The 51,342-nt window shown below is 64.4% G+C and carries 46 protein-coding genes; 17 read left to right on the top strand and 29 right to left on the bottom strand.

From position 1 onward, the window contains the following. Both PTE31013_RS23880 and PTE31013_RS23875 read right to left on the bottom strand, forming a co-directional pair. Positions 1–437 (bottom strand): Rossmann-fold NAD(P)-binding domain-containing protein (locus PTE31013_RS23880; RefSeq protein WP_484555857.1); only part of this gene is annotated, 437 nt, incomplete at its 3' end. 42 nt (positions 438–479) lie between these two features. Next, on the bottom strand, positions 480–854 hold the full coding sequence (locus PTE31013_RS23875; RefSeq protein WP_150615128.1) for an HAD family hydrolase: 375 nt from the start codon (positions 852–854) through the stop codon (positions 480–482). Positions 855–1,105: 251 nt separating this feature from the next. On the opposite strand from PTE31013_RS23875, the gene PTE31013_RS23870 reads away from it, so the two are divergent. Then, on the top strand, positions 1,106–2,089 hold the full coding sequence (locus tag PTE31013_RS23870) for a LysR family transcriptional regulator (RefSeq protein ID WP_150615127.1): 984 nt from the start codon (positions 1,106–1,108) through the stop codon (positions 2,087–2,089). 74 nt (positions 2,090–2,163) lie between these two features. Here PTE31013_RS23870 and PTE31013_RS23865 read toward each other — a convergent pair whose 3' ends face one another. The 7 genes from PTE31013_RS23865 to oxlT all read right to left on the bottom strand — a co-directional run bounded on the left by PTE31013_RS23865 (position 2,164) and on the right by oxlT (position 10,320). Further along, positions 2,164–2,937 carry a fumarylacetoacetate hydrolase family protein gene (locus tag PTE31013_RS23865; protein WP_150615126.1) on the bottom strand — a complete coding sequence of 258 codons (774 nt, stop codon included), beginning with the start codon at positions 2,935–2,937 and terminating at the stop codon, positions 2,164–2,166. A gap of 137 nt (positions 2,938–3,074) precedes the next feature. Further along, the gene (frc, locus tag PTE31013_RS23860; protein ID WP_150615125.1) at positions 3,075–4,322 is read right to left on the bottom strand and encodes a formyl-CoA transferase; all 1,248 of its coding nucleotides are present in this window, start codon (positions 4,320–4,322) and stop codon (positions 3,075–3,077) included. 12 nt (positions 4,323–4,334) lie between these two features. Beyond that, the gene (locus tag PTE31013_RS24980; RefSeq protein WP_174978708.1) at positions 4,335–4,478 is read right to left on the bottom strand and encodes a hypothetical protein; all 144 of its coding nucleotides are present in this window, start codon (positions 4,476–4,478) and stop codon (positions 4,335–4,337) included. Positions 4,479–5,035: 557 nt separating this feature from the next. Next, positions 5,036–5,476, bottom strand: a complete 441-nt coding sequence (locus PTE31013_RS23855; protein WP_150615124.1) for a PAS domain-containing protein — start codon at positions 5,474–5,476, stop codon at positions 5,036–5,038. A 239-nt stretch (positions 5,477–5,715) separates the two neighbouring features. Then, the gene (frc, locus tag PTE31013_RS23850) at positions 5,716–6,966 is read right to left on the bottom strand and encodes a formyl-CoA transferase (protein WP_150615123.1); all 1,251 of its coding nucleotides are present in this window, start codon (positions 6,964–6,966) and stop codon (positions 5,716–5,718) included. Between the two features lie 25 nt (positions 6,967–6,991). Further along, positions 6,992–8,782 (bottom strand): oxalyl-CoA decarboxylase, encoded by a 1,791-nt coding sequence (gene oxc, locus PTE31013_RS23845; protein ID WP_246174899.1) that lies wholly within the window; start codon positions 8,780–8,782, stop codon positions 6,992–6,994. Positions 8,783–8,973: 191 nt separating this feature from the next. Beyond that, positions 8,974–10,320: an oxalate/formate MFS antiporter gene (gene oxlT, locus PTE31013_RS23840; RefSeq protein WP_150615133.1), complete on the bottom strand. Its 1,347-nt coding sequence runs from the start codon at positions 10,318–10,320 to the stop codon at positions 8,974–8,976. A gap of 740 nt (positions 10,321–11,060) precedes the next feature. On the opposite strand from oxlT, the gene PTE31013_RS23835 reads away from it, so the two are divergent. From PTE31013_RS23835 to PTE31013_RS23805, 7 genes are all read left to right on the top strand, one after another. Further along, a complete protein-coding gene (locus tag PTE31013_RS23835; RefSeq protein ID WP_150615122.1) occupies positions 11,061–12,074 on the top strand; it encodes a 2-dehydropantoate 2-reductase in 1,014 nt (337 codons plus the stop codon). Between the two features lie 569 nt (positions 12,075–12,643). Continuing rightward, positions 12,644–12,862: a hypothetical protein gene (locus PTE31013_RS23830; RefSeq protein ID WP_150615121.1), complete on the top strand. Its 219-nt coding sequence runs from the start codon at positions 12,644–12,646 to the stop codon at positions 12,860–12,862. A gap of 29 nt (positions 12,863–12,891) precedes the next feature. Beyond that, positions 12,892–13,605, top strand: coding sequence for a GntR family transcriptional regulator (locus PTE31013_RS23825; protein WP_017231700.1), 714 nt, complete (start codon positions 12,892–12,894; stop codon positions 13,603–13,605). Between the two features lie 529 nt (positions 13,606–14,134). Then, positions 14,135–14,602, top strand: a complete 468-nt coding sequence (locus tag PTE31013_RS23820; protein WP_150615120.1) for a formate dehydrogenase subunit gamma — start codon at positions 14,135–14,137, stop codon at positions 14,600–14,602. Continuing rightward, on the top strand, positions 14,599–16,215 hold the full coding sequence (locus PTE31013_RS23815; protein WP_150615119.1) for a formate dehydrogenase beta subunit: 1,617 nt from the start codon (positions 14,599–14,601) through the stop codon (positions 16,213–16,215). The genes PTE31013_RS23820 and PTE31013_RS23815 overlap by 4 nt, the downstream gene beginning before the upstream one ends. A 13-nt stretch (positions 16,216–16,228) precedes the next feature. Next, positions 16,229–19,093, top strand: a complete 2,865-nt coding sequence (fdhF, locus tag PTE31013_RS23810) for a formate dehydrogenase subunit alpha (protein ID WP_150615118.1) — start codon at positions 16,229–16,231, stop codon at positions 19,091–19,093. 208 nt (positions 19,094–19,301) lie between these two features. Further along, positions 19,302–19,535, top strand: a complete 234-nt coding sequence (locus PTE31013_RS23805) for a formate dehydrogenase subunit delta (RefSeq protein WP_130025382.1) — start codon at positions 19,302–19,304, stop codon at positions 19,533–19,535. An 82-nt stretch (positions 19,536–19,617) separates the two neighbouring features. Here the strand turns inward: PTE31013_RS23805 and PTE31013_RS23800 are convergent, their stop codons facing one another. From PTE31013_RS23800 to PTE31013_RS23785, 4 genes are all read right to left on the bottom strand, one after another. Continuing rightward, positions 19,618–20,466, bottom strand: a complete 849-nt coding sequence (locus tag PTE31013_RS23800) for an EamA family transporter (RefSeq protein ID WP_150615117.1) — start codon at positions 20,464–20,466, stop codon at positions 19,618–19,620. A gap of 403 nt (positions 20,467–20,869) precedes the next feature. Continuing rightward, positions 20,870–21,364: a hypothetical protein gene (locus tag PTE31013_RS23795; RefSeq protein WP_150615116.1), complete on the bottom strand. Its 495-nt coding sequence runs from the start codon at positions 21,362–21,364 to the stop codon at positions 20,870–20,872. Between the two features lie 263 nt (positions 21,365–21,627). Beyond that, positions 21,628–22,803: a ShlB/FhaC/HecB family hemolysin secretion/activation protein gene (locus PTE31013_RS23790; protein WP_150615115.1), complete on the bottom strand. Its 1,176-nt coding sequence runs from the start codon at positions 22,801–22,803 to the stop codon at positions 21,628–21,630. Positions 22,804–23,261: 458 nt separating this feature from the next. Then, positions 23,262–23,684, bottom strand: a complete 423-nt coding sequence (locus PTE31013_RS23785; RefSeq protein WP_246174898.1) for a hypothetical protein — start codon at positions 23,682–23,684, stop codon at positions 23,262–23,264. Positions 23,685–23,916: 232 nt separating this feature from the next. On the opposite strand from PTE31013_RS23785, the gene PTE31013_RS23780 reads away from it, so the two are divergent. Beyond that, on the top strand, positions 23,917–25,248 hold the full coding sequence (locus PTE31013_RS23780; protein WP_150615114.1) for an MATE family efflux transporter: 1,332 nt from the start codon (positions 23,917–23,919) through the stop codon (positions 25,246–25,248). A gap of 16 nt (positions 25,249–25,264) precedes the next feature. Here PTE31013_RS23780 and hisN read toward each other — a convergent pair whose 3' ends face one another. Then, on the bottom strand, positions 25,265–26,065 hold the full coding sequence (gene hisN / locus PTE31013_RS23775) for a histidinol-phosphatase (RefSeq protein WP_150615113.1): 801 nt from the start codon (positions 26,063–26,065) through the stop codon (positions 25,265–25,267). Positions 26,066–26,316: 251 nt separating this feature from the next. On the opposite strand from hisN, the gene rarD reads away from it, so the two are divergent. The 3 genes from rarD to PTE31013_RS23760 all read left to right on the top strand — a co-directional run bounded on the left by rarD (position 26,317) and on the right by PTE31013_RS23760 (position 28,360). Then, entirely contained in the window at positions 26,317–27,237 is a 921-nt protein-coding gene (gene rarD / locus PTE31013_RS23770; RefSeq protein WP_150615112.1) for an EamA family transporter RarD, read from the top strand. 124 nt (positions 27,238–27,361) lie between these two features. Further along, entirely contained in the window at positions 27,362–27,616 is a 255-nt protein-coding gene (locus PTE31013_RS23765) for a hypothetical protein (protein ID WP_150615111.1), read from the top strand. A gap of 282 nt (positions 27,617–27,898) precedes the next feature. Next, complete coding sequence (locus PTE31013_RS23760) at positions 27,899–28,360, top strand: universal stress protein (protein ID WP_174978707.1); 462 nt, start codon at positions 27,899–27,901, stop codon at positions 28,358–28,360. Positions 28,361–28,445: 85 nt separating this feature from the next. Here PTE31013_RS23760 and PTE31013_RS23755 read toward each other — a convergent pair whose 3' ends face one another. From PTE31013_RS23755 to PTE31013_RS23710, 10 genes are all read right to left on the bottom strand, one after another. Continuing rightward, entirely contained in the window at positions 28,446–29,312 is an 867-nt protein-coding gene (locus PTE31013_RS23755; protein ID WP_150615109.1) for an alpha/beta hydrolase, read from the bottom strand. 2 nt (positions 29,313–29,314) lie between these two features. After that, positions 29,315–30,196 carry a DUF4118 domain-containing protein gene (locus PTE31013_RS23750; RefSeq protein ID WP_150615108.1) on the bottom strand — a complete coding sequence of 294 codons (882 nt, stop codon included), beginning with the start codon at positions 30,194–30,196 and terminating at the stop codon, positions 29,315–29,317. 177 nt (positions 30,197–30,373) lie between these two features. Beyond that, the gene (locus tag PTE31013_RS23745) at positions 30,374–31,192 is read right to left on the bottom strand and encodes a M55 family metallopeptidase (protein ID WP_150615107.1); all 819 of its coding nucleotides are present in this window, start codon (positions 31,190–31,192) and stop codon (positions 30,374–30,376) included. Between the two features lie 24 nt (positions 31,193–31,216). Then, positions 31,217–32,353: a DmpA family aminopeptidase gene (locus PTE31013_RS23740; RefSeq protein ID WP_425495595.1), complete on the bottom strand. Its 1,137-nt coding sequence runs from the start codon at positions 32,351–32,353 to the stop codon at positions 31,217–31,219. Positions 32,354–32,373: 20 nt separating this feature from the next. Continuing rightward, a complete protein-coding gene (gene gsiD, locus PTE31013_RS23735; RefSeq protein WP_150615106.1) occupies positions 32,374–33,282 on the bottom strand; it encodes a glutathione ABC transporter permease GsiD in 909 nt (302 codons plus the stop codon). A 10-nt stretch (positions 33,283–33,292) separates the two neighbouring features. Continuing rightward, positions 33,293–34,213 (bottom strand): glutathione ABC transporter permease GsiC, encoded by a 921-nt coding sequence (gene gsiC, locus PTE31013_RS23730; protein ID WP_150615130.1) that lies wholly within the window; start codon positions 34,211–34,213, stop codon positions 33,293–33,295. A 98-nt stretch (positions 34,214–34,311) separates the two neighbouring features. Then, complete coding sequence (gene gsiB, locus PTE31013_RS23725) at positions 34,312–35,871, bottom strand: glutathione ABC transporter substrate-binding protein GsiB (RefSeq protein ID WP_150615105.1); 1,560 nt, start codon at positions 35,869–35,871, stop codon at positions 34,312–34,314. Positions 35,872–35,994: 123 nt separating this feature from the next. After that, positions 35,995–37,881, bottom strand: a complete 1,887-nt coding sequence (locus PTE31013_RS23720; RefSeq protein ID WP_150615104.1) for a dipeptide ABC transporter ATP-binding protein — start codon at positions 37,879–37,881, stop codon at positions 35,995–35,997. Between the two features lie 117 nt (positions 37,882–37,998). Further along, positions 37,999–38,955 carry an isoaspartyl peptidase/L-asparaginase family protein gene (locus PTE31013_RS23715; protein WP_150615103.1) on the bottom strand — a complete coding sequence of 319 codons (957 nt, stop codon included), beginning with the start codon at positions 38,953–38,955 and terminating at the stop codon, positions 37,999–38,001. Further along, positions 38,952–40,058 carry a MurR/RpiR family transcriptional regulator gene (locus tag PTE31013_RS23710; protein WP_150615102.1) on the bottom strand — a complete coding sequence of 369 codons (1,107 nt, stop codon included), beginning with the start codon at positions 40,056–40,058 and terminating at the stop codon, positions 38,952–38,954. The genes PTE31013_RS23715 and PTE31013_RS23710 overlap by 4 nt, the downstream gene beginning before the upstream one ends. A gap of 418 nt (positions 40,059–40,476) precedes the next feature. Here PTE31013_RS23710 and PTE31013_RS23705 point away from each other — a divergent pair, with 418 nt between their 5' ends. Continuing rightward, positions 40,477–40,869 carry a hypothetical protein gene (locus PTE31013_RS23705; RefSeq protein ID WP_150615101.1) on the top strand — a complete coding sequence of 131 codons (393 nt, stop codon included), beginning with the start codon at positions 40,477–40,479 and terminating at the stop codon, positions 40,867–40,869. Here the strand turns inward: PTE31013_RS23705 and PTE31013_RS23700 are convergent. The 3 genes from PTE31013_RS23700 to PTE31013_RS23685 form a co-directional block, all read right to left on the bottom strand. Continuing rightward, entirely contained in the window at positions 40,843–41,400 is a 558-nt protein-coding gene (locus PTE31013_RS23700) for a YggT family protein (RefSeq protein WP_150615100.1), read from the bottom strand. The two genes, PTE31013_RS23705 and PTE31013_RS23700, sit on opposite strands and share 27 nt — an antisense overlap. 64 nt (positions 41,401–41,464) lie before the next feature. After that, entirely contained in the window at positions 41,465–42,730 is a 1,266-nt protein-coding gene (locus PTE31013_RS25220; protein WP_246174895.1) for an enoyl-CoA hydratase/isomerase family protein, read from the bottom strand. A 90-nt stretch (positions 42,731–42,820) separates the two neighbouring features. Next, positions 42,821–43,954, bottom strand: coding sequence for an acyl-CoA dehydrogenase family protein (locus PTE31013_RS23685; RefSeq protein ID WP_150615099.1), 1,134 nt, complete (start codon positions 43,952–43,954; stop codon positions 42,821–42,823). A gap of 439 nt (positions 43,955–44,393) precedes the next feature. On the opposite strand from PTE31013_RS23685, the gene PTE31013_RS23680 reads away from it, so the two are divergent. The 3 genes from PTE31013_RS23680 (at position 44,394) to PTE31013_RS23670 (ending at position 48,012) form a co-directional block, all read left to right on the top strand. After that, positions 44,394–46,055 (top strand): AMP-binding protein, encoded by a 1,662-nt coding sequence (locus PTE31013_RS23680; protein WP_150615098.1) that lies wholly within the window; start codon positions 44,394–44,396, stop codon positions 46,053–46,055. A gap of 35 nt (positions 46,056–46,090) precedes the next feature. Then, the gene (locus PTE31013_RS23675; protein ID WP_150615097.1) at positions 46,091–46,858 is read left to right on the top strand and encodes a 3-hydroxyacyl-CoA dehydrogenase; all 768 of its coding nucleotides are present in this window, start codon (positions 46,091–46,093) and stop codon (positions 46,856–46,858) included. A gap of 143 nt (positions 46,859–47,001) precedes the next feature. Next, positions 47,002–48,012, top strand: a complete 1,011-nt coding sequence (locus tag PTE31013_RS23670; RefSeq protein WP_150615096.1) for an AraC family transcriptional regulator — start codon at positions 47,002–47,004, stop codon at positions 48,010–48,012. Positions 48,013–48,018: 6 nt separating this feature from the next. Here PTE31013_RS23670 and PTE31013_RS23665 read toward each other — a convergent pair whose 3' ends face one another. Then, a complete protein-coding gene (locus PTE31013_RS23665; RefSeq protein ID WP_150615095.1) occupies positions 48,019–48,834 on the bottom strand; it encodes an IclR family transcriptional regulator in 816 nt (271 codons plus the stop codon). A gap of 727 nt (positions 48,835–49,561) precedes the next feature. Between PTE31013_RS23665 and PTE31013_RS23660 the strand changes: the two genes are divergently transcribed. After that, complete coding sequence (locus tag PTE31013_RS23660) at positions 49,562–49,957, top strand: transposase (protein ID WP_017233651.1); 396 nt, start codon at positions 49,562–49,564, stop codon at positions 49,955–49,957. A gap of 166 nt (positions 49,958–50,123) precedes the next feature. Here PTE31013_RS23660 and PTE31013_RS23655 read toward each other — a convergent pair whose 3' ends face one another. After that, complete coding sequence (locus PTE31013_RS23655; RefSeq protein ID WP_150615094.1) at positions 50,124–51,227, bottom strand: NAD(P)/FAD-dependent oxidoreductase; 1,104 nt, start codon at positions 51,225–51,227, stop codon at positions 50,124–50,126. Positions 51,228–51,342: the final 115 nt, after the last annotated feature.

Raw genomic sequence — 51,342 nt, 5'->3', positions numbered from 1 at the left:
TTGGCGGCCAGCATCACGGCCTTGTAGCCGGCGATGTTGGCCTGCGAGGAGAGCACGTCCATGCTTTGCGCGCGCGTCGTGCGCGGCGCCGCTTCCAGCGCGAAGCCGATGACGCCGGCCGCCGCCATGCGCGCATTATTCTCGGCATCGAACGGGTTGAGCATGCCAACGACGACACTGCCGCGCGGAATCAAGGCGATTTCCGCGATCGATGGCGCACGCACCTTGAGCACCAGTTCGGCACCGAGGGCTTCGGCCGCGCTAACGCTCGACGCGCCCGCCGCGACATACGCCGCATCGAGTACGCTCGCCGCCTCACCGGCCCCTCGCTCCACGGTGACGCGATGCCCTGCGCCCACCAGCTTCTTCACCGTTTCCGGTGTGGCCGCGACGCGGGATTCGCCGGCGGCCGTCTCCTTTGGAATGCCAATATGCATAGTTATTGTCTCGGGGTCTGAGCCCCTGTCGTGTTGTGAAACTCAGGCCGCAGCGGCTCGCGGCGCCTGCATCGAACGGCCTTCATTGGCCGCTTCGAAGCAACGCACCTTGGTGCAATGAATCAGGTCGCACAGGAATTCCGGCTCGTAGGCGCGCAGCAGATGCGGCTGGTGTCCGTCGAGATAGGCCCCGATCAGCAACAGCTCGGCCATGCGCAACGCCTGCGCCGAAGCGCCTTCGAGATACGCCAGCGGCAAATCTTGGTTCCCGGTCGCGTGCAGCAACCGGGCATAGGTGGGGTGATCCCAATACCAGTCCAGACCCAGTTCGACGAATGCGTTGTTGAACGCATGCAGATGGGCGTTGGCAACCGGTGCCAGGGCGGCGGGTTTGATTTGCGATTCGATGACAGACATGATGGCGCTCTCCCAAAACAGTGATCGTCTCCAGAACACGCTGACCCGCTCTGGCCTGGGATGACAGGTCACCGACCCTTTGCTGTCACACCACTTTCATGCGGGCTGCCATTGCAGATTACGCAGCCCGAACCATAAAAGACAGTTAAAGTTAATTATGCAAACCATCAACGATTACTTATACTTCCCTGGCAACGCTTCGCGCGCGGAAATCCTTCCGCCGCCCCCCCTGACGCCTGGATGCCCGCCGCATGAAACACGCCACGCTCCGCCAACTCAAGGTCTTCGAAGCCGTGGCGCGCCATTTGAGCTTTTCGCGCGCTGCCGAAGAACTTCACCTCACGCAACCCGCCGTCTCGACACAGGTCAAGCAGCTCGAGAGTCACGTCGGCCTTCCGCTCTTCGAACAGTTGGGCAAGAAGGTCTTCCTCACGCCGGCGGGCGCCGAAATGCTCCATTACAGCCGCGCGATCATTGCGCTCTTTCGCGAGACCGAAGAGGCGATGGATCACCTCAAGGGCATCACGGGCGGCAAGCTCAACGTGGCGGTCATCAGCGCGGGGGACTACTTCTTCCCCAGGCTGCTCGCGGCCTTCACCGCGCGTCATCCTGGCGTGACGCTCAATCTCACGGTCCATAACCGCGAGGAACTCCTGCATCAACTCACCGAAAACCTCACCGACCTGGCCGTGATGGTGCGTCCGCCGCCGGAGATCGATACGATCAACGAAGCCTTCGCGCCCCACCCTTACGTCATCGTGGCGCCGCCCGATCATCCGCTGACCAGCCAGCGCCAGATTCCCTTCTCGCGCCTGACGGAAGAACCGTTCATCAGCCGCGAGCGCGGATCCGACACCTGGAATTCCCTGCAGGACGCCTTCGGTCAACGCACGCAGCGACTGAAGATCACGATGGAGATCGCCAGCACGGAAACCATCAAGCAAGCCGTCATGGCGGGCATGGGCATCAGCTTCCTGTCGGCCCATACCGTTGGCATGGAGCTTCAGACCGGTCAGTTGACGGTGCTCGACGTACAGGGTTTTCCGGCGTGGCAAAGCTGGTACGTCGTGCATCGCCGCAGCAAGCGGCTGCCACCGGTCGCGCTCGCCTTCCGCGAGTTCCTGTTGGCCGAAGGCGCGACGCTGATCGACGGCATGATGGCTTACAAGAGTCCCGTGCCGCCGCCCGCAGCGCCCGGCGGCGATCACGCCACCGGGCGCCGGACAGATCCCTGATCTGCCGAATGAAAAAGGGCGATCGACTCAGGCCTTTGCCACCCCGGCCGACCACCGTGAAATCGGTTGCTCCCTTAGCCGCCCATGCGGTTGGCCAACGTCCCCAGTCCGTCGATGCTCACTTCCACCAGCGCGCCCTCTTTCATCGAGCCGACGCCGATCGACGTGCCCACCGCGATCACGTCGCCCGGCATCAGGGTCATGTCCTGCGAGATACGCGCGACGAGTTGCCACGGGTTGAAGATCATGTCGGCGAGTGGGTAGCGCTGACGCTCCGTGCCGTCAAGCCGCGTGACCAGCTCCGCCTCGCGCCAGTCGAAGTCCTGCGCGATGACGGGGCCGAGACAGCCGAACGTGTCGAAGCCCTTGGCCCGCGTCCACTGCGCGAAGTTGCCGTCCTGCTCGATGATTTCAGCGGCGGTCACGTCGTTGACCAAGGTGTAGCCGAGGATGTAATCGCGCGCCGCTTCCTCGCTCACGTGGCTCGCGCGCTTGCCGATCACGATGCCCAGCTCGCCCTCGAACACGATCTTGCCCGCATACGAAGCGGGACGTTGGATCACCGCACCGGGTCCGTTCAGCGACGTGGCCGGCTTGATGAGAAAGAGCGGATGCGACGGCGCGGCCTTGCCGAGCTTCGCGCCGAGCGCGTGAAAGTTGTTCCACAGCGCCACGATCTTCGAGGGCTCGCACGGGCACAACAGATCGACGGCGGCGCGCGCGATCGTCGCGCCCGTGGCGATCGGCTGATCGTAGAGATCGCCGCGGTGTTCGAGGATGTGATCGCCCTGCAGCAGGCCAAAGCCGATGCGGCCATGGGCGGTCTTGAAACGGGTCCAGAGCTTCATACGTATGCCTTATCTGTAACCGCCCGGCGCCACGGCAAGGTTCGCCGTGTGCGCGCCGGACGCGATGTCTTGACGTCATTCCCATCTGCCTCGTGCAGACGACTTGCGCCCATGTGGGGCGGCTTGCCCTGCGCCGCCTACACCGCGCCGACTTCGCGCAATGCCGCGATCTGCTGCGCGCTGTAGCCGAATTCCGAGAGCACATCGTCGGTGTGTTCGCCCAGCAGCGGCGAGCGCTCCACGTGCGTGGGGCTGGCCGAGAGCTTGATCGGATTGCCGACGGTGAGGTATTTGCCGCGCTTCGGGTGATCGACTTCGACGATGGTCCCTGTCTCGCGCAACGACATGTCCTCGGCAATTTCCTTCATCGACAGAATCGGGCCGCACGGAATGTCGTACTCGTTGAGGATCGCCATGACCTCGAACTTCGTCTGGGTCATGGTCCATTGCTCGACCGTGTCGAAGATCTCGCGCAGGCGCGGCAGACGGGCGCGCGGCGTGGCGTAGTCGGGATGCTCGACCCACTCGGGCTTGCCGATCACCTTGCAGATCGACCCCCATACGGGCGCCTGTGCGATGAAGTAGATGTACGCGTTCGGATCGGTCTCCCAGCCACGGCACTTGAGAATCCAGCCCGGTTGACCGCCGCCCGACGCGTTGCCGGCACGCGGCACCGCATCGCCGAACTCACCGTTCGGGAACTGCGGATACTCTTCCATCACGCGCGCGCGCTCCAGGCGCTGCTGATCACGCAGCTTCACGCGGCACAGGTTCAGCACGCCGTCCTGCATGGCGGCGAGCACGCGCTGCCCCTGCCCGGTCATGGTGCGCTGATACAGCGCCGTGACGATGCCCAGCGCCAGATGCAGCCCCGTGCCGGAGTCGCCGATCTGCGCCCCCGTGACCATCGGCGGGCCATCGTCGAAACCGGTCGTCGATGCCGCACCGCCCACGCACTGCGCCACGTTCTCGTAGACCTTGCAGTCCTGGTACGGCCCCGGACCGAACCCCTTGACCGAGGCCACGATCATGCGCGGGTTCAACGCGTGGATGTGCTCCCACGTGAAGCCCATGCGATCGAGAGCGCCGGGCGCGAAGTTCTCCACGAGCACGTCGCAGTCGCGGATCATGTGCTCGAGCACTGCCTTGCCTTCCGGGTGCTTCGTGTCGAGCGTGATCGACCGCTTGTTGCTGTTGAGCATCGTGAAGTAAAGGCTGTCCGCGTCGGGGATGTCGCGCAGTTGATCGCGCGTCACGTCACCATGCCCCGCACGCTCGATCTTGATCACGTCCGCGCCGAACCAGGCGAGCAACTGCGTGCAAGTGGGTCCGGACTGCACGTGCGTGAAGTCGAGAATGCGCACACCTTCAAGTGCCTTGCCCATGGTCGTCTCCGCTCAGCAAGTGGCCCGGGCAATCGCGCCCGCGGCAGACACCGACAGTTGAACTTGCGCATGGCGCACGGCACGCGCCGTGACCTGCTGTGTGTGCGTACCACGCGCTGGGCGGGCTTCGCGCCGGATGCTGGCGACGATGAACATGGTGGGTCTCCTCCTGATGCGACGGCGTTTATGTAATCGGTGCGCGAGACGCGACGAAACACGGGTCTCGCCTGATCCGCCGATGGTTGTCGCCTCTACGGGCGCCATCGCCATCGTCGATCGATTGCTGTGATATACAGTATTTCATACACGATATTTTATCAACGGCTTTTTGTTGCCGATGGCATTTGCCGTCGCGCAGCATAAAACCGTGGAAAATCACTGGAACCCCCATAAATAAAGGGAATCCGCACCGCAACATCGCATTTTCCGTTGTCCCGGGCTACGGGTTTACAGGCATGTGTCACGCGGATGAAAATCGGCGGTTCGGAAAGAGGCGTCATCCGAAACTCATTGAATATATTGAATACAAAATACTCATCGCACCGACCGCGCGTGCTCCCAGGACGCTGAAATGCAAAAAGCACCGATGTGCGACGCCACCCGTCGGGGGGCGTCGCACATCGGTGCTTCCTGCGTCTTGCGCTTGGACGTTAGCGGCAACGACTCGCGCGTCGCGCCGTGACGCCCGCCATGGAGCCGTCAGCCGTCAGCCGTCAGCCGGCCGTGGCCGCCACCTTCGCCTCGAGTTCCGCCACGCGCTTGCGCAACTGACGATCTTCCTGGAAGCGCGCCGTCTCGTCGCGAATCACGGCAACGATGCCGGTGACTTCGCCGTCAGCCCCATGCAACAGCGCTACGGTGAACGCAATCGACATGGATCGGCCGTCCTTGTGCGCGGCCGGGACTTTGAGCAGGTCGCTGCCGTACTTTGTCTGCCCGGTCTGCATCGTCTTGGCATAGCCGTCGTTGTGACGCGCGCGCAACCGGTCGGGAATGATGATGTCCAGCGGTTGCCCGAGCGCCTCGGCTTCCGAGAAACCGAACATCTTCTGCGCGCCGCTGTTCCACAGCGTGATGATGTTGTTCGGATCGGCCACGACGATAGCGTCGCCCACCACCTGGACCAACTGATTGACGTCGACGGATGCGCTCATGATGTCTCCAATACTCTTGTAGGGAATGCGACTGGCAGGGATACCAAACATGCCAATAAAGTACATCAATTAGAGGACAACACGGTCCCGAAATCAAAAATGGGTGTCGGCACCACACGGCGCCGCACCCATGAACACCTGCCGTGCCCCCTATGCCCCGTCACCGCCCGAGGGCGGTGTCGGCAAGGGCGCACTGGCGGCGAGCCGGGCCAAGCCTGACCCGACCGGCTTTCAGAAGCTTAAACCGAACGCGACGAATGCAGGCTCGCGATCTGGTCCTTGCTGTAGCCCAGTTCGGACAGAATCTCGTCGGTGTGCTCACCCAGCAGCGGCGAACCCGTGATTTCCGGCTTCAGGCCCGAGAACTTGATCGGGCTGCCGACGGTCAGGTACGTACCACGTTCCTTGTGCGGCACTTCCACGATCGTGCCCGACGCACGCAGCGACGGATCGTTCGCGATTTCCTTCATCGACAGGACCGGCGCGCACGGGATATCGAACTTGCGCAGGATGTCCACCGCTTCGTACTTCGTCTTGTCAGCCAGCCAGGCTTCGATGGTCGCGAAGATTTCGAAGATGTGCGGTTGACGGGCTTGCGGCGTAGCGTAGTTCGGATCTTCGATCCACTCCGGCTTGCCCAGCGCACGGCAGATCGGCTCCCAGGCGTGGCCCTGGATCGTGAAGTAGATGTACGCGTTCGGGTCCGTCTCCCAGCCCTTGCACTTGAGCACCCAACCCGGCTGACCGCCACCGCCCGCGTTGCCGCCGCGCGGCACCACGTCGCTGAACTCGCCATGCGGGTACTGCGGATACTCTTCGAGGTAGCCGATACGATCCAGGCGTTGCTGGTCGCGCAGCTTCACGCGGCACAGGTTGATGACCGAGTCCTGCATCGAGACGGCGACCTTCTGGCCACGGCCCGTCTGGCCACGGCCGATGATTGCCGTCAGAATGCCGATCGCGAGGTGCATGCCGGTGTTGCTGTCGCCCAGCGCTGCGGCCGACACCGTCGGAGGGCCGTCCCAGAAGCCCGTCGTCGAGGCCGCGCCGCCTGCGCACTGCGCCACGTTCTCGTACACCTTCAGGTCATCGTAGTGGTGACCGTCCGAGAAGCCCTTCACCGAGGCCATGATCAGCTTCGGGTTGAGTTCGTTCAGACGCTCCCACGAGAAGCCCATGCGATCCAGCGCCCCCGGGCCGAAGTTTTCCACCAGCACGTCGGATTCACGCACCAGCTTTTCGAGAACGTCCTTGCCTTCCTGCGTCTTCGTATCCAGCGTCAACGAGCGCTTGTTGCTGTTGAGCATCGTGAAGTACAAGGCATCGGCGTCGGGGATGTCGCGCAGTTGGTTACGCGTGACGTCGCCCGAACCCGGGCGTTCCACCTTGATCACGTCGGCGCCAAACCAGGCCAGCAACTGCGTACATGCGGGGCCGGCTTGCACGTGCGTGAAGTCGATGATCTTGATGCCTTCGAGAGGTTTGCTCATGTCGTGTCTCCTTGATTGACTCGAATTACTTTTTCATCGCCGCGCTTTGCGGATTCAGGTTCGTCAGACGGCCGCTCTCAGTGCCCGCAGCTTCGTCGATGACGGCGTTGATAAGCGCCGGCTTGCCTGCCGCGATGGCTTCCTGCAGCGCCTTCGTCAGCGCTTCCGGCGTGGTGACGTTGTAACCGATGCCACCGAAGGCCTCGATCATCTTGTCGTAACGTGCGCCCTTGACGAACACCGTCGGCGCCACGTCCTTGCCGCCCGTCGGATTGACGTCGGTGCCGCGATACACGCCGTTGTTGTTGAAGATGACGGTGGTGACCGGCAGCTCATAACGGCAGATGGTTTCGAGCTCCATGCCGCTGAAGCCGAATGCGCTGTCGCCCTCGATGGCCACGACCGGCTGACCGCTGGTGACGGCCGCGCCGATGGCGAAGCCCATGCCAATGCCCATCACGCCCCAGGTACCCGAGTCGAAGCGCTTGCGCGGCTGGTACTGGTCGATGATGGCGCGGGCGTAGTCGAGCGTGTTCGCGCCTTCGTTGACGAGGTTGATGTCGGGATGCTGCTTGAGCACGTCGCGAATCGCGCCGAGTGCGCTGTGGAAATTCATCGGCGACGGGTTCTGGGCCAGCGTTGCCGCCATCTTCGCGAGGTTCTTGCTCTTGCGCTCGGCGATGGCGCCGGTCCATTCCGTCGACGGCTTGCCGAAGTTGGCGTCCACGCCGGCGAGCAGGGCCGACACGCACGAGCCGATGTCACCGATCACCGGTGCCGCGATGGCCACGTTGCTGTCGATTTCCGTCGGCGAGATGTCGATCTGCACGAACTTCTTCGGTGCGGCCCCCCACGTCTTGCCCTTGCCGTGCGCGAGCAGCCAGTTCAGGCGCGCGCCGATCAGGACGACCACGTCGGCCTCTTGCAACACGAACGAGCGGGCGGCCGCGGCCGATTGCTCATGCGTGTCGGGCAGCAGACCCTTGGCCATCGACATCGGCAGATACGGAATACCAGTCTTCTCGATCAAGGCGCGAATGTCGGCGTCGGCTTGCGCGTAGGAAGCGCCCTTGCCGAGCAGGATCAGCGGACGCTTGGCGCCCTTGATGACGTCGAGTGCACGCTGGACGGCGTCCGGTGCCGGGATCTGACGCGGTGCGGCGTCGATCACGCGAATCAGCGAATTTTTCGCCTTCTGTGCGTCGATGGTCTGCGCCAGCAGCTTGGCCGGCAGGTCCAGATAGACGCCGCCCGGGCGGCCCGACACGGCCGCGCGAATGGCGCGGGCCAGCCCAACGCCGATGTCTTCGGCGTGCAGCACGCGGTAGGCGGCCTTGCAATACGGCTTGGCCGCATTGAGTTGGTCCATCTCTTCGTAGTCGCCCTGCTGCAAGTCGACGATCTCACGCTCGCTCGAGCCGCTGATCAGGATCATCGGGAAGCAGTTGGTGGTCGCGTTGGCGAGTGCCGTCAGCCCATTCAGGAAGCCCGGCGCCGACACAGTCAGGCAAATGCCGGGCTTTTGCGTCATGTAGCCGGCGATGGCCGCCGCATGCCCGGCGTGCTGTTCATGGCGGAAGCCGATGAAACGCATGCCTTCGGCTTGCGCAAGCCGCGCCAGATCGGTGATGGGAATCCCCACCAGACCGAAGATGGTGTCGATGTCGTTCGCTTTCAGGGCATCGATGATCAGATGGAAGCCATCGGTCGTCTCTGCCTCGGACACGATGTTCGCGTGTCGGCTGGTGTCATTGAGCGTGTTGCCCGCGGTGTCGTTTTCCGCTTTGCCGACTGGCACGGTCATCGCAATGGACATAATTCTCTCCTCCAATTTTTCCGGTTTCAGTGTTGCGTCGTCTTGTCTGACGATTAATGGGTATTCCCAAACTGCTTCGCTACTTGCTCACCCGGTCGTGCAATCGGCCCTGCAAGGGCACGGATTGCACGCCGGTCAAACATCACTTCCCAACAGCCAGCCTGGCTGCGTGGTCACATCGTCACCTCGTGTTACGTGGTGCTGCGCGACAGATCGGCTGCCTGCACGACTGGCTCACCGGCCTGCGCCTTGTAGTCACTGGCGTAACGCTGTGCCAGACGGGCACGCATCGGCTTGAGGACGAACAAGGCCAGGAAGGCGGCGAAGGCGTTCATGGCGCAAGCGATCATGAACACGGCCTGCCAGCTGCCGGTCGACGTGGTGATGATGCTCGAGAAGGGCACCAGCAACGCGGCGGTCCCCTTCGCGGTGTAGAGCATCCCCGCGTTGGTGGCGGCGTACTTCGAGCCATACGTGTCGGCGCAGGTCGCCGGGAACAGGCTGTAGATCTCCCCCCAGGCGAAGAACACCAGGCCGGTCAGGATCACGAAGGCCACGGGGTGCTGACCGAACTTGGCCAAGGCGTAAATCCCCACGGCTTCCATCGCGAAGGCGATGAACATCGTGTTTTCGCGGCCGATCTTGTCCGATATCCAGCCGAACACCGGACGCGTCACCCCGTTGAGCACACGGTCGATGGCCAGTGCGAAGGTGAGTGCCGGCAGCGTCAGACCGAGGATCGACACCGGTGCCTGATCGAGACCGTAGTCCTTGGCGATCGGACCGAGCTGTGCCGTTGCCATCAGACCGCCAGCGGCCATCAGCACGAACATCAGATACATCATCCAGAACACCGGCGAGCGCATGACTTCCGTGGGCTTGGCGTTGTAGCGCATGGCACCCGGGGCCAGCTTCCTGAGCGCCTCGATCGACGCCGGCGGGTTGGCGAGCGCCAGACCAAGCAACAGCACGATGATCCCCTGGCCCAGACCGAAGGTCAGGAAGGTGTTTTCGTAGCCGCTCGACTTGATCATGTTGGCGATCGGCACCACCGTCAGGGCCGAACCGGCGCCGAAACCGGCGGCGGTCAGGCCCGCAGCAAGACCGCGGCGATCCGGGAACCACTTCAACGCATTACCCACGCATGTGCCATACACCGCACCGGCGCCCACCCCACCCACGGCTGCGGCGAAATACAGCATCGGCAGCGACGACGCATGGGCGTTCAGCACCCAGGCGACACCGCACAACAGACCGCCGCCGACCACCACCGGGCGCGGGCCGAACTTGTCGACCAGATACCCTTCGATCGGCACCAGCCAAGTTTCCGTCACGACAAAAATCGTGAACGCCACCTGGATGGCTGTACGGCCCCAGTGATACTTCTCATCGATCGGGTTCACGAACAGCGTCCACCCGTACTGCAAGTTGGCGATCATCGCCATGCAAATCACGCCGAACACGAGCTGAATCCAAGGGCTCGCGAACACGGATTGCTTACCGTGTTGATTAGTCGTCTCCACTTGCACCTCCTCCATCGGTTTCCAGTTGTTTGGCAGCTTCACAACAACAACACCTTCCGGATGGGGTCTGTGCCCCCTGGGTATGCTTTACGAGGTTTTCGCCTCGTCGACTTGTCTCTGATGCTTACGGGGTCCATTGCATTTCCCGTAAATATACCGAACGAAATATACGATATATCAGATATAAGTCAACACTAATTTATTGCGATCCTCGTCTTCCGCTTCGTGTACCGCAATCGTTTTCGTCCATTGCAGCGAAAACCCTCACGGCACACGAAGCACTGTTCTAAGTGGCGGCTAGATACAGTAACGCCACTGTAGGCCGGAGCGGCGCAACAACGCAATGCGAAAATACTAAGGAGTTAACCTGATCCGAGACGCTTGTCCTACAAGGCATACAGCCTTTTTATATCGGCCTCCTTGGCAATTTTTAAAACCAGCACAAGGCGATATTTTCGATACTTTTTCTCACAAGAAGTCACTTTCGGCGATCTCACAGTTCTCTTGTAATACACCGTAATAATTCACCTGACGGACGTGCCGAGCGTTTTCTGCCCCCACCTCGCATGCCCGAAGTGCTCACACATCCGGGCGGCGATTTTTCAAGTCCCTGCGGGGAAACCATGACGGGAATTGCGCCGCGAAGGCTTGGCGCTATCGTTCTTGTGATATACGATATACAACATTTGGTATTAGAAAAATAAATGGCCAGTACCAGGCCCAGGTTTCGATTCACCATTGGAGGGAGAGACTTCATGAAGATTTGCATCTATGGCGCCGGTGCCATCGGTGGCTATCTCGGTGTGCAACTCGCGCACGCCGGAGCCGATGTCAGTTTGGTGGCGCGTGGCCCGCATCTGGCCGCCATGCGCGAGCACGGACTCAAGTTGCTGATCGATGGCGAGGAACGCGTCGCTCAGTTGCGTTGCACGGACGATCCGCGTGAACTCGGTCCGCAGGATTACGTCATCATTGCCTTGAAGGCCCATTCGGTGCCGTCGGTGCTCGACGCGATGCAACCGTTGATCGGCCCGAATACGGCGGTCGTCACGGCGGTGAACGGCATCCCCTACTGGTACTTCTATAAGCACGGCGGCGCGCTCGAAGGCACGACGCTCGAGAGCATCGACCCCGGCGGCCGTCAGTGGCGTCAGCTCGGCCCCGAGCGGGCCATCGGCTGCGTGGTCTATCCGGCGACCGAAGTGGTCGCGCCGGGCGTGATCCAGCACGTCTACGGCAACAAGTTCCCGCTGGGCGAAGCCAGTGGCGAGCGCACGGAGCGCGTGGAGAAGCTCTCGCAGTTGATGATCGCGGGCGGACTCGACGCACCGATTCGCGAAAACATCCGCGACGAAATCTGGCTCAAGCTCTGGGGCAACCTCTGCTTCAACCCGATCTCGGCACTCACGCACGGCACGCTCGATATCATCGCCAGCGATCCGGGCACGCGCGCCATTGCGCGCGCCATGATGCTCGAAGCCAAGGCGATCGGCGACAAGTTCGGCGTGCATTTCCGTGTCGACGTGGAGCGCCGCATCAACGGTGCGGGTGCCGTCGGTGCCCACAAGACGTCGATGCTCCAGGATCTGGAGCGCGGCCGAGCAATGGAAATCGATCCGCTCGTCTCCGTGGTGCAGGAGATGGGACGCCTCGCCAACGTACCGACACCAACGCTCGACGTGGTGCTGGCGTTGATCCAGCAGCGCGAGTTCATGACGCAGCCCGATGCCGTCGCGGCTGCGCAAGCGCGCTTGGCCAAAGCCGCCTGAGCCAGCAAACGTTGTTTTCATGAAACACCCTTCGCGGGGCTTGCAACGATGCCCCGCGAAGTTCGGCATTCCCTATATAGAGATGCGGCGCACGCAACGGGTTGAAGGCATCGCGTTGCCATACCGCCCGGCCATCGTTCACGTCGGCTGCCGCCGTATCGCCAGTTGCGGCCGGTTTTTCGCAGGCAGCCCATGACCCGGCGCACCGAAGCGCGCCATCGCCGATGTGGTTTCGCGGCAACGCAATAACTCGCTTTTGCCCCCCCGATGAGAACACCTCGGGTTCTCCCTGAAGTCTTGCACGCCACTGGCGTCCCGAAATCCGCACCAACGTAAGCCCGACGGGCGACCTAGGAGGCTCATCACGATTATCGATCCACTGAAGACCATCGGAACAAGACACAAATCCGGGCAGTGAACCAACGCAGCGGTGCGGAAGACGTCCCGAAAAACGATAAATTTTGGTATTTGGTATGTGGTATATCTTGAGATTTGTTGCAGCGCGCCATACAATGCAAAGCAAGTTCTCCCCCACATCACTACCGTCAACATTTATCAGGAGTCTCACCATGTTTGTCGCTGCGCTGACTTTGCTTGCCCTTGCTTCCGCCCTTGCCACCGGTGTTGCGATGGTTCACCTCTTCGTCGCCCTGCCGGCCTCGATGCTCGAGAAGGCCGAAAAGAACGGCCGTTTCGCCTACCTGGCGGAAACCACGCAGGCAAACGAATCGGGTAAACTCGCCACAAAGCCGGCAACCATCATGGGGCAGCAAGCATTGCGCCTCTGAAGGGGCCGTAATACCTAGGAGACTATTGCATGTCCCTGATCACCCCAACTCCGGCGCGCGTGACTCCGCTCGCGCTGGAGCCGATCGACACCACCACGAGTTTTCGCAATCAGGCGTATGCGCTGCTGAAAAAAGCCATCGCCGATGCCGACATCTATAACCAGAAGGAAGAAATTCGCCTGGACGAGCGTCAGCTCATCCAGGTGCTTGGCGTTTCGCGCACACCGATTCGCGAAGCCATGACCTTACTGGAGCAGGAAGGCTTTCTGCGCACAGTGCCACGTCGAGGCATCTTCATCATCCGCAAAACCAAGCGCGAGATCGTCGAGATGATCCAGATGTGGGCGGCCCTCGAAGGGATGTCCGCCCGTCTGGCGACGTTGCACGCGACCGACGAGGACATCGTCAGGCTGCGTCATCTGTTCGACGAGTTCGTCAACGCGCCACCGACGGATCACATCGAAGAGTATTCCGACGCGAACATCGACTTCCACCAGGCGCTGATCAATCTTGGTGGCTCGCAAGCGATTGCCAATACGATCAAGAACCTGTTCATTCACGTGCGCGCCATTCGCAAGGTGACGATCGCTCAGAACGACCGGGCCGCCCGCTCGATTGTCGATCACCTGAAGATCATCACCGCCCTCGAGAAGCGCGACACGGAACTCGCCGAGAAGCTCGCACGCGACCATACGCTGGGTCTGGCCGCCTTCGTCGAAGAGCATTGCGACTTCCTCGAGTAACCGGCGTTCGCTGCTGAAGCGCGTCCGGCAACGGCCGCGATCTGCCAAGAAGCCAGTGACATCGACATGTCGCTGGCTTTTTTCTTTCGCCCCACGTTGTCACCCTCCCGCCCTCCTCCCGCGTCCGGTTCATACCCCCGCGCCCGCATCGCCCCTGACCATTGCCCCCCCCCCGGATTCGGGCACTCAATCGCGGCACCCAATTCGGGTAAACGAGCCTGCCAAAGCCGGGGAAAGCTATTGCACGTATACCGTATATCATATATCGTGTTTCACATATCGATGTACCGCAGTACCGCTTTGAAGACGAAGGTTGACGAAGTAAGCCACGGGCGAGAGGCCGAGCTCGTGCGGCATATGGTGGGGGCTATGTGCCGCACGCTCGTCCGGCGCCGCGCTGATCGCTAGACCCGAGCAGCGTCGCCGGATGTGACCATTGGGCCTCTCGCCCCAGGGCAAGACAAGAACAGATAATTCACACCCTCAGGTGCCCCGTTCCCCACGGAGTGCCAAACAGGAGACAACAGCCATGCGCGAGGCTTTTTCCATCGCCACGGTGCACGCGATTCTGGACGCCCATGCGGCTCAGGAAGGCCCGCTTCTGCCGATCCTCCATGACGTGCAGGACGCTTTCGGCTACGTCCCCCCGGACGCCGTGCCCGTCATCGCCAACGCCCTCAACCTGTCTCGCGCCGAAGTGCATGGCGTGATCACGTTTTACCACCACTTCCGCACCAGCGCGCCGCCGCGCCACGTTGTGCAGATCTGTCGCGCCGAGGCGTGCCAGAGCATGGGCGCCGACGCACTTGTCGCCCATGCCGAACGGGTGCTGGGCTGCGCGATGCACAGTCATCACGGCGATGTCGCACTCGAACCGGTGTATTGCCTGGGCCAGTGCGCGACGTCACCTGCCATCACGATCGACGATAAGTTGCACGCGCGCGTCACCCCTGAGAAATTCGACCGTCTGGTCGCTCGCGCCAAGGATGCCGCATGAGCCAATCCTCCACTTCCGCCAAGTCATCCACCTTGCCCGTTGCGCCCGGCAAGGTGCGGTTGTATCTGCCGCGTGACTCCGCCGCGCTGGCACTCGGTGCCGACGACGTCGCCGACGCCATCATCGCGCAAGCCACGCAGCGCGGCATCGACATCGAGCTGGTACGTAACGGCACGCGCGGCATGCTGTGGCTCGAGCCGTTACTCGAAGTCGCGACCCCTGCGGGACGCGTCGCCTATGGTCCGGTCGATGCGGACGACGTCCCGGGCCTGTTCGACGCCAACGTCACCGCCGGCGGCGATCATCCGCTCGCGCTAGGACTGACCGAAGAGATCCCGTATTTCAAGAAGCAGGAACGGTTGACGTTCGCCCGCGTGGGCATCACCGATCCCGTGTCCGTTGACGACTACGTGGCGCATGACGGCTATCGCGGCCTGCGTAACGCGCTCGCGATGGACGGTGCGGCCATCGTCGCGCAAGTCACCGAATCCGGCCTGCGCGGTCGCGGCGGTGCGGCGTTCCCGACCGGCATCAAGTGGAAGACCGTGCTCGGCACGTCGGCCGCCCAGAAGTACATCGTCTGCAATGCCGACGAAGGGGACTCGGGCACGTTCGCCGATCGCATGCTGATGGAAGGCGATCCGCTCGTGCTCGTCGAGGGCATGACGATTGCAGGCATCGCCGTAGGCGCCACGCGCGGTTATATCTACGTGCGCAGCGAGTATCCGCATTCCATTGATGTCCTCAACGAAGCCATCGCCAATGCTGGCCAGGCGGGCTACCTGGGCGAGAACATCCTGGGCACCGGCAAGACGTTCCATCTCGAAGTGCGCAAGGCGGCCGGCGCTTACGTCTGCGGCGAGGAAACCGCGTTGCTGGAAAGTCTCGAAGGCAAACGCGGCGTGGTACGTGCCAAGCCGCCGCTGCCCGCCATCGAAGGTCTCTTCGGCCTGCCCACGGTCATCAACAACGTGATCTCGCTGGCGTCGGTGCCCATCATCATGGATCGCGGCGCCGACTTCTACAAGAACTTCGGCATGGGTCGCTCGCGCGGCACACTGCCCATCCAGCTCGCGGGCAACATCAAATACGGCGGCCTCATCGAGAAGGCCTTCGGCGTGACGTTGCGCGACATCCTGTACGAGTTCGGCGGTGGCGCCATCACAGGCCGCCCGCTGCGCGCGGTACAGGTCGGTGGCCCGCTTGGCTCCTATCTGCCCGAATCGCAATGGGATACCCCGCTCGACTACGAAGCGTTCGCCGCACTCTGGGCAGTGCTCGGTCACGGCGGCATCGTGGCGCATGACGACACCGTCGACCTGGCCAGGCTCGCCCGCTATGCGATGGAGTTCTGCACCATCGAGTCGTGCGGCAAGTGCACGCCGTGCCGTATCGGTTCGACGCGCGGCGTCGAAGTGATGGACAAGATCATCGACGGACGCGACCGTCCCAAGCAGATCAAGCTGCTGCGCGATCTGTGCGACACCATGCTCGCTGGCTCGCTGTGCGCGATGGGCGGCATGACGCCCTACCCCGTGCTGTCTGCGCTGAACCATTTCCCCGAAGACTTCGGCGCGGCCGAACCGTCGAATCTGCCGACCAAGGCCGCCTAGGAGATCGCCCACCATGATGGACCCGATGTTTGAAAAGGATTACGGCACCCCGCGCCGTGAATCGACGCAGGAAGTCACGCTGGAGATCGACGGCGAACTGGTCACGGTGCCGGCCGGCACCTCGATCATGCGCGCGGCCTCCGAAGGCGGCGTGAATGTGCCCAAGCTGTGCGCCACCGACTCGCTCGAGCCGTTCGGTTCGTGCCGTCTGTGCCTCGTCGAGATCGAAGGCCGTCGCGGCTACCCCGCGTCGTGCACCACCCCCGTCGAACCCGGCATGAAGGTGCGCACGCAATCGCCGAAGCTCCAGGAGCTGCGCAAGGGCGTGATGGAGCTGTACATCTCCGATCACCCGCTCGACTGCCTGACCTGCGCCGCCAACGGTGACTGCGAACTGCAGGACATGGCCGGTGTGACGGGCCTGCGCGAAGTGCGTTACGGCTTCGATGGCGCCAATCACTTCGACAGCCAGAAGGACGAGTCGAACCCCTACTTTACCTACGACGCCTCGAAGTGCATCGTCTGCAACCGGTGCGTGCGCGCCTGCGAGGAAACGCAGGGCACGTTCGCGCTGACGATCTCGGGCCGTGGCTTCGAAGCGCGCGTCTCGGCGGGACAGGATCAGGCGTTCATGGACTCCGAGTGCGTGTCGTGCGGCGCCTGCGTGGCCGCCTGCCCGACCGCGACGCTGCAGGAAAAGTCGGTCATCCATCTCGGCCAGGCCGAGCACGCCAAGATCACCACCTGCGCCTATTGCGGCGTGGGCTGCTCGTTCAAGGCGGAGATGAAGGGTAACGAAGTCGTGCGCATGGTGCCGCACAAGGACGGTCAGGCCAACGAAGGCCACGCCTGCGTGAAGGGCCGCTTTGCCTGGGGTTACGCCACGCACAAGGACCGCATTCTCACGCCCAAGATTCGCAAGAAGATCACCGATCCGTGGCAGGACGTGTCGTGGGACGAGGCACTCGACTATGCGGCGTCGGAGTTCAAGCGCATTCAGGCCAAGTACGGGCGCGACTCGATCGGCGGGCTGGTGTCGTCACGCTGCACGAACGAAGAAGACTACCTGGTCCAGAAGCTCGTGCGCGCCGCTTTCGGCAACAACAACGTCGACACCTGCGCGCGCGTGTGCCACTCGCCGACCGGCTACGGCCTGAAGGCGACGCTCGGCGAATCGGCCGGCACGCAGACGTTCAAGTCAGTCGAGCACTCGGACGTGATTCTCGTGATGGGCGCGAACCCGACCGACGGACACCCGGTGTTCGGCTCGCGCATGAAGCGGCGACTGCGCGAAGGCGCCAAGCTGATCGTGATCGACCCGCGCCGCATCGACCTGGTGAACAGCCCGCACATCAAGGCCGACTACCACCTGCAACTGCGTCCGGGCACGAACGTGGCGATGATCAACGCGCTTGCGCACGTCATCGTGACCGAAGGGCTGATGGCCGACGCGTTCATCGCCGAGCGCTGCGAGGATCGCGCGTTCCAGCAGTGGCGCGACTTCATCGCCCGTGCCGAGAACTCGCCCGAAGCGACCGAAGCACACACCGGTGTGCCGGCGCATCTCGTGCGCGGTGCCGCGCGCCTGTATGCCAAGGGCGGCAACGCAGCGATCTATTACGGCCTGGGCGTGACCGAGCATGCGCAAGGCTCCACGACGGTGATCGGTATCGCCAACCTCGCCATGGCCACCGGCAACATCGGCCGTGAAGGCGTGGGCGTGAACCCGCTGCGCGGCCAGAACAACGTGCAGGGCTCGTGCGACATGGGCGCGTTCCCGCATGAACTGCCGGGCTATCGTCACGTGTCGGATTCGAGCGCCCGTGCACTGTTCGAAGCCGAATGGGGCGTCGAGATCCAGTCCGAGCCGGGCCTGCGTATTCCGAACATGTTCGACGCCGCGATCTCAGGCACCTTCATGGGCCTGTACTGTCAGGGCGAGGACATCGTGCAGTCCGACCCGAATACGCAGCACGTCACCCACGCCCTCGAACAGATGGAGTGCATCGTCGTGCAGGACATCTTCCTGAACGAAACGGCGAAGTATGCGCATGTGCTGCTGCCGGGCTCGTCGTTCCTGGAGAAGGACGGCACGTTCACCAACGCCGAGCGCCGTATCTCGCGCGTGCGCCAGGTAATGCCGCCGCGCGCCGGTTACGCCGATTGGGAAGTCACGATTGAACTGGCCAAGCGACTGGGCTACGAAATGCACTACTCGCACCCGTCGGAAATCATGGACGAGATCGCACGCCTCACGCCGACCTTTACCGGCGTGAGCTACGAGAAACTCGACCGGATGGGCAGCGTGCAGTGGCCTTGCAACGAAGCCGCGCCGGACGGCACGCCCGTCATGCACATCGACGAATTCGTGCGCGGCAAGGGCAAGTTCCTCATCACGCAGTACGTGCCCACGGATGAAAAGGTCACGCGCCGCTTCCCGCTTATCCTCACCACCGGGCGGATCCTGTCGCAGTACAACGTCGGTGCGCAGACGCGCCGCACGGACAACGTCCACTGGCATGACGAGGACCGGCTCGAGATTCATCCGCACGATGCGGAAGAGCGCGGCGTGAAGGACGGCGACTGGGTCGGCATTCAGAGCCGCGCCGGCGAGACCGTGCTGCGTGCCGTCGTGAGCGATCGCATGCAGCCCGGCGTGGTCTACACGACGTTCCACTTCCCGGAGTCGGGTGCCAACGTCATCACCACGGACAACTCCGATTGGGCAACCAACTGTCCCGAGTACAAGGTGACGGCGGTGCAGATCACACCGGTGGCCCAGCCGTCGGAATGGCAGCGTCAGTACTCGGACTTCAACCGTCAGCAGGAGGCCTTCCTCGAACACGCTCGCGGCGCGACCGAGGCGAGCGCGGGCTAAGTCGGCAAAGGAAGAGCGGAAGCAATGCGCGCCGCGCCATCGGAGACTTTCGAGGCGGCGCGCCGCGACGGACAATCCGCGTCCATCGCCGGAGACTCCGGCAAGCCTCGCCGTCGATTGCCATCAGACGGTGCGGCGGACGCGCGATTGGCCACGCGACCTACGGCAGCCAACACACAGAGAACGATTTCAGGGGACACAACAGATCATGGACACCGACAACCTGGTCAAGATGGCCAATCAGATCGGGGACTTCTTCGAGACGATGCCCGACCGCAGCGAGGCGCTCGACAACATTGCCGGCCACCTGCGACGCTTCTGGGCGCCGCGCATGCGCATGACGATTCTCGAACATCTCGAATCCACCGACGGCCATGGGATGCGCGAGATCGTCGTGGCCGCGATCACGGCGCATCGCGCCGAACTCTGGCCGCGCGGCTGAACGCAACGCAGGTACGACGCATGGCCGTTGGCGCCGCTTAGGTGCCGCGCAGGTGCCGCGCAGGTGCCGATGTAGCGCGCACTTACGCGCCCAGCTTGATGAGTACCGCCCCGCCGACAACGAGGCCGCACGCCGCGAGGCGGCGGGCGGTAAGCTTTTCCCGCAGGAACATCCAGCCCAGCAGCATCGCGATAATGGCGCTCGACTCGCGCAGCGCCGACACGACGCCCATCGGCAGGTACTGCAGCGCAAACACCACCATGCCATAGGCGCATTGCGCGACGATGCCCGCCCCCAGCGCTTCCGCCACGCGGCGGCGCGGGGCAAGGAACATGCCTCGCCATCCGCCCCGCCACTTCGCCACGGCACCCACCAGCGGCACGCTCGCGAAGAGATAGGCCCATGCGAGGTAGCCGAAGCCGTTGCCGTTGGACAATCGCACGCCGAAGCCGTCGATGACCGTGTACGCCGCGATGAACACCCCCGTGAGCAATGCGGCAGGCACGCTGTCGCCCGACAGCCGCCGACCACGCAACGCGAGCGTCAGAATGCCGGCGCAGATGCACACGATGCCCCACGCCGCCATCCCAGTCGGCCACTCGCCCGCCAGCACTAGCGCCGCGCCCGAGATCAGCAACGGGGAAATACCGCGTGCAATGGGATAGATCTGCCCGAACTCACCGACGCGGTAGGCCCGGATGAGCGCCGCCGTGTATGCGACCTGCGCGGCGGCAGAGAGGAGGATGAGCGGCCAGACGTGTACCGGCGGCAGGGGCAGCCACACGATGCCGGCCACGGCGGCGAGCCCTTGCGGCACCGCCATCATGCCAACTTGCCAGACGCGATCGGGACTGGCGTGGAGAAAGGCGTTCCAGGTGGCGTGCATCAGTGCAGAGAGCAGCACCAACAGCACGATGGGCGTGGTTGTCATGTCGATGGGTGGCGGCAGGCGGGTGTCGGAGGACGACTGACGCCGCCCACGTCCGACAGCACGCAAAGCGCCATTGTCGCAGCCACTACCCCATCGACATAGGGCCAACGTGAAGGATTCCTACAGGGCCAGGCGGTTACGCCATCGTCGCTTCACGTCGCCCCTTCCTCGCCGCGCGGTTGCCGTGGCCAAACCGGAGAGCGTTTGTCTCGGTCGACGACGCGCAGGCAACGTGGCATCGGGGCGGTATCGACAAGTTGTCCACACCCTGTGTGGATAACCCACTGGATAACCTGCTTTCACCTTCTCGAACGCCCCATGAACACAGGCTGTCAAGAGCATTGCTCAAAAAACGATCAACCTCGGAACAAATTTTCGGCTTGACGGTCTGCCCCCTCCCTGCTCAAGCGCCGTCGCCCTCGTTTGCCGACGCGTCGGGCTCCTTCGCAACCGGCGCATCGGATTTCCCGGACACGTCGGGCGGCGATTGCGGTGCGCCGCGCAGCGCCGCCACGACCTGCCCCTGCCCGAGCACCGCGTCCGGGGCCTGCTGCAAAGCCAGGCGGTAGCGCTCGCCGAACTCGACGTCGGCATGACGGAACAGCTTGGCGGCTTCGTCGGCCAGCGCGATGCCGGCGTCCGTCTGCGGCGGGGTCTGCTCCAGCCATTCATCGAGGGCAACGATCAGGCGCGAGAGCGGGTCAAGCCAGCGAAACCAGGCGTCTTCGGTAAGCAGTTGCACGAAGCGGCCGGTCGGCACCGGTCCGAAGACCGCTTCGTATTGCAGACGATCGTTGGCGATCAGCACCTTGTGCTGGGCGAGCAGCGCGGCGCGCAACGTCTGCATGGCAGCGATCTGGGTGGCACTGGCCAGTGTGGTGTCGGTCGGTTCGGTCATCTGTCGCCCTGCGTATGTCAGAAAGGTTGGGAAGCGGAAATGGAAAGCGTCTGACATGCACTTTAGGACTTAGCCCATAGCCAACAGACGGTTGGGTCACGATACTACACGGGTCTCGCAAACACCTCGCGAGACCGGGCTTTCACTTCCCCGTGGAAGGCCTGCTTCCTCACCCGCCGACCTGGCGGGTTTTTTTTGCCTACGCGAATCGCCTCGCAAGACGCGCGTGCGAACGGTATCGCTCAGTACCATGATGGATGTCGTCAAAACGGCACGGTGAGCTTCGCGTCGATCGACTGGAAGCGATACGACCAGCCCGGCAGGCCGCTCGATGTTGGCATCCACGGCGCGTTCAGCCGCTGCATCAGCGACACATCGAGCTTCGACGCCCCGAAGTTGTGGGTGTGGCTCAGCCCCACCTCGGCATAGCTGTCGTAGGTGTGAACGGCGTTCGGATCTTCCGTGCGACTCCGGTTGTAGCGCAATTCCAGGCCCGTCGAGCCGTTCGCCGTGAAGTCGAGCGCGCGCCGCACACGCCATTGCAGTGTCTGCGTCTGCGTGGTGCCCGGGGCGGTCTGGTCCGTCGCCGCGTTGCTCTTGCCGGTGATGCCGACGGTCCAATCGGCATCGATCGGCAACGAGTAATTGGCCGACAGATCGCGGTTCGTCGCATCGCGACGCGCATTCTGCAAATCCTGGCTCAGCGTCGTATTGAACTTGCCGTACATGCCCAGCGGATCGCGCATCAACAGGTTCGCAGTGCCCTGCATCTTGCCCGAGGTGGCCATGCCGCTGTTGTTCATGCCGACGTTGAACTGGTAGGGCCGCTCGTTGATCACCTGGAGACCCACGGCGCCCTCGCCGGGCGTGCGGCTGCGCGTGGCAATGAACGGCAACGTCTCGTCTCGCACCACGAGCCCTCCGCGCATCAGCATCTGGATGTTGCGATCCGCGCGACTCTCCTGATGCGGCAGCCCGCGCAGGCACGAGGCGCGTGCGAGAAAGGCGTTGGGCGGTGCGACGTCCTGGGCGGGCGGCGGCTCGCGACTCGCGGCCGAGGCGGCCGACGCCGCATCCAGATCGACGGCCGAAATGGCCGTGCCGTCAGCGCTCAGCTCCGGCGCGACGGCAAAGTCAGCTGCCGGGAGAGGCGGCGATGGCGCAGGCGCTTGCGCCAACGGCGCGCTTGCCGTGTCATCCACGCCCACCACGCCATCGGCACCCGACGCCGCCAGCGACGGATCGGCGCTCGACACCTGCGCATCCGATGCGGTCTGCGGAGCCTCGGCCGCCGGGTCCGCGCCAGCGACGGCGTCACTCGCCACGGACTGCGCAGCTCGCCTGGCAGCGTCACGATCGACGGCAGCGGCGACCGCATCCGGATCGTCCCCTGCGAACAATGCGATGGGATCCGTGGCGGCGTCGGGATCCGTGGCCACGGGTGGTGCGGGTGGGGGTGGCGGGGGCACGAAATACTGGGGCGCGAGACCGCGCTCCCACAACCCATAGGAGATGGCGTTGCGCTCAGTGAAACATGGTGGATTGGTATCCGAGAACAAAGATTGTGCGTGCGCGCCCGCCGGAACCCCGACACTCAGGCACGCGGCCAACAGCAGGCGACTCCGCACGACCGGCTTTACCGACATTCGACACCTGAAAATCCCGCCCCGCGCTGATGTCTTCCACCGGCGTCGTGCGCTGCGTCCGACAAGAGGGGGTGCTGTAGCGACAAAGCGCCATTTTACGTCCATCGAGCCCCCCCCTGCCAGTCGCGCAACGCCGGGAACTCTTTCGTCCGATCACCACTCTTATCGCGTGACTTCCCCTGTAGTGATTTTTGCCCGCCTTGTGCGGGCATTTTTATTGGCGAGCACTGAAGACGTCCGCGGCACCGACGTCATTTAGGGGCGCGAATCTCGTGAATCGTGCCGGGCCCCCAACCTGTGGGCGCCCACGCACCGTCGCGCAGCGTCCATTCGTGACGGCCCGTCTGCTCCCAGTGCGGCGGCGTGTAGCGCATGCCCGGACGCCTGGGTTCCATGTGTCCGTCGACCCAGTCGTAGCGACCACCTGTCCACCGCCAGTAGCCCGGCACCCAGAATTGTCCGTGAGGCGCCGCGTGGGGATCCTCGAAGCGCGGCGGTGGCGGACCGCGTTGCAGCGTCACGTCGGCGAGCACCGGCAAGCTCAGTAGACACAAGGCGGCAGCGAGCGCATGACGACGGCCGGCAATCCGCCAGGCCGGAAACCGGGCCAAGGACGCGAGCCTCGAGAGCGCGGCGACCGACGAGGACATCGGGGACGAGGGCGAAGACGGCATGTGCGGCCTTTTCGTGATGGACAGAAACGTCGGGCATTTTACCGTTCCGGACTGGCACGTGCCCGCATCGTCGCGGGGGGCGTTCCGGTCGCCCCGGACGGCTGCCAGACCTTATAATCGGCGCACTCGCAACCTGCCGCCGATGACGGCTTCCCGAATACCCGGTTTCGCGGACTACCCGATTCCCCGATTCGATGACGACTGTCCTGAACGGCTGCCGACCCGCTCACTCATGAACCCAGCCCCTGCGGCCGCCGGACACCGGCAACTGCTCCGTCTGGCGGTGCCCATCGTGCTCGCCAATCTGACTCAGCCGCTGCTGTCGGCCGTCGATACTGCCGTGGCCGGTCACCTGCCGGGCCCCGCTTACCTGGGCGGCGTCGCGCTCGGTGCGCTGTTGCTGAACCTGCTCTTCTGGGGCTTCTCGTTCCTGCGCATGGGCACCACGGGCCTGGCCGCACAGGCATTCGGCGCCGGAGATGCCGAGCGCCTGCGCGACACGCTCGCACGCGCGCTGGCACTGGCGTTCGTCATTGGCGCCGTCTTGCTGGTCTTTCGCGAACCGCTGGTCTCGCTCGGTGTGTCGTGGCTTGGGGGAAGCGCCCAGGTCCAGTCGTCAGGACGGCAATATGCAAGTATTCGGGTGCTCGCCGCCCCCCTGGCACTCGGCAACTACGTGGTGCTCGGCTATCTGCTTGCGTGCCAGCGCGTGCGGCAAGGGCTCGCCGTGCAGGTGTTCATCAATCTCGTGAACATCGTGGCGGTGCTGGTCTTCGTGCGTCGATTCGACTGGGGCGTGGCAGGCATTGCGGCGGCAACCGCGTTGGCCGACGTGCTCGGCTTTGCGCTGGGCGGATGGTTGCTCTGGCTCGCGCGTACGCCCGGCTTGCCACCGCTGCGACTGGCCACGCTAGTCGAGCGGAGCGCCCTGTGGCGCTTGCTGCGGCTCAATCTCGATATCTTCCTGCGCACCCTGTTCCTGCAACTCGCCTTTGCCTGGTTCGCTCGCGTGGGAGCAAGACTCGGCGACGTCACCCTCGCCGCCAACGCGCTGCTGCTGAACTTCCAGACGTTCATGGCGTTCGGCCTCGACGGCTTCGCCCACGCGGCCGAAGCGCTCGTCGGGGCGTATGTCGGTGCACGCCAGCGACAGGCGCTGCTGCATGCAATCCGGTTGTCGATGGGGTGGGCGCTTGGCTGCGCCGTCGCGTTTGCGCTCGTCTACGCCGTGGCGGGCGGCGCCATCATCGACGCCCTGACCGATCAGCCGGCACTGCGCAGCACCGCGCGCGAATTCCTGCCCTGGGCGGTGCTCTCGCCGATGGTGGCGGTGTGGTGCTTCCAGCTCGACGGCGTGTTCATCGGCGCGACGCGCACACGCGAGCTGCTGACGTCGTCGCTGATCGGCCTGTTGGTCTTCGGCGCCGTCATGCCATTCACGCTCGATGCCTGGGGCAATCACGGCTTGTGGGTCGCACTCATGGCATTTCTCGCGACGCGCGGTATCGTGCTGGGGGTTCTGCTGCCGCGCATCTGGCGCGGGCTTGCGCGCCAGATCACGTAAGCCACCGGCGACGAACTCAGTCCGCGCGGATACACGCCAGCGCGGCGGCGTGCAACGCGGCGTTCGCGGCCGCCAGCACGCGCCCCTGCGAGGTGAGCGTGAGCGGCTGGCCTTCCCAGTCGGTGATGACACCGCCCGCCGCCTCGACCACCGGCGCCACAGCCAGGTAGTCGTAGGTTTGCAGCCCCGCCTCCATGACAAGTTCGATGTGTCCGCTTGCCAGCAGCCCATAGGCATAGCAATCGCCACCGAAGCGACGACGGCTCACAGCCTTCGTCAACCGCTCGAACTGGGCATACTCCGCCGCGTCGAAGATGTCGGGCGAGGTCGCATAGACGGTCGCGTCGGCCAGCGCCGTGACCGGACTGGTGGCGCACAATGCACCGCCGAAGCGGGCCTCGCACACGCCGCTGGTCGCATCGTTCACGCCGATCCAGCGCTCGCCCGTTGCCGGAATGTCGATCAGGCCGACGACCGGCTTGCCGTGGTGCAGCAAGGCGAGCAACGTGCCCCACAGCGGGTGTCCCGTGATGAAGCTGCGCGTGCCGTCGATGGGATCGACCGACCAGACGAACTCCGCATCGACGCCGCGCTTGCCGAACTCTTCGCCCCAAATCCCGTGGGACGGATAGCGCGCCGCGATCTGCGCGCGCAGCGCCGTCTCGACCTCGCGATCCGCAATCGTGACCGGGCTCTCGTCGGCCTTGTCGTCGACGGCCAGGCGCCGGCGGAACCATCCCAGCGATAGCGGCCTTACGGCATCGGCCATCGAAGCGGCGAAAGCCGCATACTCGGCAACAGCGGGTACGGACGACATGCACAAATCTCCTGCAAAGGTGCCGCACGCGGCGGCAAGAAAGGAAAACGCTCGACGAATGGCGATCATACGCGTTCGTGCGCTTCGCGGCCCGTCCCGCTGTGCTGGAACCCGGTATTCGCGTGAACTGGACTCGCGCCCGCCCCGCTGCCATCCGGCAAGCAGGCTCCGATCGGGTGCAAATTTGCTATGCTCGCGTCCTGATCCGGGCCTTGCCCCTTCGCTACCCCGTTCCCGCTCACAGGACGCCCATGCTTTCCGGTCGCGGCGTGATGCTCTCTGTCTCGGCATCCGTCATGTTTTCCGTCATGCCCGCGCTCGTCGCGCAACTGACGCCCCTGTCCGGGCTGGATGTCTTCGCCTGGCGCGTCCTGCTCACACTGCCCGGCGCGCTTGTCATCGTGACGGTACTGCAACGGTGGCATGTGCTGCGCAGCACGCTCTCGCACGTGTTGCACCGCCCCGCGCTGCTTGGCGCGGTCCTGCTGTGCGCGGCGCTGCTGAGCGTTCAACTCTGGCTGTTCGTCTGGGCACCGCTGCAACAGCGGCTGCTCGACGCCTCGCTCGGCTACTTCCTGTTGCCGCTCACCATGGTGCTGGCCGGCCGCACGGTATATCGGGAGCGTCTGAACCGATGGCAGACGGCCGCCGTAATCGTCGCCGCGCTGGGTGTGGCCCATGAACTCTGGGCGACGCACGCGTTGTCCTGGGTCACGGCGCTCATCATGTTTGGCTATCCGCCCTACTTCTTGCTGCGCCGCCGGCTGAGGCTCGACGCCCTCAGCGGCTTCGTCCTGGAAGTGCTCGCAATGGTACCGGTCGCCGCCGTCGTGCTCTGGCAGGCGTGGCCGCAAAATGCCATGTTGCTCAGCGAGCCGCGCTACTGGTTCTGGTTACCCGCGCTCGGCCTGCTCAGCGCCAGCGCGCTGGCAAGCACACTGGGTGCCGCACGCTTGCTGCCCATCGGGCTGTACGGCATTCTCGGGTACGTGGAGCCGGTGCTGCTGTTCGCCGTGTCGATCTTCGTGCTCGGCGAGCCTTTCACGGCACGCGGTCTGTGGACGTACGTGCCGATCTGGTTCGGCGTTGCCCTGGTCGTGTTCGACAGTCTGCGCACGCTGCACCGCCAGCGACAAGCCAGTGCGGCGACCCGCACCGACATGTCGACTTGAGGCCGCCGCGATCCGTTACGCCTCCCTTGCCCCTCGCGTGAGGCGTCGCCCCAAACACGGGCACGTCCCCGTGGCACGGACGCAGCACCGCGCTATACTCGCGAGAGCTTACAAGACGACGCTTATGAAAAATCTCATCAAGATCGCCACGCGGCTCTCCTCGGGGATTCTTGCGGTTGCGCTGTCCGCTTGCGGCTCGTCGGCGCCGCTGTTCGCCGCGGACGGGCGTCCCACCCAGCAAATCCAGTGCTCGGCCAGCAGTGCCGGCGATTGCGTTCAGCGCGCCCGCACGCAATGCGCGCAAAAGGGCTACGACGTGCTCACGCGCGACGTGACGGGCGGTGTCGCCAATCTCGTGATCGCCTGCCAACCGAACTAAGTTCGCCAGTCCCTTGCTCGCCGGCCGCCGGGCGTTCCAGAGGGTGAGACGCGTGCCCCTCTCGGCGCCCGGCGCCCCGGCATGCACGCGCAGGCCCGTGGCATTCCGATGGATCCTTGCGTGCGGTCAATGCCACGCCATCTAGCGAGATGACTTTCAACGCACGCAATGCGAGAATGAAAAATATCCCGGCGGATTGTCGTATATCTGTCGTACATCGGGTTAGCGATGCCGTCCAGGCGGCAAGCCTTCACCCCCTTCCAGCTCAAAGAGGACACCATCATGTACGAACGCATTCTGGTTTCGATCGACGGCAGTAATCCTTCGAACCGCGCCATCGACGAAGCGGTCAAGCTCGTGGCGCTCAGCCACGGCAAGATTCGCCTGGTGTCGGTCGTCCCCTCGCTCGCCAACGCCTATGCAGCCGGTGCCTACAGCGGCTTCGTACCGATGGAGAGTCAGGAGTCGTTCGAGAAGGAAACGGCGGAAATTCTCGCCACGGCACACGCCGGCCTGAAGCAGCGCGGCGTGGATGCCGAGACGAAGATGATTACGCTCGAAGCCGGCACCGATGAAATCGCCGACGCCGTGCTGCGCGAAGCGCAAGAATGGAACGCCGACGTGATCGTGCTCGGCACGCACGGCCGTCGCGGGATCAACCGTCTGCTGTTGGGAAGCGTGGCCGAAACACTGGTGCGCATCACCACGCTGCCGATCCTGCTCGTCAAGGCCGTCGACAAGTAAGCCCCCAGTCACTCGGCCAGTGCCGGGATCGCCGGTGCAAGCCCACGACGGCACGCTCCCCAGCGTGCCGTTGTCGTTTTGGCACTCAGGCGGCGTGACGGCGCTTGGCGCGCAATAGCGCCTTCGAGAGGATGCGCGTCTCGGAGGTGGCGGCCCCGGTACGACGCGCCACGGCGTCGCGGAAGAAGCGACGCGTCTCGTCGGCAACCGTTTCACGCTCGTTGTCCATCGTCACAATGTGATAGCTCTCGCCGAGCAGGCACTTCTGCTTCACTTGGGACGACACGCCTTCGTACACGATGCGCGCGTTGTGCGGGCTCGACGTGTCGTCATCCACCGCGTGAATGACAAGACAATCCGCCGTCACCCGATGCAAACGCTCGCGCACATGGGCGGCGAGTCGTCGCGCGTTATAGAGGTGCGCGAGCGGCAACGATGCCGAGCCGATCTCGGACGCGTCGTTCAGCGACATCGATTTCGCCACGCGCGCGCGCAACGCTTCGTTCTTCAGGCCGAACGGCGCTCTCTCGCGGTAACGATAGTAATGGCGCAGCGGCGTATGGAAGGCCAGATCGATGAGCGGGTAGTACCACGGGATGGTCCAGCCGTCGTACACGAGGGTGACGGAGAGCAGCGAGAGCGCCGTCACGTCAGGCGCTTCCTCCGCGACGGCCAGGCACAGGGTGGCGCCGATACACAAACCGCACAGCGACACCGTCGCGTGCGTCGCCCGTAGTTCGCGATACGCCTCGCGCGCGGCCGCAACCCACGCGCGCCAGTCGGTACATGGCGCCCCGAGTCCATAGCCTTCGATGTGCGGCACCCAGACGGTGTAGCCGTCGCGATGCAACGCCTTGGCCACCGGACGCATTTCGAGCGGCGTGCTCGACAGCCCCGGCAGCAGCAGCACTGCGTGTTGGCCGCCCTTGTAGAAGATATCGTCCTGGAACACGGTCAAATCCCGCCTGAGACGACGGGCGTCTCGTTGACATCGCGCGCATTGGCCGCTGGGGTGAGCGTTTGCGCCGGAGCGACCGGACGCACCGTTGGCCCGGCATGCAAGCGCAAGATCACGTACGTGCCGACGTGCGCGCGGAAATACTGTAATTCGCAATGGCACATTTCGTAGCTGCCGTCACGCGTGCGGATGCGCAGATTGTGCGCGCCATGTTGGGGACGCTCGCCGTCGGCAGTGAAAAGTCCTGCCAGACGCTGTGCGTCCTCGGGATGAAGCATCGCACGCAGCCCCTCGCGCTTGACAACCTCGGGCGCGACGCCCGTCGCCCGGCGAAAATGCTCGTCGATGTATTCGTAATGTGCCACCGGATTGGACAGATAGAAGATCGAATCGAGGTGTTTCGTCAGATACGTCATCAATGCGTTGCCCAGTTGCACCGAGTCGGACAGGAGCATGCGCTCGTTTTCGGCGCGCAGCAGCATCTCGTAGCGCGTCTGTGCGACGTCCGCGATCAACTCGGCACGGTATTGGGCACGACGCAGGCGCTCGATCAGCGCGACCGCAAGCGGTGTAATCAACAGGAAGCCGGAGACAATCAGCACGTCGCGACGGTCGAACTGGCCGATGTCGCGAAACGGCGGCACGAAGAAGAAATCGAAAATCGGGATGCTGATGATCATGGCCATTATCGCCGGCCCCAGTCCCCACATGAACTCGACAATGATGACGGCACACGTAAAGAAAATACCTGGCATCGAGTGATCGAGCACCGGATGCAGCAGGCTGCGCACAAGAAACGCAGCCAATACTACGAGCAACGCCCCGACGTATCGCCTCGCGCCGGGTTCAGCCCAACGTCGGGCGTTTCTGATATCCATGATTCCTCGCCCGGCCCCGCCGGCGCACAATAATCCAGGCTGCGACCGATGGTGCAGCGCTTCCGTTACCAAATGTTACGGATTATCGCACGCCAGACCTTGACATTCCCTGACGGTGAACCCTGTTTCAGTAGCGACTTAACAACATGCGGCCGGCGGGTACCGCGCGAGCGACGCTCAGCGCAGGATGACCGACATTGCCGAGAGGCAGTTCAATATCCGCACCGCCGCCTCGACGCTCGGCGCAACGAACTGGAGCGTCACACCGTCGACGCGCTCGAGCGTCGGCCATTGGCAGAAGAGATCGGCCAGCGCGGTAGTCTGCGCCTGCAGGCGCACTTCGACGGGCGTCTCGACCCGGTAGGCATGCCAGGTGCGCGGGTCCGCGAGCGATGCCTTGGCGGCGTCGCGGATCAGGTCGCACGACTGGCTCGGGCTGAGCGTCATGCCGCTGCCCTGCCCCCAGGCCGCTTTCGTCTGCACGAAATGCGCGTGGGGGAAGATCAGTTGCGTCTCTTCGCAGAAGACATCGTCACCGCTGGCCATGACCATCGGCACGCCGCGCTCGCCGGCGAGCGCACCATAAAGCATGGCCTCGCTCGCCTCCACCCCCGCCAGCCACACGCGTGCAAAAGCGAAGCTGTTGATCGTATGCGCCAGGATCCCGGCACTCTGTGCGCGGCTGTGGTAACCGATCATGAAGAGCGCATCGCAGCCGGCCTCCACCCCGGCCACCATACCGAGATACCGCGGCTTGCCCAGCACGAGGCGGGCGCGCGGATCGAGTTCGTCCGGCAGCAGGTTGCGAAAACCACCGTGTGAATCGTTGACCATCACCTCGGTTGCCCCGCCCGCAAACGCCCCTTCGACAGCGGCGTTGGCCTCGCGCGTCATCCAGCGGCGCGCATGTTCGTATTCGCCGTTGCCGGCCCGGGTCTGTTCGGCGTGGAAGACGCCCGCGACGCCTTCGATATCGGTGGAGATCAGGATTCGCATGATGTCGGCAATGTCGTGAATGGCCTACAGCGACGCCCAGTCGGGCAGCACGTCGGCGAGAGCTCGGCGCACGTGCGCATCGCGCCCGAGTACCGACTCGGCCGCAAAGAGCGCGTGCAGGATCGCCTGTTCGGTGGCGTCCGCCGTGGCCTGGAAAATCGGATCGAGCAAGGGGTCGGGCACGAGCGCGGGGGGGGCGATGCGGCCCGTCGCGTCATGCGGCACCGTATAGCTCGTGGTGAAGGCGAGTGCGACATCGCCGCTGCCGTGGCCGTACACGGACCCGGTGCGCGCCAGTCCGACACCCGTACGCGTGGCAACCCGGCGCAACTGGCGCGCATCGAGCGGCGCGTCGGTGGCCACCAGCATGATGATCGAGCCGCGCTCGGGGGCCGCGCTCAACGCCGGCTCCGCCAGACGCGCATCGAGCACTGGCCCGACATGACGCCCGGTAATCGTCAGTTGCGACGGACGGCCGAAGTTCGACAGCACGAGCACGCCGACGGTAAAGGTCGCCCCGGCCGTCTCCACTACGCGCGACGCGGAGCCGATACCGCCCTTGAGGCCGAAGCTCGACATGCCTCGCCCCGCGCCGACCGCCCCCTGGGCGACATCGCGCGACGCGTTCGCCAGCGCCTGCGCGTAGTGCGCTTCGCTCACGGCGAACGCCTGCATATCGTTGAGATAGCCGTCGTTGCATTCGAGCACGGTGGGATTCAGTGACGGACCGTCACGGCCAACCTCCGGATTCGCCACAACCGCCGCGCGCAACTGGCCAAGCACTACGTGGCTGACGGAAAACGTGTTGGTGAGCGCCACCGGGGCTTCGAGCACGCCGAGTTCGTCGATCTGCATCAGACCGACGCTCTTGCCGAAGCCGTTGATGACGGCGGTGGCCGCCGGAATCTTGGCGCGGAACGGATCCCAGCCGGCGTCGGGCGCGGCCGCATCGGCTGAGGCGGACGCCGTGGTGCCGCCAGCGTCGGCGGGTGTCGGGCACACGACGGTCACGCCGGTCTGCACGGGCCCTTGGGCGAGCGTGACATGACCGACGTACACCCCCGGCACGTCCGTGATCGCGTGGCGCGGCCCGGCCGGCAGGTGGCCCACGTAGGGCGCGCCGAACAAGGCGTCGCGCGGCGGCGGCGATGGCGGCGTCATGGGGCGCTCCAGCGGGGTCATCAGTGCCGGTCGAGCTTCGGATCGAGCGCGTCGCGCAGGCCGTCGCCCAGCAGGTTGAACGCGAGCACGGTCAGGAAAATGGCCAGGCTCGGGAAGATGGCGATGTGCGGCGCGTTGACCATGTCCGCACGTGCCTCATTGAGCATCGCGCCCCACTCCGGTGTAGGCGGCTGTGCGCCCAGGCCGAGGAACGACAGGCTCGCGGCCGTGATGATCGACGTGCCGATACGCATCGAGAAATACACGACGATGGACGACACCGTGCCCGGCAGGATGTGCCGCATGATGATGGTCCAGTCCGACGCCCCGATGGAGCGCGCCGCTTCGATATACGTCAGGTGCTTGAGCACCAGCGTGTTGCCGCGCACGAGTCGCGCGAACGCCGGGATCGAGAAGATGGCGACGGCGACGATCACGTTGATCATGCCGTTCCCCAGCACGGCCACCACGCCGATAGCGAGCAAAATGCCCGGGAAGGCGAAGAGCACATCGGAGATGCGCATGACGATACGGTCCCACCAGCCCTCGTAATAGCCGGCGAGCAGCCCGAGCACCGTACCGATGATCGCACCGAGCGCAACCGAGCCGAACCCGGCGGCCAGCGAAATGCGCGTGCCCGCGATCACGCGGCTGAAGATGTCGCGTCCCAGCGAGTCGACACCGAACCAATGCGTTGCCGACGGCCCGGCGTTCAGTGCGTCGTAATCGAAGTAGTTTTCCGGATCGAAGGGCACGAGGTGCGGCGCGACGATCGCGATGACGACCAGCACCAGCACGAACGCCCCGGCGACCATGGCGATGTGCTGCTTCTTGAATTTGCGCCAGAATTCACGCCACGGCGTGCGCACGCGCGTTTGGCTGACGGATGCCGCCGTGTTGACGGCCGTAGTCGATTGACCCGCGTTCATGATGCGTGCCTCACTTGTAGCGAATGGTCGGGTTGATGACGGCGTACAGCACGTCGACCACGAGGTTGATCAGAATGAACTCGAGCGAGAACAGCAGCACCAGCGCCTGGATCACCGGATAGTCGCGCATCTCGACCGAATCGATCAGCAGACGCCCGAGCCCCGGCCAGTTGAAGACCACCTCGACGACAATCGAGCCGCCGAGCAGGAAGCCGAACTGCAAGCCCATCATCGTGACGACGGGAATCATGGCGTTGCGCAGGGCGTGCTTGAACACCACGCGCATTTCATTGAGCCCCTTCGCGCGCGCCGTGCGCACGAAGTCTTCGTGCAGCACGTCGACGAACGCCGAGCGGGTGAAGCGCGCCATCACGGCCGCCACCGCCGCGCCGAGCGTGATCGAGGGCAGGATGTAGCTCTTCCACGAATCGGCGCCCATCGTGGGCAGCCAGCCGAGCTGCACCGAGAAAACCTGCATCAGCAACATCCCCAACGCGAAGGCCGGGAACGAAATGCCGGAGACGGCGAACGTCATGCCCAACCGGTCGGGCCAGCGGTTACGCCATACGGCGGAGGCCACCCCGAGGCCCATGCCAATGACCACCGACCAGATCATGCTCACCAGCGTGAGCCACAGCGTCGGCATGAAGCGGCTGCCGATCTCTTCGGAGACCGGCTGCTTGCTGCGCATCGACAAACCAAAGTCACCACGCACCGCGTGCGTGATGAAGTTCGTGAACTGCGTGAGCAACGGCTTGTCGAGGCCGAGATCCTGGCGCACCAGCGCGACGGTCGCCTCGTCCGCCTGCGGGCCAGCCGCCAGACGCGCCGGATCGCCCGGCAACATGTGCACGAAAGCGAACACCAGCACTGCCACGATCAGCAGCGTGGGAATCAGGCCGAACAGGCGCTTGAGAGAGTAATTGAGCATCGCAGTCTTGCCGAACGTCTTGCCAAACCATGTCTTGCGGTAAACCGCGCCGCCGGCCATCGCTGGCGGCGCGGGCACGTCACACTTGCGCGCGGCGCTTACTTCATCGAGATATCGGTGAAGTTGAACGAACCATCAGGCATCGTGTAGACACCCGACAGGTTCTTGTTGCGCGCATACAGCAGCTTTTCCGTTACGAGGAACGCCCACGGTGCATCGTTCCAGATCTTCTGCTGGGCATCGGTGTAGAGCTTGGACTTCTCGGCACGGTCGGTCGTGAGCAGCGCCTTTTTGAAGTCGGCATCCACCGCATCGTTCTTGTAGTACGCCGTGTTGAACAGCTTCGGCGGGAACGACTCGGAGGCCAGCAGCGGACGCAGCGCCCAATCGGCTTCGCCCGTCGACGACGACCAGCCCACGTAGTACATACGCACCGGTGCCTTGTCGGGATCCGGCGCCGACTCGACGAGGTCGACACGCTGACCGGCTTCGAGCGCGCGCACCTGCGCCTTGATGCCGACCTGCGCCAGTTGCTGCTGCACGAACTGGATCACCTTCTGCGCGGTGGTGTAGGTGTACGCCGACCACAGCGTCGTCTCGAAGCCGTTCGGGTAGCCGGCTTCCTTGAGCAGTTCCTTCGCCTTGGCCGGATTGTACGGCCACGGGCCGGTCTTGGCCGCGTAATCGACCCCCTTCGGCACCACGCCGTTGGCCGGCGTTGCGTAGCCTGCGAAGGCCACCTTCACCAGGGCGTCCTTGTTGATGGCGTAGTTGATCGCCTGACGCACGCGCACGTCGTCGAACGGCTTCTGGCGAGTGTTGAAGCTGATGTAGCGCTGGATGATCGACGGGCCCGCGATCACATCGACCTTGTTGCTGGCCTTCAGGCTGGCGGCCTGCTCATAGGGCAGCGGGAATGCGAAGCTGGCTTCGCCGGTCTGCATCACGGCGGCGCGCGTATTGTTGTCGACGACCGGCTTGAAGGTGATCGTGTCGACCTTCGGATAGCCCTTCTTCCAGTAGCCGTCGAACTTCTTCACCTTCACGTAATCGGTGCGGTTCCATTCGACGAACTCGAACGGGCCAGTGCCGACCGGGTGCGAGGCGATGTCCTTGCCGTACTTCTTGAGCGCCTCGGGCGAGATGATCACGGCCGACGGGTGGGCCAGCGTGTTGATGAACGGCGAGAACGCTTCCTTGAGCGTGAACTTCACCGTGTGCGGATCGACCACTTCCGTCTTGGCGATTTCCTTGTACAGGTTGTAGCGCTTGAGCTTGTTGTCCGGGTTCGTCACGCGGTCGAAGTTCGCCTTGACGGCGGCGGCATCGAAGGTCGTGCCGTCCTGGAACTTCACGCCCGACTTGAGCTTGATCGTGTAGACGAGGCCATCCGGCGACACCGTGTAGCTATCGGCGAGCACGTTGATGAGTTTCATGTCCTTGTCGAAACCGAACATGCCCTCGTAGAACGACTTGGCAACGGCCTGTGACAGCGTATCGTTGGCGTCGTACGGATCCATCGTCGTGAACGTCGACTGCACGGCCATCACGACATCCTTGGCGGCGAACGCCGGGGCTGCACCGAGCACCGCGGACGCCATGGCAACGGACGCGATCGCGGTTTTCCAGCGAGCGCCCAACAAAGCGTTTTTCGACATCTGTCTTTCTCCTTCTTGTCTGACGGGGTCGCCGCGAGCGAGTCTTGCGACTGCGTCCCTTGGCGGGCATTGTGACTACAACGAGAACTGCAACTAGGTACTGCCTGAGCTACGGGATCAAGATCAATACACGCCGGCCACACGGTGACGCGCCACGAAGTGTCCCGCGCCGACTTCCACCAGCGGCTGGACCTGCGGTTCGTCGCCGACCGCGCGGATCGGGCTGGGAATCTCTTCCGTCAACAACTCGCGCTTGGCGTGACGACGCGCGGGATCGGCAATCGGCACCGCCGACATCAGCTTCTTCGTGTATGGATGCTGCGGGTTTTCGAAGATGGCGCGGCGCGGACCGATCTCCACGATCTGCCCGAGGAACATGACCGCCACCCGATGGCTGATACGTTCGACGACCGCCATGTCGTGCGAGATGAACAGGAACGCAATGCCGAAATCCTTCTGCAGGTCGAGCATCAGGTTGATGATCTGCGCCTGCACGGACACGTCGAGTGCCGAGACGGATTCGTCGGCGATCACGACCTTCGGCTTGAGGGCCAGCGCCCGCGCAATCGCAATGCGCTGACGTTGACCGCCCGAGAACTCGTGCGGATAGCGCTGGGCATACTCGGCCGGCAGTCCAACGCGTTCGAGCAGCTCGGCCACGCGCTTCTCGGCGTCGGCCCCGCTGGCCACGCCATGCACGAGCAGCGGCTCCATGATCGAGAAGCCCACCGTGAGGCGTGGATCGAGCGAGGCGAACGGGTCCTGGAAGATGAACTGGATGTCACGACGCAGCCGCTGCAGGGCGCGCCCGGCAAGGTCCTGGATCGGCTTGCCGCCGAACTCGATGGAGCCGCCCTGGCTGGCGACCAGGCGCAGCAATGCGCGCCCCGTGGTCGACTTGCCACACCCGGACTCGCCCACGAGACCCAGCGTCTCGCCCGGGTACAGATCGAAACTCACACGCTCGACGGCGTGCACGCGCTGCTTCACGCCGCCGAAGAACCCCGACGGCACGTCGAAGCGAGCCACCAGGTCCTTCACCCGCAGGATCGGGCCGGCATCGGTCTTGACCGGCGGTTGCGGGGTTTGCGCCACCGGCGTGACATCGGCCGGGGCGTCGTAGCGCAGCAGCGGAAAACGCGCCGGCAGGTCGGTCCCCTGCATCGAGCCCAAACGCGGCACGGCGGAGAGCAGCGCCTGGGTGTAGCGCTCGCGCGGCGCCGCGAAAATCTCGCGCGAGGGCCCTTCTTCCACCGGGTCGCCGCGATGCATGACAAGCACGCGGTCGGCCACTTCCGCCACCACGCCCATGTCGTGCGTGATGAACACGACGCCCATGTGCATCTCGTCTTGCAGCGCGCGAATCAATTGCAGGATCTGCGCCTGAATCGTCACATCGAGGGCGGTCGTGGGTTCGTCGGCAATCAGCAGGCCCGGCTTGCAAGACAGCGCCATCGCGATCATGACGCGCTGACGCATCCCGCCCGAGAGCTGGTGCGGGAAGCGGTCGAGCACGCGACGCGCCTCGGGAATGCGGACGAGTTCGAGCATGCGAAGTGCTTCGGCGCGCGCGGCGGCGGTGTCCATGCCCTGATGCAGGCGAATGGATTCCGCAATCTGCTCGCCCACCGGGAACACCGGGTTGAGCGACGTCATCGGCTCCTGGAAGATCATCGCCATGTCGGCACCGCGAATGCTGCGCATGGTGCTGCCGCTGGCGCGCGTCAGGTCGACGAGCCGGCCGTTGCGGCGGCGCATGACCATCGAGCCTTGAGCGATGCGCCCGCCCCCGGTCTCGACAAGGCGCATGGCGGCCAGCGACGTCACCGACTTGCCGGAGCCCGACTCGCCGACAATGGCGAGCGTCTCACCTCGGTCGACATGGAAGGACAGGTCGCGCACGGCCGTGACCAGGCGCTCGGACGTCGCGAACTGCACGGTAAGGCCGCGCACGTCGAGCACGCGCTCGTCGGGCAACGAAATCGTAGGGGTTGTCTTGCGCTCTGCCACGCCTGTCCTCGCTAATCTTCGCTTGCTGGTCTGAATCTTGATACGGCGCGATGCCGGGTGATACTGGGTGATACCGCGGATCAGGCCAATGCGGGCCGGACCCTGCGCCTTCGCGCGTTACTCATGAATGGCCGTCACCGGTGTCTCGCCCACCCGCGCCACGCCGCGATACATCCCTTCGGTATTGAAGGGCAGCGCGACGTTGCCACGCGCGTCCACCGCGATCAGGCCGCCTCGGCCCTGCACACTCGGCAGACGCGCTTGAACCACGCGCTCGGCCGCATCGGCGAGCGACAGGCCGGCGTAGGCCATCAGCGCGCCCACTTCGTAACAGGCCACCGTGCGGATGAACGCCTCGCCGGTCCCCGTCGCCGAGACGGCCGCCGTCGCATCGTTCGCATAGCAACCAGCGCCGATGAGCGGCGTGTCGCCCACGCGGCCCACTGCCTTGTTCGTCATGCCCCCGGTGGACGTCGCCGCCGCCACGTGCCCATGCATGTCGCATGCCACGGCGCCCACCGTCCCGAATTTGGTGTCCGGATCGATCGGCTCTTTCTTGAGCGGCATGTCGTGGTCGAGCGCGACCGCCGCATCGGCCAGCGCGCGTTGCCATTGGCCGTAGCGCGCTTCGGTGAAGAAGTATCCGGACTCGACCAACTCGGCCCCGTTGGCCGCCACGAACGCTTCCGCGCCCTCGCCCACGAGCAACACGTGCGGGCTGTGTTCGAGCACCATGCGGGCGGCGAGAATCGGGTTGCGCACGCGATGCACGCAAGCGACAGCGCCCGCGTCGAGCGTGGTCCCGTCCATGATGGCGGCGTCGAGTTCATGCGTGCCTTCGTGGGTGAACACGGCGCCACGACCCGCATTGAAGCGCGGGCAATCTTCGAGGTGACGCACCGCCTCGGTGACGGCATCCAGCGCCGAGCCCCCAGCGGCGAGCACGGTCTGGCCCGCGCGCAAGGCGTCGGCCAATGCCTCGTGATAGGCCTTGATTTCTGCCGGCGAGGTGTCGCGGCTGATGGTTCCGGCGCCGCCATGAATGGCGATGACCGCGCGTTGGGCGTGACTCATGAGGCGTTGTCCTTTCTGTCCTGCGGGCCCGGCGCGAGGCCGGGCGTGACCGCTGGGACCGGGTTCGGTGGGCTTTGCGGCGTGACGCTGGCGGCAACGACTGCACTCGTCAACACCTTCGCTGTAGCACTGACGGCCGCTGAGCGTTGTGGCGTGATGACGCGGCCCACGGCGGGTCCTGCCGGCGCGTTAGCCAAGCGGCTTGCCGCAGTCGCTTGGGCCAGCGAAGCCGAATCGAGCCACGGCAGCAGGAAATCGGTGAGTTCGGTCGCACGATCGACCGCGTGTTTGGCGCGTTGGGCAACGGCGTCGCACAGCGCGTCGATCATCGCCAGCACACTCGCTTCGGAGTTACTCGACAGACGCGGCTTGCTGCGCACGAAGATCACGATGTCGCCAAGCGGCGCCAAGGGTGATGTCGGGCTGTCGGTGAGCACCATCACGGGCACGCCGCGTCCGCGCAGGCGCTGGCAAAGCGTGATGGTGTCCGTGACGTAGCGCGGGAAGGCAAGCGCGATCACCAGGTCCCCCTCGCGCAGTTTGAAGAGTTGTCGCGCCGCATGCGTCGATCCGCCCGCGCCGACCACCGCCTGCACGTTTTCGCAGTACGGATCGAGACCGTGATGCAGCAGGCCGGCGAGATAACCACTCGCGCCCAGACCAAGCACGTAAATGCGACGCGCCTGCAGGATCGCATCGACCGCGCGCTCGCAGGTGCTGGCATCGAGGGCGCGACGTGTCCACTCGAGGTTTTCGGTGGTCTGTGCCAGGGACGCAGCCATGACATCGGCGCTGGCGCTCGCCTGCGCTTTGCTCGTACGCAGGCTTTCGATCGGTGCCAGCGTCGCCTCGAATCCCCGTACCATCGCGGCCCGGCACTGCGGATAGCCGTCGAAGCCGAGCGCACGCGCAAAGCGATTGACCGTCGCCAGCGACACGCCGACGGCGTCGGCAAACTCGTCGATGCGCATGGTCGCCGCACGAAACGTGTTATCGAGCACGAACGCCGCCATGCGCTGCTGCGCGGGCGTCAGATCGGGCATGGCACGCACGATGCGCTCAGTGAGCGGCAGATCAGCGGGCAACGAATCGGCATCCATCATGGAACAGTGCAGTCTAGGGGTGACGAAGAAAGTATATTTTCATTGGCACCCCGTCAAAAGAAAAAAAATAGTTCAAATGTCCCCAAGGCACCCGCAGAGCCTCCCCGAATCTCGCGCAACCCCTGTCAAAACAAGGGGGCAGCCCGACATGAGACCGCAAAAAGCGGGCATACTAGGGGAAACCCGTATTCTCGAACTTGCTGAACGCTTTGCGATCCGACGTTAGGCGTACGGCGTCGCCGCGCAGCCATTTGCGACCGACGTGAATCGCCAGACGGCAGCATCACTGGAATGTCGCAGGACCGCCTGGGGAGACTAGGTCGGAGGCGAGCCGTAACGTGCGGTAAACATGGCGTAGCCGAGGGCTTACATTTGCCCGGTACGCTGACGAGAAGCCTTCGCCTCAAGGAGTCTGTCCATGCTGAGCCCGCATGAAATCGCCACACTGTTGCTGGCGGCCGCATCCCTCGGCCCTATCGATGCCGATGCACTCGAACCACCGGATCTGGCGGCACTGGAGCAAGCGCGCCTGGTGCATGTGAACGTCGCCGAGGGACAAACCAAAGTGATCGTGACCGAGGATGGTCGTCGTGTATTGCATCGGCTGGGTCTGGCACGCTCGGTGAGCGAACGCTCGGAAACGCCGCGTCCGGCGATGGCGAACGGGCGGCGCGCGGGGCAGGAGGAAGCAGATGTCTTGCGCGGACGGCCCGCGCCAACGGGGGTGCCCGTCGGCGCGACCGCCGGTGAATTACAGCAGGCAGCGATGCTGCCCGCCGACGCATCAGAGCGTCGCGAAGAGCAGGCTTAAGCGCGCGAGCACGATCAGCAGGATCTGCATCAACAGGAACAGCCCCAGCGGCGACAGGTCGAAGCCGCCGACCATCGGAATGACGCGACGGATCGGGCGCAGCAGCGGGTCGAGCAAGTGTTGGAGGATCGGCATGGCGGCCGCACGCGGATTGACCCACGACAGCACGGCCATCAGCAGCGTCATCCACATCACGAGGTTGGCGCCCCACTTGGCGGCCAGTACCAGCGCCACCAGCAAGCCTCGCGGGAACACCGCGACCGGCGACACTCCCACGACGGCGGTGATGAGCACCAGGTAGGCGATGGCGCACAGCCACGCGGCGATCACACTCGCCCAGTCAACACCGCCAACACCCGGCACAATGCGCCGCAGCGGCAACACCATCCAGTTGGTGAACTGGAACACCCCTTGTGAGAGCGGATTGCGCGGCGGCAACTGTGTTGCTTGCATCCACACGCGCAGCAGCAGCAACGCGCCGAATAGCGAGAAGACGAGGTCTAGTAGTAGACGGGCGATATCGACAAGCATCTGGACTCCAACGGATGGTGCGGTCCCCCGCAAAGCCCGCATTGTCGCATGCGTTTGCCCGAGTTCAATGATCTCCCAATGCTTCCAGGGGATGCTCGCCTTCCGGCCACGGCGAGACGAAGAACGCCTCGACCTGCGCCCGTGGCACCTCGGCAAGCGTGGCATACCGCCAGCGCGGCTGCTTGTCCTTGTCGATCAGCAACGCCCGAACGCCTTCGACGAAATCGCCGGACGCGAACGCGTGATATCCCAGCACCAGTTCCATGCGAAACGCATCGGCCAGATCGAGACGACGCCCCTTCGCCAATTGCCGGTCGGTCACGCACAGGCTCAGTGGTGAGCGCTGCAACAACAACGCGAGCGTCTCGGCCGCCCAGGGGGTCTGCGCGTCGCTGGCGAGCGACGCCACGATACCTGGCACGTCGATCGCGCTGAAATGCCTGTCGAGCGTCGGCCGCACGCGGGCCAGCGGCGCAGCGTCGGTCCATGTGCGCCCCAGCGGGAGGATGACGGATCGAAGCCGCTCCAGCAGATCGGCCGAACCGGACGCCGCCGCACGGCCGCCTGCATGGCATGCGCCATCCGAATCACCCAACCCGCCGGCTCCGCCCGCAACGCCTCCCCGGTCTGCCCCCTGCATACCGCCTGCGCGGCACGCACCGAGCGTTGCGTCGCGCGCGGGGACGGGTGCGGCCGCTGGCCAATCGAAATGCCGGAGCGCCTCTCGCAATTGCCCAGGCGCGTCCCCTTCGAGCCAGACGTCGGCGAGCCCGCAATACAGGGCGTCGGCTGCGGTAATGGTCACGCCGGACAGCCCGAGATAGCGCGCCAGCGTCGGTGCCAGATGGCCGAGGAACCAACTGGCGCCCACGTCCGGGAAGAGGCCGATGCCCGTCTCTGGCATCGCCAGCCGGGTGCGATCCGTGACGACGCGCAGCGCCGCCCCTTGCGCGACGCCCATGCCACCGCCCATCACAATGCCGTCGAGCAGGGCGATATATGGTTTCGGGTACCGGTGGATCAGATAGTCGAGACGGTATTCGTCGATGAAGAACGCCTGGTGATCGCTCGCGTTGTTCACGCGGCTTTCATAGAGCGCTCGCACGTCGCCGCCTGCGCAGAACGCCTTTTCGCCCGCGCCTTCAATCAGCACGGCGCGCACGGCCGGGTCGTCGACCCACGCATCAAGCTGGTGCCACATCGATCGCACCATGTCGTGCGTTATCGCGTTCAACGCTTTCGGCCGGTTCAGGGTGATGATGCCGAACCCATTGATCACGTCGAACAACACTTCGTCTTGCGCCTCGACGGCGCGCTCGCGTTGATTCACTCCCCCTCCCCTTGACCACGCCGCGCCTCGGGCCGCCGCCGGGCGTACCGTCGCGCCGCCGTATCCTTCGCAACGTTTGCCGCTTCGCGATCAGTCCAATGCGCGAGCGATGACCTGACGCTGGATCTCGCTGGTGCCCTCGTAGATCTGTGTGATGCGCGCATCGCGGTAGTGACGCGCCACCGGATAGTCCTCGAGATACCCATAGCCACCGTGAATCTGGATGGCGTCGGAACACACCGACTCCGCCAGCTCCGACGCGAACAGCTTGGCCTGCGACGCCTCGGACAGGCAAGGCAATCCCTGCGTTCGCAGCGCCGCCGCGTGCAGGATCAGAAATCTTGCGGCATTGATGCGCGTCGTCATGTCGGCCAGCATGTTCGCGATACTCTGGTGCTCGCGAATCGGCTTGCCAAACTGCTGACGCTCGCTGGCATACCGCAGCGCCGCCTCGAACGCCGCCCGCGCCACCCCCAGCGCGAGCGCTGCAATGCCGATGCGCCCGCCCTCGAGATTGGACAGCGCAATCTTCAATCCCTGCCCCGGTTCGCCAAGCAGCGCATCGTCGTCCACCTCGCAGTCGACCAGGGTGATCGGGCAGGTGTCCGACGCGCGGATGCCAAGCTTGTGCTCGGGATGCCCGACCTCGAACCCTGGGGTGTTCGTCGGCACGATGAACGCAGAGATGCCGCGCTTTCCCGCTGCGGGGTCGGTCACGGCGAACACGATGGCGACCGCCGCGCGCTTGCCGTTCGTCACGAACTGCTTGCTGCCGTTGAGCACCCATTTGCCGCCGCGGCGCTCGGCACGCGTTTTCAGGTTATTGGCCTCCGACCCGGCCTGCGGTTCGGTCAGGCAGAACGCCCCGATCTTCCGACCGGCGGCGAGATCCGGCAGCCAGCGCTCGCGCTGTGCGTCGGTGCCGAATTTCAGAATCGGTGCACACCCCACCGAGTTGTGAACGGACATCATGGTGGCGGTGGACGCACAACCGACGGCAATCTCCTCCATCGCCAGGGCATACGCCGTGTAGTCCGTGTAAGCGCCGCCGTAGGTATCAGGCACCATCATCCCCAGCAAACCGAGGTCGCCCATTTGCGCGACCATGGCGTCGGGCAGCGCGCAGTCGCGGTCCCACTGCGCGGCGTTCGGCGCGAGCTGCTCACTGGCAAACGTGCGCGCCATGTCGCGAATCATGCGTTGGTCTTCCGTATAGAAATCCATGTTCTGTCTCCCGCACCCTGGCGTCGTCCGAAGGGATCGCCAGCACCAGTGCCATGTCGATGAGGTCAGTGTAGGGATCGCACCGCGTTCGCACCATAGCCAAAAGCGGCAAATTGCATGAGCGGAATTACCATCGGAAAAGGACTGCGCGACCCTCGGTACCGTCCCGGCACGGCGTTCGGCCCCGAGCCGCCTTGCCCGGCGGGGCGCCCGACCGTCCCGCAATTCCCCACCGACAGAGTGGATAAATCCCTCACAAACTCTGACCCGTTTGGGCATTGCGTCCGGCCGATGCCACGCATTAGGATGAATTTCGCCATTGCCCCGTGAGCGCCGCGCCCCGATCAAGACGGCGCCCGGGCGGTCTGCGATGCGTGCCCAAACGCTTCCATCATAGGCGCGTGGCTGCGGACCGGCATCCGACTACAGGAGACACCCCATGACTGCGGACTACGCCGACACCTACCGCGCGTTCGACCTCGACGCCACCGTGCGCGCCACGCTTGCCGGCCATCTCGACGCGATGAACGCGTGCGTCGAGTGCTGCGACCGTCACGCGCTTCCCGGGCGCATCGCCTTGTTCTGGGAAGGGAAAGACGGCACGAGCCAGACGTGGACGTTTCGCCAACTGCAAACGCTGTCCGCGCGCTTCGCCAATTTCCTTCGCGACCAGGGCGTGCAGCCCGGCGACCGCGTGAGCGGACTGTTGCCGCGCACCCCCGAACTGCTGGTGACGATTCTCGGCACGTGGCGCGCGGGGGCGGTGTATCAACCACTCTTCACGGCGTTCGGGCCGAAGGCCATCGAACACCGGCTGCAAAGTGCCCAGAGCAAGCTCGTGGTGACCGACGGCGCCAATCGGGCCAAGCTCGACGAAGTGGCCCACTGCCCACCGGTCGCCACCGTCAGCGGGCCGCGCGGCCAGGGGGTGCGCCAAGGCGACTTCAGCTTCTGGCATGAGGTCGAGCAACACGCCCCCGACTTCGCGCCCGTGCTGCGCCGCGGCGACGACCCGTTTCTGATGATGTTCACCTCCGGCACGACCGGTGCCGCCAAACCGGTCATGGTGCCATTGCGCGCGATCATGGCGTTCGTGGGCTACATGCGCGACGCCGTCGATCTGCGACCGACCGATGCATTCTGGAACATTGCCGATCCGGGCTGGGCCTATGGCCTCTACTACGCCGTGACAGGCCCGCTGGCAATGGGCATTCCCACCACGTTCTACGACGGCCCCTTCAATGTCGAGAGCACGTACCGGATCATCCGGAAGCTTGGCATCACGAATCTCGCCGGCTCACCGACCGCCTTTCGCCTGCTGATCGCGGGTGGCGACGAAACGGCCGCCCCCCTGAAAGGACAGTTGCGCGCCGTGTCCAGCGCCGGCGAGCCGCTCAACCCGGAGGTCATCCGCTGGTTCGCCAGGCACCTCGACGTCACCATTCATGACCACTATGGTCAGACGGAACTCGGCATGGTCGTCTGCAACCACCACGCGCTGGCTCATCCCGTGCAAGCCGGAACCGCCGGCTTCGCGTCGCCGGGGCATCGCGTGGCTGTCCTCGATGACGAAGGGCGCGAGTGTCCGGTCGGGCAGCCGGGTGTGCTCGCCCTCGATCGACGACAATCGCCGCTCATGTGGTTCACTGGTTACTGGCAGCGGGAGACGCCCGCGTTCGTCGGCGAGTACTATCTCTCCGGAGACACGGTCGAGCGCAATGAGGACGGCAGCATCAGCTTTGTCGGACGCAACGACGACGTCATTACGTCGGCCGGGTATCGCATCGGGCCGTTCGATGTCGAGAGTGCGCTGATCGAGCATCCTGCGGTGATCGAAACGGCCGTGGTCGGCAAGCCGGATCCGGAGCGCACCGAACTGGTCAAGGCCTTCGTCGTGCTGCATCCGCAGTTCGCGCCGACCGATGCGCTCGCGCAGGCGCTGCAGGCGCATGTCCGCCACCGCCTCTCCACGCACGCTTATCCACGTGAGATCGAATTCGTCGCCGAACTGCCCAAAACACCGAGCGGCAAGCTCCAGCGCTTCATCTTGCGCAACCAGGAAATCGCCAAGGCCGCGCAGACGTCGGCCAGCGCGGACTGAGCGTCAACGCGCTTTTCTTTCAAGGATCGCAGCCCATGCAAATCAAGGATCGTGTCTTTCTCGTCACCGGCGCATCGTCGGGCCTCGGTGCGGCCACCGCACGCATGTTCGTCGACGCGGGCGCGAAGGTCGTGCTCGGTGACATCAATGCCGACGCTGGCGCCCAACAGGCCAGTGCGCTGGGTGACGCCGCCCGTTTCGTCGCCACCGACATCACACGCGAGGATGACGTTCAGCGTCTGGTCGATACCGCCAAGCGTGCGTTCGGCCGTCTGAACGGCGTGGTCAACTGCGCCGGGCTGGTCATGGGCGAGCGGATTCTGGGCAAGCAGGGCCCGCACCGGCTCGACAGCTTTGCCCGCATCATCAACGTGAACCTGATCGGCACGTTCAACGTGCTGCGCATTGCAGCCACGGCGATGGCCGAGGGTGATGCCGACGCCGAAGGCGAACGTGGCGTGATCGTCAACACGGCGTCGGTCGCGGCGTTCGACGGACAGATTGGCCAGGCCGCGTATGCCGCCTCGAAGGGCGGCGTCGCCGCGCTGACGCTGCCGGCCGCGCGCGAACTGGCGCGCGTTGGCGTACGCGTGGTGACGATTGCGCCGGGCATCTTTGAAACGCCGATGATGGCCGGCATGACGCCAGAGGTGCAGGCCGCGCTGGGCGCCTCGGTGCCATTCCCGCCGCGCCTGGGCCGTCCGTCGGAATATGCCGCGCTGGTGCGCCATATCGTCGAGAATGTCATGCTCAACGGCGAAGTCATCCGCCTCGACGGCGCGCTGCGCATGGCACCGAAGTAAGTCGTTGCCGGCATCGCCATTGCACGCTGCACGCGAAATCGGAAAGGGCCGATCCCGCTTTCGGACGGCACCGGAAGCGTCTTCAGGGGTCGCACTGCTAGAATCATTGCGTCCCCCTGCTACGACGCTCCGTTTCGCAACGCATGGAAAAAGGCAGCATTTCAATACATTTCGTGATCAACGCGTTGGCGCATGTCGAGCGGCTCGGCGGCGATCCGGCGGCATTGCTGCTCGCCGCCGATATTGCCCCATCGCTGCTTGCGCATCCGCAAGCCCGCGTGTCTGCAGATCGATACGCACATCTGTGGCGCTTGATCAGTATCGCGCTCGACGACGAATTCTTCGGGCAGGATTCCCGCCGCATGAAAGTCGGCAGCTTTGCGATGCTGTGTCACACCGTCATCGCTTGCCGCACACTCGACCAGGCACTGCAACGCGCGGCGCGGTTCATGGGACTCTTGCTCGACGACCTCGAAGTGCATCTGGTTCGGGACGGCGCACTGGCCCGACTCGAAGTGCATGAGCGAGCCGATCAGCGCTCGCCGCGCATCTTCGCGCACGAAACGCTGCTGATCCTCTTCTATGCGCTGACTTGCTGGCTGATCGCGCGTCGCGTGCCCTTGAGCACGGCCTACTTCTCATTTCCCGAGCCGGTCTATAGCGACGAGTATCGAACGATGTATTCGCCGCGCCTCGTCTTCCACGCGGCACACACGGCCATCGAATTCGATGCCGCTTGCCTGGACCTGCCGGTGGTGCAGAACGACGCATCCGTCAAGGAGTTCCTGCGCGCGGCCCCGGGCAATATCATCCTCAAATACAAGAACACCAAGGGCATGGTCGCGCGTGTCCGGCGGCGTTTGAAGACGATGCCGACGGATAGCTGGCCAGCCTTCGAGGCGCTGGCGGGCGAGTTCCACACCACGCCGTCGACGCTGCGCCGGCGCTTGGAGGACGAGGGCCAGTCGTATCAATCGATCAAGGACCAAATGCGGCGCGACCTCGCGATCCACGCGCTCTGTCACACGTCGAAGCCGATGCTGGAGATTGCACTGTCGCTGGGCTTTGCCGATCCGAGCGCGTTCTTTCGGGCATTCCGAAAATGGACGGGGGCGCGTCCCGGCGACTATCGGCGCCAAACGGTGGCGGCGTGACGCGCTTTACTTCGTCGCCAGCGACGTCGCCCCTGCGCGGTCCGAGCGGTAGTTGAGCTTGTGCGAGAGTTCGTCCGCGGCGGACACGACCTTCTCCACGATGCCGCTCTCGAGCAGGTCCGCTTCTACGCGCGATTGAGGAATCGTCACGCTGATCACGGCGACGATCTGTCCGCGATGATTGCGCACGGGCGCCGCAATCGTCGAGATGTTCTGCTCGAAGAAGGCCTGACTCATGCTGTACCCGCGGGCAATGTCTTCCTGCACCACGCGGTACAGCGCTTCCACGGTCGTCGGCGTATGGGTCGTATAGCCTTCGAGCTTCGGTTCCGGGTAAAGCTGCTTGAGCGCCGGCAACGAGTAGTCGCCGAGCAGAATGTGTCCGACGACCGTCGCATGGGCGGGCAGACGCGTGCCAACCCGCACCGAGCCGAACACGAGGTCACGACTGGCCGCCTTCGCGACAAACACGGCATCGCGCTGATCGAGAATCAAAATGTGACTGGAGAAACCCGTGGCTTCGCGCAGCTTCTCGATGACCGGGGTGCCCAGATCGGTCAGCTCGAGCGAATTCAGATACTCGAATCCCAGGCGCAGCACCGCCACGCCCAACCGGTAGTGACGCTCGTCCCCGGCCTTCTCAATGAAACCTTCCGCTTCGAGGGTCTGCAACAGGCGAAATACCGTCGAGCGCGGGATGCCAAGTCGTCGCGCAAGATCAGCGCCCGCCAGTACGGGCTCGCGCGCCGAGAACGTCATGAGAATGCGCAGCCCGCGCTCAAGGCCCGGGACGGAGTATTTGTTATCGCTGTCGTTGCTCATGCCGTTTGCGCACACTGGCGCCGACCGGTATGCGGCGGTTCCGCGCAACCGATAGACGATATTCATCGAAGGCTCGCATTATAGGCCACGGGCCCGCCGTCCGACCATGACGGAACGCCACACGGCGACCCAGCCACTTTCTCACCTGGCGAGATTCGGTTGCACCTCGGGCGCGCGAAGTTGCGCCCCGTCTCGCGTCACAACGCCCTATCGGAGCGCAAGCGAGCACCCATCTAGGGCGATCTGCGCGTGGCACGGGCGATGCACCGCAATGGGGGTAATTCCGAAGCGCGTCGACGCGCGCTTTTTGTCATCATGGCGCCTGCAAGCTTGACAAGCTGGCGCATGTGGAGCGAGACACTCTGACCAGGGCCGAGAATAATAAACGATCCGGACTGGCCAACAGGCACGTATTCCTTTTCTCCTGACGCTTTTGCGATTGCCTATCCCAATAGCCACCCAGGAGCTGCGCCCACCTGCCAAGTGGGCGTTTTTTTGCTGGTCAAACGCTCTCTTCGCAGCGTGGTTCGCCCCGCCCGCGGCGTTCTTCATAAGAGAACCCGATGTTCTGGCATGCTTGTTGCTTGTATTTCCAGCATCGGGGAACGACGCCGCCTTGGCCGAGATTTCACGCACGCGCACCTACCGGATTGCCCTGGTACCTGCCGGATCGTGAAGCTCGGACTCGCCCCCTGCGGCGCCTCCGTTTGTTTTGGGTCGAGGTGTTATGTTTACTGAACTGAGCGACGTTGAATGGCACGCCCTGCGTGATCTGATTTGTGACCGTCCGGTCCGTACGGAGCGGCGTGGCCGCCCTCAAGTCGAGCAGCGCACGCTGACTAATGCTGTCTTGTGGGTGCTGTTCACTGGCGAGAGCTGGTCCAAGCTGCCCATGCAGTACCCCTCCGTGCCGACTTGCCGCCGCAAACTCAATGAGTGGCGCGAATCGGGCATGCTCGATACGATCCTGAAGCGCCTGCAACAATCGGGCCGCGACATCAGCACCTGCGCGGGGCAAATCAGCAAGCCGACGCGTAGCACGCCCTGCGGCGACACCGATCGCCTGCGCGGTGTGTTCTGGACGAACCCGGCATCGTGGAAGCCGCCGGTTGCCGTACGTTGATCGCCAGCCCCACCACGCCCACCCTCACGAACCGACTCTCGTCCGACAGGCATGCCGCGCAACGCTCGCGGCACCGTTGGACGCGCATGACGGGGTTAGACAGATAGCCGCCGGTGCGCCAAAGGCGACCGCCGGTCACCGCTCGCGTGCTACGCCGATGCGCACATCAAAGCGCCGCGCTCACCGCGTCGGCAATCGCGAGTGACGCCGTCAGCCCAGGGGACTCGATACCGAACAGGTTGACGAGTCCCGCGACACCATGCATCGCTGGCCCATCGATGCGGAAGTCTGCCGCCGGCTCACCGGGCGCACTGATCTTCGGGCGAATACCGGCATAGCCGGGCTGCAACGCGCCGTCCGCCAACGCCGGCCAATAGCGCCGCACTGCCGCGTAGAAGCCATCGCCATCCGCCACATTGACCGTGTAGTCGACTTCGCTGACCCATTCCACGTTCGGGCCGAAACGCGCTTGTCCCGCCAGATCTAGCGTCAGGTGCACGCCTAACCCCCCCGGTTCCGGCACCGGGTAGATCAAGTGCGAGAAGGGCGCGCGCTGCGTACAGGTGAAGTAACTCCCTTTCGCGAAATAGCGCTGCGGGATGTGTTCAGGGGCGAGTCCGACGAACGTACGTGCGACGTCCACGGCATGAAGACCGGCGCTGTTGACCACCGTGTTGGCGAGCAGCGTCGACGTAACGCCCGCCGTGTCGATGTCCAGCGCGATGCCGTCGACGTGGTCCACGCGAGCACCGACGACGCAAGCGTCGAACGCAAGCATGGCGCCGGCATTCTGCGCATCGCCCTGCAACGCGAGCATCAGGCCATGGCTGTCCACGATGCCCGTTGACGGAGACAATAACGCACCCGATACGTGCAAATCCGGTTCACGCTGGGCGACTTCGCGGGCGGTGAGCCATTGCAGATCGTCAACGCCGCTGGCGCGCGCGTTGGCGGCAATGACCTCGAGTTCGCTCACCTGACGCGCGTTCGTCGCGACGATCAGCTTGCCGCAGCGGCGATGCTCCACGCCGTGCGACGCACAAAACGCATACAGACGGTGCTTGCCCTCGACGCACAGCGTCGCCTTGAGCGAGCCGGGCGGGTAGTAGATGCCGCCGTGAATGACTTCGCTGTTGCGCGAGCTGGTGCCCGTGCCGATCGCGCGCCCGGACTCCAGGATGACCACTTCGCGGCCGGCCATGGCCATGGCCCGCGCGACAGCCAACCCCACCACGCCCGCGCCGATCACAACGCAATCGACTTTGTCCATCGCTTTTCCTTCATGACTTTCCGATTCGCATGAAGACGCCGCACCGTCGCCGGCCAGCCTCCTCATGCGGATCGGCTGCGGGAGAGAACCCCGCAGCCTCACCTCAAGACACGCT

It is taken from the genome of Pandoraea terrigena, from assembly GCF_902459705.1.
GTDB classification, from domain to species: domain Bacteria; phylum Pseudomonadota; class Gammaproteobacteria; order Burkholderiales; family Burkholderiaceae; genus Pandoraea; species Pandoraea terrigena.
The sequence above is the reverse complement of the archived record's forward strand: the minus strand, read 5'-3'. Positions and strand labels throughout refer to the sequence as shown.

Coding starts and splice junctions, on each gene's coding strand:
- PTE31013_RS23875 (WP_150615128.1), bottom strand. CDS start 854: ATGTCTGTCATCGAATCGCAAATCAAACCCGCCGCCCTGGCACCGGTT.
- PTE31013_RS23870 (WP_150615127.1), top strand. CDS start 1,106: ATGAAACACGCCACGCTCCGCCAACTCAAGGTCTTCGAAGCCGTGGCG.
- PTE31013_RS23865 (WP_150615126.1), bottom strand. CDS start 2,937: ATGAAGCTCTGGACCCGTTTCAAGACCGCCCATGGCCGCATCGGCTTT.
- frc (WP_150615125.1), bottom strand. CDS start 4,322: ATGGGCAAGGCACTTGAAGGTGTGCGCATTCTCGACTTCACGCACGTG.
- PTE31013_RS24980 (WP_174978708.1), bottom strand. CDS start 4,478: ATGTTCATCGTCGCCAGCATCCGGCGCGAAGCCCGCCCAGCGCGTGGT.
- PTE31013_RS23855 (WP_150615124.1), bottom strand. CDS start 5,476: ATGAGCGCATCCGTCGACGTCAATCAGTTGGTCCAGGTGGTGGGCGAC.
- frc (WP_150615123.1), bottom strand. CDS start 6,966: ATGAGCAAACCTCTCGAAGGCATCAAGATCATCGACTTCACGCACGTG.
- oxc (WP_246174899.1), bottom strand. CDS start 8,782: ATGTCCATTGCGATGACCGTGCCAGTCGGCAAAGCGGAAAACGACACC.
- oxlT (WP_150615133.1), bottom strand. CDS start 10,320: ATGGAGGAGGTGCAAGTGGAGACGACTAATCAACACGGTAAGCAATCC.
- PTE31013_RS23835 (WP_150615122.1), top strand. CDS start 11,061: ATGAAGATTTGCATCTATGGCGCCGGTGCCATCGGTGGCTATCTCGGT.
- PTE31013_RS23830 (WP_150615121.1), top strand. CDS start 12,644: ATGTTTGTCGCTGCGCTGACTTTGCTTGCCCTTGCTTCCGCCCTTGCC.
- PTE31013_RS23825 (WP_017231700.1), top strand. CDS start 12,892: ATGTCCCTGATCACCCCAACTCCGGCGCGCGTGACTCCGCTCGCGCTG.
- PTE31013_RS23820 (WP_150615120.1), top strand. CDS start 14,135: ATGCGCGAGGCTTTTTCCATCGCCACGGTGCACGCGATTCTGGACGCC.
- PTE31013_RS23815 (WP_150615119.1), top strand. CDS start 14,599: ATGAGCCAATCCTCCACTTCCGCCAAGTCATCCACCTTGCCCGTTGCG.
- fdhF (WP_150615118.1), top strand. CDS start 16,229: ATGATGGACCCGATGTTTGAAAAGGATTACGGCACCCCGCGCCGTGAA.
- PTE31013_RS23805 (WP_130025382.1), top strand. CDS start 19,302: ATGGACACCGACAACCTGGTCAAGATGGCCAATCAGATCGGGGACTTC.
- PTE31013_RS23800 (WP_150615117.1), bottom strand. CDS start 20,466: ATGACAACCACGCCCATCGTGCTGTTGGTGCTGCTCTCTGCACTGATG.
- PTE31013_RS23795 (WP_150615116.1), bottom strand. CDS start 21,364: ATGACCGAACCGACCGACACCACACTGGCCAGTGCCACCCAGATCGCT.
- PTE31013_RS23785 (WP_246174898.1), bottom strand. CDS start 23,684: ATGCCGTCTTCGCCCTCGTCCCCGATGTCCTCGTCGGTCGCCGCGCTC.
- PTE31013_RS23780 (WP_150615114.1), top strand. CDS start 23,917: ATGAACCCAGCCCCTGCGGCCGCCGGACACCGGCAACTGCTCCGTCTG.
- hisN (WP_150615113.1), bottom strand. CDS start 26,065: ATGTCGTCCGTACCCGCTGTTGCCGAGTATGCGGCTTTCGCCGCTTCG.
- rarD (WP_150615112.1), top strand. CDS start 26,317: ATGCTTTCCGGTCGCGGCGTGATGCTCTCTGTCTCGGCATCCGTCATG.
- PTE31013_RS23765 (WP_150615111.1), top strand. CDS start 27,362: ATGAAAAATCTCATCAAGATCGCCACGCGGCTCTCCTCGGGGATTCTT.
- PTE31013_RS23760 (WP_174978707.1), top strand. CDS start 27,899: ATGTACGAACGCATTCTGGTTTCGATCGACGGCAGTAATCCTTCGAAC.
- PTE31013_RS23750 (WP_150615108.1), bottom strand. CDS start 30,196: ATGGATATCAGAAACGCCCGACGTTGGGCTGAACCCGGCGCGAGGCGA.
- PTE31013_RS23745 (WP_150615107.1), bottom strand. CDS start 31,192: ATGCGAATCCTGATCTCCACCGATATCGAAGGCGTCGCGGGCGTCTTC.
- PTE31013_RS23740 (WP_425495595.1), bottom strand. CDS start 32,353: ATGACGCCGCCATCGCCGCCGCCGCGCGACGCCTTGTTCGGCGCGCCC.
- gsiD (WP_150615106.1), bottom strand. CDS start 33,282: ATGAACGCGGGTCAATCGACTACGGCCGTCAACACGGCGGCATCCGTC.
- gsiC (WP_150615130.1), bottom strand. CDS start 34,213: ATGCTCAATTACTCTCTCAAGCGCCTGTTCGGCCTGATTCCCACGCTG.
- gsiB (WP_150615105.1), bottom strand. CDS start 35,871: ATGTCGAAAAACGCTTTGTTGGGCGCTCGCTGGAAAACCGCGATCGCG.
- PTE31013_RS23715 (WP_150615103.1), bottom strand. CDS start 38,955: ATGAGTCACGCCCAACGCGCGGTCATCGCCATTCATGGCGGCGCCGGA.
- PTE31013_RS23710 (WP_150615102.1), bottom strand. CDS start 40,058: ATGATGGATGCCGATTCGTTGCCCGCTGATCTGCCGCTCACTGAGCGC.
- PTE31013_RS23705 (WP_150615101.1), top strand. CDS start 40,477: ATGCTGAGCCCGCATGAAATCGCCACACTGTTGCTGGCGGCCGCATCC.
- PTE31013_RS23700 (WP_150615100.1), bottom strand. CDS start 41,400: ATGCTTGTCGATATCGCCCGTCTACTACTAGACCTCGTCTTCTCGCTA.
- PTE31013_RS23685 (WP_150615099.1), bottom strand. CDS start 43,954: ATGGATTTCTATACGGAAGACCAACGCATGATTCGCGACATGGCGCGC.
- PTE31013_RS23680 (WP_150615098.1), top strand. CDS start 44,394: ATGACTGCGGACTACGCCGACACCTACCGCGCGTTCGACCTCGACGCC.
- PTE31013_RS23675 (WP_150615097.1), top strand. CDS start 46,091: ATGCAAATCAAGGATCGTGTCTTTCTCGTCACCGGCGCATCGTCGGGC.
- PTE31013_RS23670 (WP_150615096.1), top strand. CDS start 47,002: ATGGAAAAAGGCAGCATTTCAATACATTTCGTGATCAACGCGTTGGCG.
- PTE31013_RS23665 (WP_150615095.1), bottom strand. CDS start 48,834: ATGAGCAACGACAGCGATAACAAATACTCCGTCCCGGGCCTTGAGCGC.
- PTE31013_RS23660 (WP_017233651.1), top strand. CDS start 49,562: ATGTTTACTGAACTGAGCGACGTTGAATGGCACGCCCTGCGTGATCTG.
- PTE31013_RS23655 (WP_150615094.1), bottom strand. CDS start 51,227: ATGGACAAAGTCGATTGCGTTGTGATCGGCGCGGGCGTGGTGGGGTTG.